Source organism: Acidobacteriota bacterium, assembly GCA_016196065.1.
GTDB lineage: Bacteria > Acidobacteriota > Terriglobia > Terriglobales > Acidobacteriaceae > Acidiflorens.
Genome location: JACPYL010000010.1, coordinates 2,017,114 through 2,057,872, shown reverse-complemented (window position 1 = coordinate 2,057,872; position 40,759 = coordinate 2,017,114). Strand labels below are relative to the sequence as shown.

Annotated in this window: 35 protein-coding genes; 13 read left to right on the top strand and 22 right to left on the bottom strand. The window is 55.3% G+C overall.

Features of this window, described 5'->3' with window-relative positions:
* Positions 1-190: 190 nt before the first annotated feature.
* The gene (locus HY010_12100; GenBank protein MBI3476467.1) at positions 191-673 is read left to right on the top strand and encodes a hypothetical protein; all 483 of its coding nucleotides are present in this window, start codon (positions 191-193) and stop codon (positions 671-673) included.
* Here HY010_12100 and HY010_12095 read toward each other — a convergent pair whose 3' ends face one another.
* Positions 674-1,123 carry a sigma-70 family RNA polymerase sigma factor gene (locus tag HY010_12095; protein MBI3476466.1) on the bottom strand — a complete coding sequence of 150 codons (450 nt, stop codon included), beginning with the start codon at positions 1,121-1,123 and terminating at the stop codon, positions 674-676.
* A 638-nt stretch (positions 1,124-1,761) separates the two neighbouring features.
* Between HY010_12095 and HY010_12090 the strand changes: the two genes are divergently transcribed.
* Positions 1,762-4,941 carry a tyrosinase family protein gene (locus tag HY010_12090; protein ID MBI3476465.1) on the top strand — a complete coding sequence of 1,060 codons (3,180 nt, stop codon included), beginning with the start codon at positions 1,762-1,764 and terminating at the stop codon, positions 4,939-4,941.
* 27 nt (positions 4,942-4,968) lie between these two features.
* Here HY010_12090 and HY010_12085 read toward each other — a convergent pair whose 3' ends face one another.
* Positions 4,969-6,183, bottom strand: a complete 1,215-nt coding sequence (locus tag HY010_12085; GenBank protein MBI3476464.1) for a PAS domain S-box protein — start codon at positions 6,181-6,183, stop codon at positions 4,969-4,971.
* A 1,548-nt stretch (positions 6,184-7,731) separates the two neighbouring features.
* On the opposite strand from HY010_12085, the gene HY010_12080 reads away from it, so the two are divergent.
* Positions 7,732-8,226, top strand: a complete 495-nt coding sequence (locus HY010_12080; protein MBI3476463.1) for a hypothetical protein — start codon at positions 7,732-7,734, stop codon at positions 8,224-8,226.
* 460 nt (positions 8,227-8,686) lie between these two features.
* Positions 8,687-9,088, top strand: coding sequence for a hypothetical protein (locus HY010_12075; GenBank protein ID MBI3476462.1), 402 nt, complete (start codon positions 8,687-8,689; stop codon positions 9,086-9,088).
* 5 nt (positions 9,089-9,093) lie between these two features.
* On the opposite strand, the gene HY010_12070 is transcribed toward HY010_12075, so the two are convergent.
* From HY010_12070 to HY010_12010, 13 genes are all read right to left on the bottom strand, one after another.
* Entirely contained in the window at positions 9,094-9,795 is a 702-nt protein-coding gene (locus tag HY010_12070; GenBank protein MBI3476461.1) for an SOS response-associated peptidase, read from the bottom strand.
* Positions 9,796-9,995: 200 nt separating this feature from the next.
* Positions 9,996-10,289 (bottom strand): hypothetical protein, encoded by a 294-nt coding sequence (locus HY010_12065; GenBank protein MBI3476460.1) that lies wholly within the window; start codon positions 10,287-10,289, stop codon positions 9,996-9,998.
* 13 nt (positions 10,290-10,302) lie between these two features.
* A complete protein-coding gene (locus HY010_12060) occupies positions 10,303-11,472 on the bottom strand; it encodes a DUF4062 domain-containing protein (GenBank protein MBI3476459.1) in 1,170 nt (389 codons plus the stop codon).
* Positions 11,473-11,682: 210 nt separating this feature from the next.
* Positions 11,683-13,029, bottom strand: coding sequence for a ThiF family adenylyltransferase (locus HY010_12055; GenBank protein MBI3476458.1), 1,347 nt, complete (start codon positions 13,027-13,029; stop codon positions 11,683-11,685).
* Positions 13,022-13,492, bottom strand: a complete 471-nt coding sequence (locus HY010_12050; protein MBI3476457.1) for a Mov34/MPN/PAD-1 family protein — start codon at positions 13,490-13,492, stop codon at positions 13,022-13,024. Before HY010_12050 ends, HY010_12055 begins: the two co-directional genes overlap by 8 nt.
* Positions 13,489-13,974, bottom strand: a complete 486-nt coding sequence (locus HY010_12045) for a hypothetical protein (protein ID MBI3476456.1) — start codon at positions 13,972-13,974, stop codon at positions 13,489-13,491. Before HY010_12045 ends, HY010_12050 begins: the two co-directional genes overlap by 4 nt.
* 2 nt (positions 13,975-13,976) lie before the next feature.
* Positions 13,977-14,231 (bottom strand): hypothetical protein, encoded by a 255-nt coding sequence (locus HY010_12040; protein ID MBI3476455.1) that lies wholly within the window; start codon positions 14,229-14,231, stop codon positions 13,977-13,979.
* Between the two features lie 143 nt (positions 14,232-14,374).
* Positions 14,375-15,250: a response regulator gene (locus HY010_12035; GenBank protein ID MBI3476454.1), complete on the bottom strand. Its 876-nt coding sequence runs from the start codon at positions 15,248-15,250 to the stop codon at positions 14,375-14,377.
* Positions 15,247-16,380, bottom strand: coding sequence for a HEAT repeat domain-containing protein (locus HY010_12030; protein MBI3476453.1), 1,134 nt, complete (start codon positions 16,378-16,380; stop codon positions 15,247-15,249). The genes HY010_12035 and HY010_12030 overlap by 4 nt, the downstream gene beginning before the upstream one ends.
* Entirely contained in the window at positions 16,370-18,211 is a 1,842-nt protein-coding gene (locus tag HY010_12025; GenBank protein ID MBI3476452.1) for an AAA family ATPase, read from the bottom strand. Before HY010_12025 ends, HY010_12030 begins: the two co-directional genes overlap by 11 nt.
* Positions 18,212-18,580: 369 nt before the next feature.
* On the bottom strand, positions 18,581-19,978 hold the full coding sequence (locus tag HY010_12020; protein ID MBI3476451.1) for a nucleotidyl transferase AbiEii/AbiGii toxin family protein: 1,398 nt from the start codon (positions 19,976-19,978) through the stop codon (positions 18,581-18,583).
* A complete protein-coding gene (locus HY010_12015) occupies positions 19,975-20,781 on the bottom strand; it encodes a type IV toxin-antitoxin system AbiEi family antitoxin domain-containing protein (protein ID MBI3476450.1) in 807 nt (268 codons plus the stop codon). The genes HY010_12020 and HY010_12015 overlap by 4 nt, the downstream gene beginning before the upstream one ends.
* Before the next feature lie 217 nt (positions 20,782-20,998).
* Entirely contained in the window at positions 20,999-21,619 is a 621-nt protein-coding gene (locus HY010_12010; protein MBI3476449.1) for a poly-gamma-glutamate hydrolase family protein, read from the bottom strand.
* A gap of 658 nt (positions 21,620-22,277) precedes the next feature.
* Between HY010_12010 and HY010_12005 the strand changes: the two genes are divergently transcribed.
* From HY010_12005 to HY010_11985, 5 genes are all read left to right on the top strand, one after another.
* Positions 22,278-22,493 carry a DUF3761 domain-containing protein gene (locus HY010_12005; protein ID MBI3476448.1) on the top strand — a complete coding sequence of 72 codons (216 nt, stop codon included), beginning with the start codon at positions 22,278-22,280 and terminating at the stop codon, positions 22,491-22,493.
* On the top strand, positions 22,477-24,336 hold the full coding sequence (locus tag HY010_12000; GenBank protein MBI3476447.1) for a hypothetical protein: 1,860 nt from the start codon (positions 22,477-22,479) through the stop codon (positions 24,334-24,336). The genes HY010_12005 and HY010_12000 overlap by 17 nt, the downstream gene beginning before the upstream one ends.
* A 360-nt stretch (positions 24,337-24,696) precedes the next feature.
* Complete coding sequence (locus tag HY010_11995) at positions 24,697-25,107, top strand: hypothetical protein (protein ID MBI3476446.1); 411 nt, start codon at positions 24,697-24,699, stop codon at positions 25,105-25,107.
* A gap of 212 nt (positions 25,108-25,319) precedes the next feature.
* Positions 25,320-26,372, top strand: coding sequence for a 7-cyano-7-deazaguanine synthase (locus HY010_11990; protein MBI3476445.1), 1,053 nt, complete (start codon positions 25,320-25,322; stop codon positions 26,370-26,372).
* The gene (locus HY010_11985; GenBank protein ID MBI3476444.1) at positions 26,369-27,118 is read left to right on the top strand and encodes a TatD family hydrolase; all 750 of its coding nucleotides are present in this window, start codon (positions 26,369-26,371) and stop codon (positions 27,116-27,118) included. The genes HY010_11990 and HY010_11985 overlap by 4 nt, the downstream gene beginning before the upstream one ends.
* 517 nt (positions 27,119-27,635) lie before the next feature.
* Here HY010_11985 and HY010_11980 read toward each other — a convergent pair.
* Both HY010_11980 and HY010_11975 read right to left on the bottom strand, forming a co-directional pair.
* The gene (locus HY010_11980; GenBank protein ID MBI3476443.1) at positions 27,636-27,959 is read right to left on the bottom strand and encodes a helix-turn-helix transcriptional regulator; all 324 of its coding nucleotides are present in this window, start codon (positions 27,957-27,959) and stop codon (positions 27,636-27,638) included.
* Positions 27,960-28,068: 109 nt separating this feature from the next.
* Positions 28,069-28,350, bottom strand: a complete 282-nt coding sequence (locus tag HY010_11975; GenBank protein ID MBI3476442.1) for a helix-turn-helix transcriptional regulator — start codon at positions 28,348-28,350, stop codon at positions 28,069-28,071.
* Between the two features lie 224 nt (positions 28,351-28,574).
* On the opposite strand from HY010_11975, the gene HY010_11970 reads away from it, so the two are divergent.
* The 4 genes from HY010_11970 to HY010_11955 all read left to right on the top strand — a co-directional run bounded on the left by HY010_11970 (position 28,575) and on the right by HY010_11955 (position 36,089).
* A complete protein-coding gene (locus tag HY010_11970) occupies positions 28,575-29,210 on the top strand; it encodes a sigma-70 family RNA polymerase sigma factor (GenBank protein ID MBI3476441.1) in 636 nt (211 codons plus the stop codon).
* A gap of 23 nt (positions 29,211-29,233) precedes the next feature.
* Positions 29,234-30,532 (top strand): zf-HC2 domain-containing protein, encoded by a 1,299-nt coding sequence (locus tag HY010_11965; GenBank protein ID MBI3476440.1) that lies wholly within the window; start codon positions 29,234-29,236, stop codon positions 30,530-30,532.
* Positions 30,533-30,657: 125 nt separating this feature from the next.
* A complete protein-coding gene (locus tag HY010_11960) occupies positions 30,658-33,732 on the top strand; it encodes a TonB-dependent receptor (protein ID MBI3476439.1) in 3,075 nt (1,024 codons plus the stop codon).
* A 368-nt stretch (positions 33,733-34,100) separates the two neighbouring features.
* Positions 34,101-36,089 (top strand): hypothetical protein, encoded by a 1,989-nt coding sequence (locus HY010_11955; GenBank protein ID MBI3476438.1) that lies wholly within the window; start codon positions 34,101-34,103, stop codon positions 36,087-36,089.
* Between the two features lie 280 nt (positions 36,090-36,369).
* Here the strand turns inward: HY010_11955 and HY010_11950 are convergent, their stop codons facing one another.
* Genes HY010_11950 through HY010_11930 form a run of 5 tightly spaced genes read right to left on the bottom strand, consistent with a single transcriptional unit; the run spans position 36,370 to position 40,631 of the window.
* Positions 36,370-36,510, bottom strand: a complete 141-nt coding sequence (locus HY010_11950) for a hypothetical protein (protein MBI3476437.1) — start codon at positions 36,508-36,510, stop codon at positions 36,370-36,372.
* A gap of 5 nt (positions 36,511-36,515) precedes the next feature.
* Positions 36,516-38,471 carry a hypothetical protein gene (locus HY010_11945; GenBank protein ID MBI3476436.1) on the bottom strand — a complete coding sequence of 652 codons (1,956 nt, stop codon included), beginning with the start codon at positions 38,469-38,471 and terminating at the stop codon, positions 36,516-36,518.
* 26 nt (positions 38,472-38,497) lie between these two features.
* On the bottom strand, positions 38,498-38,893 hold the full coding sequence (locus HY010_11940) for a lasso peptide biosynthesis B2 protein (protein MBI3476435.1): 396 nt from the start codon (positions 38,891-38,893) through the stop codon (positions 38,498-38,500).
* 20 nt (positions 38,894-38,913) lie between these two features.
* Positions 38,914-40,359: a phosphotransferase gene (locus HY010_11935; GenBank protein ID MBI3476434.1), complete on the bottom strand. Its 1,446-nt coding sequence runs from the start codon at positions 40,357-40,359 to the stop codon at positions 38,914-38,916.
* Complete coding sequence (locus HY010_11930; protein MBI3476433.1) at positions 40,356-40,631, bottom strand: PqqD family protein; 276 nt, start codon at positions 40,629-40,631, stop codon at positions 40,356-40,358. Before HY010_11930 ends, HY010_11935 begins: the two co-directional genes overlap by 4 nt.
* Positions 40,632-40,759 lie beyond the last annotated feature (128 nt).

Genomic DNA, 40,759 nt, shown 5'->3' with positions numbered 1-40,759 from the left:
AATCCACTTGAATGCCCGGCGGGCAGAGCCGCATGGGCAAGATTCTGGCAACGAACTTCGGGCACTGGTCACGAAGTTGGTCGATGTCTCCGGCAACCCAAGAGACGCGTGCTGGAGGTTTCTGCGTCAGTCTGGAATTGTGAGTAAACGGGCCTACGTTCAGTGGCCCGAACGAACGCAGCAGAGGCTATTGGATCTGATTGCTGTCCAACCCTTGCCAGAAGTTGCCATTACGATGAGACGTTCGCCAGGCTCCATCCGGTCGATGTTGCACCGGCTGGGTGCCAGCGCCAGGATGGGCCAGGACTGGTTCACCAAATACACGCTTGCCGAGGCACTGCACATCCGGGCCGAGGAGGTTCAGCGATGGATATCGCTGGGCTGGTTAAAATGCCGTGTCGTGCAGACTGGAAAGCTACAGAGGGAAATCATCGATGCAGAGGACTTCTCGGAGTTCTGCATGGAGCATGGCAAAGAAGTTGTAGGACGGAGGTTGAATATCGACCGGCTGAACTTTGTCAAAGACTTCGTGTTTCCTCCAAGCCATGCGGAACTATTGCCCGTGAGAGAAAGCAAGAAGGAAAGAGCTGCATACGAAGAACAGATGGGTAAGCCCTCACAGTCAGACATTGATGACGAACGCTATGAGGACAGCCTTGCGACGTCTGCATGACTAGCCACATGGATCATTGGTAGTGATGTCCCGCTGATCCTGACTCGCAGGCTGCTCGGAATGACCCTTCAGTTCGCTCTTCACTCGGGTTACGTCTCTCCAGAAAGCACTACGCAATGCAGGGACCGATACTCCTAGCAGCTTCGCGGATTCCTTCCAGGTATAGCCCGCGTAGCGCAGGGCCAGGATTGTTCGGCTTCTTTCGCAGAGCAGTCGCACAACTTGATCGAGTTCGAGGTGGGCATGGACTTGATGCGCCCACGTCCGATCAACAAGCCGATGGGATAGCTCTCCCGTCCCGCCCCAGGTCTCGACTCGCCTGAGTTTGGCTATACGACGATAGAGAGCTCTCTGAAACGCAGTCATGAGAAGGCCTTCCATCTCTCGTGAGAACACGACGACACCATTGCGATCGAGATAACGGGATACCTGAGCGACGGTGCTCTCCATGATGTCCGCAGCCTGGCTACAGTCGGAGATGAGTGATTCAGCCTGCCTGCAGGCGCAAGCCCAGATTCCGTGCGCAGCGGCTCGCACATCCGGCCGAATGGGTCTCCCCGCGCGGTCTGCGTCTCTGTCCCACCAAAGCGCAACTTCGGAACTGCTCATACTGCACCACGACCTACGAGTGGGAGTCGCGAGCAGGATTGAGGGCGTGAGCCCTGGTGCAACTACAGAAAGTCTCGGCGGAGCACACTATAACTCGAGGGCTGGACATAGCAACATCCTCCAGAAAGAGTCCACGACGGCAGGTCTTCATCGGCTGGGCGTCGCGGCGTTGGTATACCTTCCGCTGCGTTGAGCGAAAGGAGGTGATACATCCTTAACCAGCGGATCGTATCCGCGTTATTTTTCTTTTCCTCGGTCGTGATCCCGGCCAGTAGGTCCGAAACACTCGTCCTGCAGACGTCAAACCCTGCCACGCGAACCACTCGTCCTCGTGGTAGAACGCTTACGGTACGGTAATAGCGCAGGATGCCCACCCAGCCAAATTGCCTTCTCCGCGGCATAAATGCCGCGGGAGTTGAAACACTTCGGCTTCAGGGCGCACTATCCAAGAGAACCAGAGTTCCTCCGAGGAGAATCACATGAAGTGCCGGAAGAACCTCAGAACCCTCTTTGCCGAATACAACAGCGCCTCCGCCACAGACAAACCCAATACCGCTCTAATGAAGTTGAAGAATGCGGTGCTGGCTTTGAAGAATCCGGCTCTTCACCCGAGCCTGCTCATTTCCCGAGCCGATGTCGCCGCAGACATTGCCAACGATATTGCGATGGGTATGCTGCCTCCGGGTTCAACGTTGGTCAGTCGCTATGACGACTTTGTCTGGGCCCATCATCAGGTGATGATGCAGGGCCCGAACGGCAGTAGCGGTCCAAACTTTGCCCATAGAGGACCTGCCTTTGGTCCGTGGCATCGCGAGTTGCTGAAGCTCTATGAGCAGGAACTCCAAAATGCGGCGGGAGATCCTAATCTGACCCTTCCGTATTGGGATTGGACCAAAGATCAGAGTGCGGCCGATCCCGGCTTTCCTTTTACGGTAGATTTCTTGGGCGGGGATGGTGCCGGAAATCCCAACGACAAGGTCACGACTGGAGCCTTTTCACAAGCGAGCGGATGGACCCTAAACTGCGATGAAGAAGGGTTTGGGTTTCTCCGGAGGCACTTTGGTGGTGATGGTCCGGGGCTCCCGACTCCTGACAGCGTCAGGACGGCGCTCGGCATTACTCCCTACGACAGCAATCCTTGGAATATCTCCGCGGCGAATCTGAGCAGTTTTAGAAATACGCTGGAAGGTTGGGTCGGTCCGAGACAGATCCACAACTCCGTGCATCGTTGGGTAGATGGATCCATGCAACCGGGCACGTCACCAAACGATCCGGTCTTCTTCTTTCACCACTGCAATATCGACCGGCTTTGGGCCGTTTGGGAACAAAAGAATCCGTCTGCCGCGCAATATCTGCCGGACAACTCCACGCCTGCTGCGAACGGTCTGACCCGAGTGAACGAGAACATGGCGACATTCGGCAGAACCGCGACCGACCGCTATTTCGGCGTGGATGTCGCCCCTTCCGGCGTTGTCAACAACAAGGCGATCGTGTGGTATGACTCCGACCTTCCTGATCTGAACAATGAGACTGGCGGCACACTGACGTTCACCAACGTTCCCGAAGGCCTTACTACCTACAAGGCCATAAAGTTCAAAGTGACTGGATGTCGTGCCGTGAACTTCCGGATCACGGGAGTTCCGACGGGCAACTTCGGCCTGACGTCAATGGGAACCGAATTTGTTGCAAATCCTGATGACAATGCCGACTTCTTCTACGGATATGTCTGGGTTCAGTTAGCGGCCGTCGCTGGACCGATTGCCAACAGCAGCGTCGACATTCATGCCTACCTTTTGGATCAGGAAGGATATTTCGCGGCCACAGTAGGCGGCGAATACCCACTGGGTGATTTCCACGTCGGATTGACCGCTACAACGGTACCTCGCGAAAACAACTCCGTTGCCCTGGTCTTGGATCGCTCCGGAAGCATGGCGGATCCTGCGGGCGGGACGAGCACCAAGAGCAGACTTCTCAAGAACGCTGTGAGTGTTTTCAACACCCTCATGCTTCCTAATGATGAGATCGCTTTGGTCTCGTTTGATGACCTCATTGCCACGCCCGCACCCATGCAGGCAGTCAGCGCCGGTGCTGTACCGCCTGTCGTAGCGGGGACTGAGCTTGATCCTCGCGGATGGACCTGCATTGGCGGGGGCATTCTGCAAGGGGCCACGGAACTCGGTTTGGCCACCCACACCAACCGGTCCATGGTGGTCCTGACGGACGGAATTGAAAACAGGCATCCCTATGTCGCCGAATTGCCTGCTGGCACGATCACGAACCGAACCTACGCGATCGGTTTCGGCCTGCCCGGTGATGTGAGCGCCGCAGTGTTGCAACAGATCACATCGAACACGCATGGCGATTTGATCATCACGGGTAACATTTCTAGCGCTGAACAAGGCTTCAATCTCACCAAATACTTCGTGCAGGTGCTTGCTGGCGTAACCAATATGAACGTGCTCCTCGATCCGCAGGGCTCGCTCTTCTTCGGCTCGAAACACGTGATCCCGTTCGACCTGACCGACGCGGATGTGTATGCCGACGTCATCGCCTTGTGTCCGCTGCCTCAACTGTTAGATTTCACCTTGGAAACGCCCTCTGGAAAGATCATCAAACCCTCCACAGGTGGACCAAATGTCAAATACGCGACTGGACCACAAGTCGCCTTTTACCGGGTAACGCTACCGGCACTCGCAGCTGACCCGGGCGGAAGTCATGCGGGGAAATGGAAGGCGATTCTTTCGATCAAAGGCAAAAGAGAAATTGAGAACCTTCTGAAGAACAGAACATTTGCCGCGGCATTTCGGGACAACGCGACCGCCGAGTCGATACCCTACAGTCTCGTGGCTCACGCCTATTCCAATCTGCAATTTGACGCCAGACTCGAACAGGACTCCTTGAAGCCTGGCGCTAAGGTCACACTCCGAGCGTCCCTAAAAGAGTATGACGTTCCGTTTGCCGCGGACGCGACTGTGTGGGCGGAGATCACCACACCCGATTCGAGCGCCATGAACCTAAAGCTCGAGCGGGTCAGCACTGGAGTTTATTCTGCTGCCTTCACCACATCCTCGGCTGGGGTCTACCCGTGCCGCGTGAGAGCGGAGGGTTATTTCAATTCGAGCGACAAGTTCACTCGCGAAAAGTCCCTCACTGCCGCGGTTTACTATGGTGACTACAGCACCACCCCGGCCAAGGGCGATACCCTTTGCGAATTGCTACATTGCCTCTTGTCAGGCAAGGTTTTGACTGAACGTGCGTTGGAGAAATTGCGTGAGGCTGGTATCGACGTGAAAGCTCTGGCAAAATGCCTGGAAGAGCATTGCCCGGAACCACCGAGTGAGCGTACACCGGGCAAACCCGTCAAGGGCCGGGACGAGAAGAGAGCGCAAGCGGAAACTCGAATCACCATCAAATCGGAGACGGCATCGCGGCCGGTCAAGCGGGCCGTGGCCAAGTTGGCAAAGGTGGGCGATATGACTGAAAGAGATCCTGAAATGGTCCGGATGCTCAGCATTACCGGGTCGGAAAAGGGCGGGGCTGCGGCGTTCCCGCGAGTGGTCAGAATGTTTAGCCCTCCGGAAGAAGCGGCCACGACAAAAGCGGCGCTTCGCGAGAAACAGCCAAAGAAGAAGGTCAAGAAGGCCAGGTCGCGCCGGTAACATCACGCACGGATCGTCCTCCGGATATTAGGAAGGACGACGATTCTGAAACTGTTGCAGTGCGTTTTGTGCGTCCCGAAGATCAGAACTCTGTTTTTCGAGTTCAGTGCCACAGATCTTGGCGCATTCGTACAGACGTGCATTTAGGATTGCTGCTGCGGCCGGAATAGCGAGCAATTTGGCCAGCCGCAGATGTTCCTGAGTGAAAGTGCCGGGCGTGGAGTGGCCCAGGGAAAGCAGCCCCAGGGTCTGGTGTGATGCAATCAACGGAACGCCCAGCCAGGAGCGCGGCTGTCCGGAACCCTTGATTGTTCGCCATTCCGCTTCCTGCTTAGTATCCATGAGCAAAATACTGCTTTGGTTGAGAAGGACTTTTTGAACAAGCGGGAGATCGGTAGCGTCAAGAATCAGAGGGTACTTCGTGACCTGTTTTGTCGGGTCGTGGCGAGGAGCTTCCCGTGCTAAAAACAACCGGGCGTCCGATTCCTGAAGCAAAATCTGCGCGGATTCGTAGGGGACCAGTTCCAAGAGAGATTGAAGCAAAGTATCCAGAACATTGTCCATGCGCAGGTCTTGAGTCAAAGCCAACGTCGCTTTGCGCATGGCGTCAGCCTCCGACCACGCGGATTCTGCCAATGCCAAGTTTCTAGCGACATCCTCTTCTGCTTGTTTCTGCGTCGTAATGTCGAGCGCTGTACCCACCAACCGGCGGATCCTGCCTTTGGCATCCCGTACCGGGAATCCGCGAACCCAGACCCAGCGTGCTTCGCCACTCGGCACAACGATCCTGAACCGTTGGTCAAAGTCTCCGGTGCGAGTGGCCTCCTCAAGCTTGAGGAGCACTTGGACACGGTCTTCGGAATGAATAATCTCCTCGTATGAGAGCGGGTCTTCTTTGAGAGCTTCGCGGGTCCGCCCTGTGATGGTCTCGTAGGCTGGATTTACGTAGAGGGTTTTCCTGGACTCCGCATCGATCATCCAGAAGATCTCCTGAATGTTGTCGGCCATCTGCCGGAACCGTTCCTCGCTCTCCAAAAGTGAGGCTTCGGTGGTATCGAGTGCGGAGTCTGCTTGCTGATGCTGTTCGTTCGCCAGGTGCAGGAACCTGAAGAGAAAGACGAGCACCACACAAAGGGTGGCAAGAGCCACGCCCAACAATAGGGATGAGAGATCGATACTGTTGATTCTTGCCGCCAGGAGCGCCACAACCAGGATTGCAAATGCCAAGGAGAAAAGGGTCAAACTGATCCGCCAACCAAACCTTGAGAGTTGGCTAGAGAAGAATCCACGTCGGAGTCGGTCAACTCGCTCCATGGCACTGCCGCGGGGTAGGCGCAGAATGCTGTTTCCGGCCCGATAGTAGCGCCGCACTGCTAGTACGTCAAGCCAGCCTGCATTGTCCTCCTTCTTCAACAAATTCGTGGAAGCCACTGACCCATAAGCTGCGTCGCCAGGAGGGAATTTTATGAGACTCCGTCGCAACCAATTCTGTCCGATCCACAGGTCCCGGTTTTGTTGCGGCCGGGAGCAAACTCGGAGGGAACGTAGAGTAGGCCTAGGTGTTCAGAGAATCGACGATCCGCATCACCCACGAGGCTATCGAGAACTCAGGTCACCTGCGGAAATGCGGAGGCTCCTCAACCGCAAGATTGTTGAACAGGACAGAAAATGCGCAATCTGCCACGAAGAGCTCACGGACTACGGCGACGTCGTGCCAGACCATGAGGATCCAAAGGGTATGGGCGGCGCGTGGAGGGACGACCATCCTGACAACATTCGGGCTACGCACTGGTGGTGCAACTCAGAGAAAGGTTCGATCCGAGGCTAGTTGGGGAGAGGTTCAACTTAAAAAGTCCGCACTGTCATTCTCGACAAATGTTGTGTTGCCATCTCCGCCGCATCCGCTCCGGAGGCCATGATCGAAGTACAAGCTCTGGCGAGCCTTCCTCGACCCAACCACTAGGGCGGCTTGCTTGTATACCGACCTCACCTTCATTTCTTCTTGGCCGCCCTCCACTTTGCCCATCGTGCCCGTTGAGCAGCTGCGATACTGGCCCGGGCCTTCGCTGACATTCCCTTACGCGGCCCTTTCCTGTTCCGACCTCCCAGTCCGCGTAATACCGCAACCGCTCTCTTCACTTGCTTTAATTGCCGCTCAAGGATCTTCTGCTCAGACTGCAGCGCCGACAACACGTGATTCAGGCTAGACATTTTGCCCCCTCGGCCAAGAATCATAGCAGGAACAAAACCGCAGTCTCCCCATGCGCAATTCGCGGGTCGACCCCCCCGAACCTGAGCAGTTTTCGCGATAATCCGCCGACGCGAATCGCTGAGTGCGAAAATAGCGCTGTTTGGTTTGTACAATAGCGTATGTCAGTAACGGTTGACCTCCAGAACATTGGTGACGTACCCGTGAGGAGCGAGATTGTTGCCATAGTTGAGCACGTGTTGAGCCACAGGCCTGGAGTGTGGTGCGTGACAATTTTGGGCTCTCGGGCCAATGACTGCTGGGAGATGAAAGTTGAAGGGCCCAAAGGTTACGAGCGGTCGTACACATTGGTCGGGAGCGCCGGAGAGCACCAGCCACAGGTCGTAGGGAACGTGTTGGCCAAGCTCGTTCCGGCCCAAACAGGTTAGCTTTTTGATTCCAGGCGGCTGCCGCGACGAGGCTGGAACCCGCAACTTCTTAGCTCGCTCTGTTCAGTCTCACCCCCCGCCAAACCCATTGAAATCTGATCAGTTTCGCAGCCGGCTGCGTCAAGATGTGCGCGAGGCTTGAGAAGAGAATAGGTGTTTCTACGGGGCAAGATTCACGGTAGTGATATTCTCCTTTTCTTCGCCTATACTGGTGGCGTGTTTAACGCAGCGAGTTCGGGTTTACCCAATGCCTGGGTAGTGAAGTGCAAGAAGTGCAGTTGCACCATCACCTGTCGCGCGGTCGATCCGCAGATCGAGCACGCAGAACCGGACAAGTCAGAGCCGGCGCCCCAGCATCCGGTGATCGTCAGTTGTTCCTGCTGCTGGACAGCGTTTCGCTACAGTGCTGCGGAGGTCTTCAAGGGACAGCCGTCGCCCAGCAATACGTGTTCGGTGCATCGGAGGGAAGAAGCCACGATTAACAACCCAGAGGAGAAGAGGTCGAATGCCGCAATACTCATCGCTGCCTCGCTGATCGCGGCGGTCCGACTGAATAAAGAGGAGATCAGGCCGTCGCCATCGGTAGCGGCGAAGATCGCGGACAGTATTCGCCTCGCCGAGATGATCCAAGCAAGGCTGCGCCACTAAGACCATGCCAAACGAGCCCAGGCCATACGCTTCTCTTCTACGTAGTGAGCTGTGCGCTCGAAACGCCTTGTACGCTGTACACGAGCAACTGCCTCATGTGACCAGCTATGGAGCAACGCCAGTTGTCGTTTATCAGGCATCTCCGTGTGGGAAGAAGCACGGCAATTTCATTTCGGCGAGCTATCGTGCAATTCTGCGCCGGCCGCAATGGCGGCGAAGACTCGAGAAAGTGCATAGCCAAGGCGAGCGCGCATTACCGAAATGCGACTGCGTATGGAAGGAACTCGATTCCTCAATGAGTTCTGACGCTCTGCTGATGAACATATTCTGCTATCCCGGGGTGACGAAAAGTAGAGAGCTCAGATTGCTCTTGGGAACCGAGACTGGCGCTCTGCAGGAGTTTGGATTCAAACCGCGCGTCCCTTTGACCTCAGGATTCGTAGAGCGAACTGAGATCGACATGAAGCTGGGCACCGTTCTGTTCGAAGCAAAACTCACGGAGTCAGGCTTTCAAGCTCAGGAACCCGAGATCGTCGAAGGATATCGCGACCTGAAGGAAGTATTCGAGTGGCGTAAACTACCACGCCGTGGTCAAGAATACGTTTCTTATCAGCTGCTCCGGAATGTGCTTGCCGCCTATGCACTCAACCTGTCCTTCTGTGTGCTGCTGGATTCGAGGCGCCCTGATCTCATCGAAGACTGGTACGCCGTCATGAAGTGCGTGCGGTCCACGGATCTCAGAACCAGGTGCAAAATCCTAACCTGGCAGGAACTCTCGGCAGTGTTGCCGAAGAAGTTGGAAGCTTTTCTAGAGCTTAAATATGGGATTGCTAAAACCTCGGCGTTTCGCGTAGCCGCTTGAGCGTTTCAGAACAACGACGGGGCTGTGTTCGCGATTGGAGCTTCTTGCGCACACTCGGGGTCGTCGTTCTCGGCACGGTTGACTCGTGTGCTGACCGGATATTTCTTCATCAATCTGGGATCGAACGGGGTAAAACAGTCGGCCAAGAGCGCCACATTTGTCATGCCAGGGTCGAGCCACAGGTCGTAGTCTTCGGGCTTCAGGATGGCTGGCATTCGGTCATGCACGTCGGCAACGAGCGAGTTCGGCTTCGTGGTGAGAATTGTGCATGTTTCGAGTACTTCGCCGGCCGGATCTCGCCAGCGTTCCCACAAACCAGCGAAAGCAAACACAGAGCCATCGTTCATTCCAAAGCAATAAGGCTGCTTCCGTTTCGGTCCTAGTTTTTGCCACTCATAGAACCCGTCCGCGGGGATTAAACACCGGCGCCGGCTCATGGCATCACGAAAAGCGGGCTTATCCGCAGCCGTCTCCGACATCCCATTGATGGTATTGAATCCGATCGACGCGTCTTTGGCCCAATGCGGAATCAGCCCCCAACGAAGCAGGCTAAAAGTGCGTTTCGGTTCCTTTGGGTCCTGACGGATCACAGCCACTGGTTGGGTGGGCGCGATGTTCCAATGTGGTGTCCAAGGAGGGTCTTCGTTGAGACCGAAGTGGTCACGGAGGTAACGCTCTTTGGCGGTGAGCCGATAACGTCCGCACATGGACCAGCAGTTTAGCAAAGGCGCAGAGTAATGCGTCACTGCTCTGGCTGACGGCCTATCAGCCAGATGGGAAGACTCGCATAAATATTGATTGATTCTGATTGGCTGTGTGCCGGTTGTGTGCCACGTGATCGTATGGGTTGTGAAACAGAAGTATCCCGCCGCGGGCGCAGATCCAGAAATAGTCCGGCCAGGACGAATTATTTCGGTTCCTCAAATTCTAGGAGGATGCGGAACGTATCCGTCTTGTCGCGGATCATTGCGGCCGACACCCTTACCGCCTGAATAAATGCCGTGGCTGCCGGTCCACTGGTAGTGACGTGCGCAGGGAAATCATTGCTCCGCCACCACACCTCATTACATGAAGGGCATTGCTGAGGAACCTCGCGCAGCGAACCTACAGCAATCGGCATTCTGGCGCCGCACTTCGAGCACTCGAACGTGACGGCTTTGATGTCGTCGATCCCTACGATCATTCTGCGTTCGATCGTCATGCGGCCACCTCTCTCAGATGTTGACTTCTCCCTTGACGCTGCGAAGCGCCGGTCTCTCGTTCGAATAGCGGCTGGGCGCTTCCCATGACAAGCTCAGGTTCCGATGTCCCCGGATTGCCACCCCGAGCCGGTACCTGATGACGCTCCGCGCGCGTCCGGTGCCGACCAGAAGTTCGGTGATCAGCAATTCCGAAAGTGGCCGGATGATTTCCTCCGACACCCGGTTTTCGCGCAGCGGCGCCAGCGGATCCGCAATTTCGCTGGCGAAACCCATGTATTGATCGGCAAGGGGATTGGGCTCGCCGAACAACACGCTTCGCAATGAAAGTTCCGTCAAATCGGCAGAAGATTTTCCGCCAATGCTGACCTCCATCATGTTTTCTTGCGGACCGTCCTGAATTTCGAGCTCCAGGCGAAACATCTTCGACCGAGCCGTCGTCGTGGTGACGTGGACCTCTCCGACCTTTACATACTTACTGCGGCCGGCCCACGTGAACTGCGCGTTGGTTCCGCGGTTGTAACGATCTCCGCGCATCTCTTCAAGGGCGCGCGCCACGGTGTCGTCCTTGACGCGTGCCGTCACTTGTATGGTCGAGCCGCGGTCTTTGACCTCCATGGCGCGGAAGATTACGTTCCCTAATTTGCACCAGGGTGCCAAGTCCTCGGCGGCAATCGCGCGCAGCCTTTCATCGACCTGCCGCTGCAGATCAGCCGCCGTGCGAAATTCAGGGGCGACGTAGAAAGTGCGGACCTCGTCGAGGAAGGATTGCTCGTGCCCCTCCCGATCCGGCGCCGCCAAAGTCCACACGGCCATCCGCAAAGCGTGTTTTTCGGCGTGAAGATATTCCGCGTGCGTTGCCGAATATCTCGATTTCAATGGCTTTCCGTACCGCCGGCCCAGAATGCCGATGTAAATGTCCGAGCCCTCGACCTCGGCAAGGTACGCTTCTTCCGGGTCCGCGTCGCGTCCACCGAACTCCTCGAACATGACGACGCGCAGGCCTACGGCGCGGATGCCGGCGGCGACGGCGTAGCGCTCCTCCGGCAGTTCGGACATCACGCTCGAAACGAACGCGCGTTTCTCGCGGGCCCACTCGCGCACCGCCTCGGCGGACGGTAATTCCGCTGCCGCCGCGCGATCGATCAGAAGCGGCTCGACCTGATTACCGGATCGCCTTGGCATAGATCTATTGTACGAGGGCTTGGCGCCAGAGGGGACAGACCGAAGAGGATCATCGCAATGAAACTTTCTATCCGTTGAGCAACCAATTCTGAAGATCTGCCGCCAGTGTGATAAACAAGTGCATCTGACGTGAAATCACTGGGCCTATTAAACTCGCAGCGATTACGCGGTTCTAACGCAGCGTCCGAAGTGCCTTGGGTGAAGTGGCTCTCAGTACTCGGGACCGTAATTCTCGCGAAAGCGAGCTTGGACTTGCGGTTCTTCGCAGAAGAGAACACATTCAGGATCTTTTCTTCGCGCCTCGTCGACAATAGAATCTAACCGCAGGGCATTTCCCTGATGATGAGGAGACCAGTTGCGGTCGGCCAACAACTGCAAAAGTAGATACAGACCCGCAAGACCTGTCACCATGCTGTAGCTCTCTGTTGGTCGCAGTGTTTCCCCTTGCGCAAGTTGATCGCACGCCACACGTTGTTCGTGGCTCGTGCCTTTGCGCGGTGGAAATAAGCACGCCAAACAACCTCCGTTCAAGAAATCATGTCGCGATGCCTGAAATGAATATGCGTTTGTGCCGGCGTTTAGCAGCAAGCGCGGCAAATCGGATTGGACGGCATACCTTGACACCACATTGTCTAAACATGCGACTACCCTATCGTACTGTCTGATGCGTATCGAATTTCTTCCCACCAAATCTTCGTACTTTCCGCCCAGAGCGTTCGCTTCGACCTGAGAATTGGAGCGGATATACCTGGCAAGGTGCTGATCTTTCCTTATGTTCACATCATCGACGAAGGCACAGAGATAGCGATTGAGGTTGGATGGTTCGATATTTTCAAAATCGCATATATCGATCACTCCCGTCAAAGAGCAGAACTGAAGCGCCCAGGAAAAAGTATGGCCGATACCACCCGCTCCGACCAGCAGCGTTCGCCCGATATCCGATTTGTGAGGAACGGGATATGAAAGTGAGAGATTGTCTAGCCGCGGCCTTCGGAGTTGTACACCAAAGAAGGCTTTGTAGACCTCGGCGAGGACCGCATACGCAGCGGCCACAGAGGCGTATGGGTTAAAGTCTTGATCACTTTCAAAACTCTCAGAACTAACGACTGCCCGATGGTTTAGAACGCCGCCGGCGATCACATCATTTGCGGAGATTTCATTATTCCCAATTGAGATTATCGTGTGCGCGCCATCGGAGTAAGGCCGAATCGCGCAATGCGGGTCAACGTTGTTTGAGAGTTCTCTTACCGCGCTGGGTAGGTCGGTGGATTTGAGCGTGGCGGTCCGTACGAGCAGTTCCGCGTTCGGTACTTCGATCTTGGGGGCGGCAAAAAAAAGCCCCATCCTGAGGAGCGTGTTGAAGAGGGTGAGAAGAAGGACTTGGCAGTTGAGGTTCTGCGCCGATCGCTGACTAACGATTACAGCCAAGTCTGCAGAATCTACCTGCTGAATGTACGGGTTGCCTTCTGCGGTGCGCTGATCCCGCAGCATGTAAAACAGTTCCTTTGACTTCCTCAGTTCTTCGGGGGTGATGGGGCCTCCCACAAGGCTAATCATTGATAGCCAACCTCGTTGCTACGTCTAACTCGAACCAACCCCCGTCCTGGAGTTCGTAACCAAACCACAGAGGTGCATCAGGCTTTGAAAGCAGGGCGAAGAACGGAACGACGAGAGAAATGAAACCGTTACGTTTGGAAACCGTACCGCAGTCGTCGGTTTCAGAGTGGTCCTCAGCCGCAGGGTGCGTGTGGAGCTGTACGATGAGGACTTCACCTCGTTCATAAATCTCGTTTACGATTCGAGCCACTTCCTCGCCATCGACATGGACATACCTTCTGGTGCGATGTGCCTCCGGTTCGATCAAGCGAACAATCCTTGCGTGGTCACCTTCTTCAAGGCCGGCCCAGTAAACAATGTTTTCGACAGCACCAAAACGCCGCAGAGCATCGAGCGTTTCGCCGACAATGGGGAGGGGAACGCTAATCCTCGAATAGCTAGCTCGCGGCCTCCAGACAGTCATTGCTTCTCCCACATCGGTCCCTTGTAGAGGTTCGAGCTAAGTGCGTTGCGAACTTGCCGCACGACTTCCAGCAGCGACCAATAATGAGGATTCCAGCTATCATTTAGGTGGAAAATAAAATATTCCCGTGAGAAGCCCGGCTCGATGCAGATAAAGACCCGGGGTTCTTTCGGGAACACGGTTTTGAATCGTTGCTCACCGTCGTCGGGGAACCACATGGGATTCTTAATCGGAGCTGTTTGCTGCGACAGAGGATCCGAGCTCGGATCGAGAAAACCGACATCAAACGCTTCGATTGGAAACCGATCCGTATCGATTGCCAGCAAGTAGCGATCACTGATTCCGGAGGTCCTGATGCCATCAACCGCCGTAATGACACGTCTGCCCAGCATTACCGGGGAGGGCAACACGCCCTCTAGTTCCACTTCCTGGACGAGACGTTCGAACTGTTGCCGAATAAGTTGGCGGTAAATGATGTCCACGGCTAGCCTGCCTGGTTTTCCCATGTCATGACGAACAGGGCTGACTTCTTGTGTTCTCCCTGGGCGAAATGGGCCAGCGTCAGTTGCTCATTTACAATGCGAGTTCCGCCAAAAGTCAGAAATGTGCCTTGCAAGCTGATGCCGTTTGGCTTGATGTGATCGTATGCGTAGCTCTTAACGTCGGCGATGGTTGCCGACTCCTTGAACGGGTGTTCAACGCTGCCATCGCTGCTGCGAACCGTGACGTGGACTTCCATGGACCCTCCTGCCTGCCTGTACCTCTTGCGCCCGCGTTGTTGGACCAGCTGCCCCGGCAGAGCGGGCGCTTGATATGACTCTAGAGGTGGGATCTAGTAAGTAACGACGGCGGAGGTGTGTCGGAAACTCTTCAGAGTTTCCATCAGACTTTCCTGGTACGGCGCGGCGCCTTTTCGGTCAGCTCTTTGGCGAGCCCTGATATCGTATGGTCACCAATATCGAGTAGCTTGGTAACGGCACATTTCCCGATTCTCACATTGTCCACGAGGCTGTAGTAGCCGTGGTAATCGTTCTCGATGATTTTGACATCGCCCAAGATTGGCTTGAGTTCATTCTGCAGTGTGGAAATCCCCTTGAAGCCTTGTTCTGCTGTCGCGCCCAACTCGATCTTGTGCACGGGCGCTCCCTTTCGCTTAGCGATCATCAGACGCAAGAGCACCTTCAAAGAAGCGTTTGTGAGGGGCACGGGCTTGGACGCGATTGTTATACGGGTTCGGCGCCCAATCCTGTCCCCTGGAATCGCGATCTCGACTCCGGCCTTCAGGTTCGGACCTTGTGTAGGGGGTGACTCGTGGCATTGCTCGTGCGTCTGGCGGCCACTGGCTTGGAGGGCCTGGCGTATCCCTTCGGACACCTGCTGGCTTTCGAACGGCTTCCGTATAATATCGCTGGCGCCGTCTTTCATTACGTCGACGGCGTCGTCAAACTCACGCGCGAATCCACTGACAATGAGTACGGGCAACCAGAAGGGAACTCCGTTATGGTCGCCGTACTTCTGGCGAATTGTGCGCAAAAGTGCCTTACCGTATTCGACGTGACCTTTGATCTCGGCCGCCGCACTCTTGATCTGCAAGTCCAACAGAATCAAACAGAAGGACTTGTCCTGAAGCGCGGCTAGAGCATCTTCGCGATTATCCACAATGACACTGTCACAGTCGATCGACCGCAGGATCTCGCGGAGGTCTTCCGCAGTTTCCTTATGGTCCTCAACAATCAGAGCGATATGCCGCTTTTTCATACATGATCCACGGGCCGATGTTTTGGGATGATGATACGAACGATGGTTCCACGGCCTTTCACGCTTTCGATGGTTAGTCGACCTCCGTGTTCAGACTCGACAATCTTCACTGCGAGTGGCAAACCGACACCGGTACCGTTTGGTTTGCTTGTCGCAAACAGAGTAACTGCGTCACGTTGCCCTTCAGTGGACATGCCACATCCTGAATCCTCCACTGTAATGGTGACGAGGCCCTCCTGCGGATCAGCCCTGACTTGAATTGGCTTGAGCGCTTCCAGATCTCGATAAGCTTCAATCGCATTCAGCAAGACATTCGTAAGAGCTTGAACGAACCGCGCACGTGCGACGTCCACAACTACATCCGATGGCACGTTGACACCGATAGACGGGCGTTGCGACTTGCCTTCCCCATCGCTATCACGCGCCACGCCGGCTGCTTCTTGAACGAGCTCTCGCAAGACTTCTGACTTGAAAGTGAGTGTCGGTTGAGCAGTATAGGCACGCATCCCGTCCAAAACGGCACGAACTTGTTTCACCCGGCGTCCGATACGCTCGGCTTCCTCCGCAAGTGCTTCTGGTCGAACATTGGGATCTGAAAGCTGCGTTCGTAGTCGGTCGGCTGAAACCGCGAGCGGCGATAGCAGCTTGATGACTTCGTGGTACAGTTCGCGGGCGAAGATATTCGATATTTGTTCGGCAGCACGTTTTACGGCATCCCGACCCTTCGAGCCGAAACGGGCTTCGAAATCATCCAGTATTGAGTTGATGCGGTCTTCATGTTGCTTCCCCAAGGTGCTCGCATGGCGAGAGTCACGACGTCGGAGGGCCGCGTATTCCGCGGCCTGCCGAACGCGGCTGTTGTCATCAAGGGCAAGCTTTGCCAACACTCTCTCAAATATGGAGTGAGGAGCCTGCGCAGCGGCGTTTGCGACGGCCCTACGAACCTCCCATTTCGTGTGACTCGCGAGAGCAACGAGCCTCGCGACGATCTCTTCGAATGGGGGATCGCCGACGATGGAGCCGCGTAAGCGTGTCTCTGCGGCGGCCACCGCCTGAACTGTGGCAGACCAGTCGGGTGACTCCAGCGCAGCCAGTAAGTCCCGGTGAGTTAATGTCTCATCAGTGGCCATAACGCTTTTTTCTTAGCAGAAACGCCTCCCGGCCGCCTTCCAGAATTCTCTCGATTTGTTCCTTGCAATCATCGACGGTTCCGACCTGCTTGAGACTGGAGTGTTGGCCATCTGAGGAGAACACAAAAACACGTTCGGCTTCGCCAAGCACCGGTATGTTTGGATTGTGCGTCACAAAAATCACTTGGCGGCTGCCTTTGATCGCTCGCAGCGCTCGGACAATGGTGTCGTAGACGAAAGCGTTGTCGAGATTATCTTCAGGCTGATCGATCAACAGAGGCCGTTCGCTTTGGGTCAACAGGATGGGCAAAATTGTTGTACATCGTTGTCCTGTCGATAGATGTGTTGATTCTTTGAAAGTGTCACCGTCGAGAAGTTCGATGGAAGGTTGATCGTTAAGGGCCACAGTCCCAATCGTGTAGTGAGTGCCGCCGCCGAGTAGGGCATTCAGGATTTTCCTAGAGCGGTCTTCGTCGAATCCTGTCCGTTGCCCGAGCGTGTCGACATCTTTTCTTGCGACAACCTGGGCTAACTCGTCTGGCAAAAATACGTGGCACAATCGCTCTGCGGCCGTGCCTTGTTTAACGCCCGAACCCTTGAGCGCCTCGGTCACAATCTCCTGATAATCGCCCAAATCAGCCGACTGCGTCACCGTGACACGGATACTTGGGAATTGAGTTGAGAGACGCTCCGCGACCTTCTTCCTCAGGGCGAAACGTTGATCGCGCAGTTCTGAACCTCGCTTCAGCAATTCTGCGCGCGTCTTCATCATGCCTTCCCGTTGTTGTTCTTTGGCCACCTGTTCGGCGGCGGCAGATTGTGCATTCGTAAGAGATGCTTGCAGCGACATCCGCTCAGCGGCGCGTTCTCCTTGTTCCTCCGACGCTTCGATAATGGTTCGGTACTCAGACTCCTGAATGGCGTGACGCTGAGCAAGCGCAGTTGCATGCATACGGATCCGTTGCTCAAGGGCTTGAGCGTCGTTCTCGATCGATCGGATGATCTCGGCTAGGCGGCGTTTAAAGGCTGCGAGGTCGGTCTCAAGCGCTTGAAAGACTTCGCGGTTGGCGGCCTGTCGAATTTGACTGTCGAGTTGGGCATCTACGCCCGTTTGAAACGCCAACTGGCTTGATCCGATGTCCCGTGCAAGCTTTTGCAAAGAAGCGATAATGAGTTCTGGTACCTTCTCTTCGCGGGCGCGCAAGCTCTTTGCGGCATGTGCCGCGTTGATGCGATCAGCGTCGGGACCTGCAACCTGGGCGAGACCTCTCAGCTTTTCCTGTAACACAGGGAGCTCCAAGGCCCGGCCGCGAACGTCCTCTACTTCTTGATCAATGCGACGAAGGTCGGTGCTCGATTGATCAAGCTGGCGTTGCAGTTGCTCCAACTCGCGATCAATTGCTACAGTCTCGGGTTCTTGAAAGCGGTCGAGAAGTTCGAGTTGGGCAGCGGGGCTAGAGGCGATCTCCTCAATCTCGTTCTGGCTAAAAACGTCTGCGCTGAATATTTGGTCGCGATCTAGCGAAATCGGGACTGCTGTACCTACTTCGTTCAAGACTTGGACAGTTTCGTGAAAACTACGGCTGGCTGTATACCGCATATCAGTCCTGGTGCGAAGTTCGATCCTGAGCTGCCCGGTTCCAAGATTCGCTTTGACCAATGCTTCGATGGACCGATGTCGCTGTGGATCCGCCTTGGGGTCTGGCATAAGTCCGAGACCGAAGCGAAGAAACTCAAGAGCAGTTGTCTTTCCAGCCCCTCGGCCTCCGATCAGGCAGTTCAACCCGTCGGCGAACTCCAATTGCGCGTCCGCCAAAAAGCCGCCTGTCACATTAAGACTCACGACCAAGTGATGAGCAGGCCGTTTCTGACTCTGATTCGTCATATCGTCATAACACCAAACGTGTCGTACAAACTCCATGCTGTATGCAACACAAGTAGGTCTCTGAGACCGATGTCTTTAGTGTCCTCGATAGACCACCGTCGGATTTAATGACAAACAAGAACTTCCAGATGCAGCGCGAGTTGCAACATCTGCTCTGTTTCATGGTATCCAGCTTCGTATCCATTAAACCCCAAAAATTACAAAGACGAGGCGGAAAAATGGAAGCCGGGGACCTTGCAAGATGGCGACCGCCAATAAAATCGCAGGTATCCTACCAGCCTAGACGTGGCTGAGCGAAACCGCCATTTCGCAGCTCTAATACTTGGTGCGAACGTACACCCCAAACCGTCCGTAACATGGATAGCCCTGACGATTCTTGTGAGGGTTCAGCGAGCCGTCCATCGTTTTCCTGTTAAAAATCTTTCCGCAAACGGTGCAACGGTACACATAAGTCGGCCCTTGATGCCTCGTTCTTGCCCCCCGCCGCATGCTTGGCATGCGCGATACTACAGTCGATGGTGCGACAGCGAGCGGTCCCGTCGAAGTCAGTTCAACCGCGTAACGCGGCGTGAAAACCTGCGATGTGACGGTTGCGCCCTGCATCCGGTCCACGCGATACGAACGGTGCTCCCCTGAGTCTGTGCGGATGGCATGCAATACAAAATACCCTTCCGCCGTCTGCCGCAACGAATACGCCTCTATGCGGCGCACACTTCGGTCATAGGTGAGATCAACGCACAGATGGTTCGCCGCTGCGAAACGGATAATTTCCAGAGTCGACCGCGCAGGAAGGGGAACTCCTATCGGTAGTAGGCGCGTGCGGATCGCCACTTCGCCGGCACCGTGCTGGATGATCGCGCGCTGCGGAACCGGCGCGCCGCTCGTCATCCAGGTGAAGATTTCCGGAAGCGCGTCCCAGAAATCATTGAGCGGAGGAAGCACCGGAAGCTGGTGTGAAAGCATGTCGGACCACATCGCCTCAAGCGCCTGGCGATGCGGCATCAGCGATGCGAAGGTGGGCACTGGGATTGCCTTGTAATCGCATTTCTGCCGAAGCACGTCCAGCAGCACCGCGGCCGTAGGCCGGCTGTCGGCGTGCCTATAGAGGTTCACCACATCGTAGAGATCGCGTGGCCGCGTCCGCTCTCCGAGCGCGCGCAATTTTTCACCAAAGGCTTCTTCGTAGGCGTAGCAATTGGCCCAGATACCTCCCTCGGGTTTGTCGGTGTACGGATGAAAGACCTCGCGGCGCACGGAGGGAAGCACCAGCCTCTCATCCGCCGTGAGATCGAGCTTGACCTTGGGCCAGCCGCCCGATGTCGGAGAAACGGGTCCGCGATAAGCGATCTTCCCCTGACAGTTTGGCTTGCCGCGCGGGTTGTCGTAGATTTCGAATTCAAGCTGGTCGGCAGGGATGTTCAATCCTGATTGTTCTGTCACCCACGCAACGACTTCCTCGAATACCGGCTTCAGGAATTCTTCGGCGAGGTGGCTTTCATCGCGCAGGCTAAAATCCAGATCCTCTGAGAAACGGTAAGTCTCGAAGTAGCACTTCTTGAGACAGGTGCCGCCCTTGAAAACCCAACTTTCCGCGAGCTCTTCATGCGCGTTGATGCCGGCCAGTATCCAGCCCAGGACATAGTCTTTCTCGACAACGTTGGGCAGCAGCGAAAACGATGACGCGGCTTCGAGGATTTCGCGCTTGTCGATCATGAGGTCGCGGCTTTCGAGGCCTCCGGCACCCACAGTCGCCAGGCAGTGACAAGCTTCTTGGTGCGCAGCGCCGGATCGAGTTTGGCATAACCGTGCGTCAACCGCGCACGGCATTCATCCGCGAGCTTCTTGTCATGAAGTCGCGTGTCGGCAAGAAATCCGAGGCGCTTGAACACAGCCCCATTGTCGAATTGCTCCGCGTGACGGATCAAGAGCTCGCGATCAGCTGTCTTGCTCCCGAAATAATTACTCAGGCAATCCGCCACGTGATCGATGCCGCCCCCTACTTTCGGTGCAGCGATCATATCGACAAGCGTGCGCGCGGGGTCCGAGATCGACACCTTGGCGGAGCCGCGCCACAGAGTTTTCAATCCGAACAGGCGTTTTGGTTTTATGTTCTGCAACAGGAATGCGGCGCCCTGCGCGGTCACATGCTTCAGAGTGACACGGCGCGTAGTAAAGACAAAGGTCTCATTGAAGAGCTGCTCGGTGAGTTCCCAATGATGAGCCGCACTCCAGCCGCCGATATAGCATTGACCAAAGAGCGTAGGAACAAGCACCCACGGATCTGCCACTACCTGTTCGCTTCCGGCCAAATCCAAGGGCACGGGAACATAGAGCCCATGACCGATCCTGCGGAGCCAGCCCTGCCCTCTCCACCGTGACAGAAGCTTTGCGGCTTCGCGCCGCTCGATACCGAGGGTCTCTGTCACAATATCGACAGACACGACTTCTTTGGCGGCGCGGAGCACGGAAGCAAGCCGTGCGCGGGAAGCTGGCAATGGGTCGGTCTCGCGTTTCACGGCTATATAATATCACGTTAAGTTCCCGTTTTATGGGAACTATGTGTATAATAATATAGCTACGCCGAGGACGTGAGCCAAACTCCAATAAATCCCGGCGGGAAAGATCCCTGAAGCACGGCGGGCTTGTTCCCAAGTAGTATGTCTCCAACTCTTTCTTGCGATCTTTTTTCTGTGCGAGCACAACTTCATCTTTCCACGAATTGGCAGCCGGAGATCATTTTTTGACAGGTTCTCCGAGGATTGCTCCGCGTATCGTGTCCACGAACCTCGAGAACGCTTTTGTCGGACGCTCGCGGCCACTCCTGTCAAAGGACTCGAAGAATGACTTGCGTAGAGGCCGACTCATCTCCAGCTGCACGCCTTGGCCGCTCCGGCCGCGATTGCAAATATTGCTCTTGTTGACGCCCTGCAAGTTAGGATTGTCATGAATTCTAACGACAAACTCCGCTGCTTCCAGCGCAGTCCGTATCCGCTGTCCCAGCTCCTTGTCCAGACCTCCGAGAAACGCGACCTTATCTATGCACTTTAGTTCTCCATGTAGCGCCACGACCGTTGGTGACGCGCTCACGAGCTCTATGGCGATCGGCTCATCCAAATGATCACTCGTGAGGTGCAGCACGCCATTGCCGTCTTTCTTCAGTCCCTCGAACGCATAAAAAGAAAGATCGCCGCCGGCGATGGCCTCGGCGAGTTCCGATGTACCCGGCTCGATCCCTCCGCCGTGCGGCGCGATAACGGCCGGCGTGTCGCGCCGCGTCTCCGAGCGAATCTGAAAGTCTGTATTTTCCCTTTCGTGCGCGGCAAGCTCGGCGAAATTCTCATATCTGTCTGCCATACTATTAGTTTCACATGTCGATCTATTGCCGTCGTCTTGCCCTCTTTTTCCCGAACAAGATTTAACCGTAGCTTGCTGACCGATATTCCAAGAGTCGGCTCCTGAGAAACCGAGAACCTGCCTCTCTCGAACCAATAGTAGACCAGTGGTTGACCTAATGCCGGGTAAGGTAGGTACGCGAGACGCGACGAACGGGTTGTTTGTATCGCATTCGGAATTGGGTTTGCTGTGCGTTCGGCTTTGAATTATGTAAGCTGAAGGGATGGGGGGCGATGGCAAATCGCAGAACGCCGCGACCAGTGGGACGAACTAGGACGCGGGGTTTACGCTTTTCAGCGGTCAAAGAGCTACAGCGTCGGTCGGTGTGTAAGGGATTCCACCGGCGGCGACGATCTGGCACCTATTTGCTATTGCCAGATCCGAATTAGTCCGTATCATCTCTTGTTGAACTTGTTTTAGAGGGGGCAAGTTTACTTCCGTTTCCCCAGGGAGAACTATGCACCTTCCTCGTCCGTCACATCACACGATCTCAGCACTCGTTACTGGCTTCGCCCTACTCTCACTGTCGGCGAAACCCAACCTCCGTCCATATCTCCAGCAAGTCAACATTCAACTGAGGACACACAAAGTCAACGGCCCTCTGCACGGATAGAGCTACATGAGGAAACTCAAGCGCGAAACGGTCAGAAGACCGGAAGACTGTTCAGCTACACGGAAGGGAGCCACAGCTCAATGTCGAGATAGAAGCGACACCTTCAGTCGAAGCCCAGGGGTATCGTGCTCCCATCACTGTGGAGTGGCGAAGTGGCTTCAACAAATCCTCTCAGAAAGAAAGCTGTGGAAAAGGAAAGGGACTGATGTGGGCCGACGTTGAATCGGAAGTCGACTATCTTAACTTCACCGAGCTCGCCATACTTGTCGCCGAACTGGTGAAGGAACAATCCTTGCTGCCGATCTCTATTGGAGTCTTTGGAGGATGGGGCTCGGGAAAATCATCATTATTAACCCTCATCGAGCAGCGATTGCTAGATGGTCGAGGACAGGACGAACAAACTGACTTTCTGTTCGTAAAGTTCGATGCCTGGCTGTTCCAAGATTTTGATGATGCGAGAGCCGCGCTCCTCGAAACAATCGCCACGCGACTAAAAGAGGTTGCGAAAGAGGATCGGACTGTTCTGCAAAAGATTGTGCAGCTCGGGAAGCGCGTGAACTATGTCCGAGCGGTTGGGAAAGCGGTTGAGATCGGGGCGACTGTTGCCTTCGGTGTTCCGCCGGGAATAGTGACCGGGCTCATGGATGCCTATGATCACGTAATGGAAGGTAAAGGTAGCGCCGAAGATCTCAGAATTGGGAAGGAAGCTCTGAACAAGGTAAAGCAAGGAGCAAGGGGTCTCATTAAGCCAGAGGACGAAAAGTCCCCACCAGAGGAGATCATGGCATTTCGAAAGGAGTTTTCGGAACTCCTGGAAAAGGACATCAAGCGGACGGTTGTTGTTTTCATCGACAACTTGGATCGATGCCTGCCCGACCATGCTATTCAGACTCTTGAGGCGATGAAGCTTTTCCTGTTCATGCCTAAGACCGCGTTCATAATCGCCGCTGATGAGGGCATGATTCGTCACTCTATTCGAAAACACTTTAAGGATTTGGATGACCCGATTCTGGTCACGAATTACCTGGACAAACTTGTACAGGTTCCGATACGCGTTCCGCAGCTTGGCGTCGCCGAGATGCGCGCCTATATGACAATGCTATTCGCAATCAGAAGCGACGCTGATGCGGCGGCTCGCGGGAAGCTGAGGGAGTTACTGGCTGGTGCCCTTCAGAATGGCTGGCGCCAGGAGTATCCGAGCCGTGAAGAGATTCTCACGGTGTTGAACCAAAAAGACTTTGGCCCAAAGCTTGAGCTGGCGGAGAGACTTGCTCCGCTCCTTGCAACCTCGAAGGAGATAGCCGCAAATCCCCGAATTGTAAAAAGATTGCTCAACACGATTTCGCTGCGCGGAAGAATTGCTGCGCAGCGCGGAATGGCCCTCGATGAAGTGCTTCTCGCCAAAATTGCTGTGCTTGAAAGATGTACGGACACTGATACCGTTCAATGGTTCTATCGAGAGATAAATGATGCCGCAGCTGGCAAGCCCAAAATACTGGGAGAGATGGAATCTCGTCGAGACGATCTCGAGAAGTTTCAAACTATCTGTCCAAAAGAAGCCAGCCGTCATGTTGAGTTCTTATACCGATGGGTGTCGCTGCCCCCTGAGTTGGCTGGCCGGGACCTACGACCGGCAGTCTACCTAAGCAGGGAAAGCGTTGCCCTCGCTTACAGGACCGCTGGCCTCTCAGCTCGGGCAGCCGAAGCGGTGGAGGTCCTCCTCAAGTTGACAAGCTCTCATTCGACCGCGGCAGAGCGTGCAATTACTGCACTGGAACCAGGGGACCACGTTCCGGTAATGGACCAGCTGATCACCGAACTCAGAAAAACAGCCGACTGGTTAAAAGTACCGAGGGGATTTCACGGTGCAGTATTTCTCGCGAAGCGTGCAACAACTGCTGCACCGCGGCTAGGCGAATACATTGCCTCGCTACCTGAGGGCAGCGGAGGAGCATGGATAGTGCCGTTACTCAAGGATGAGGAGTGGGTGACAAAGTTGCCTGTCAAGAAGAAGCAGTCGGTGGATACCGGGAAATCAAGAAGCTCGATATCTGGAGGTCGCTAGCAAATGGGCACTTCGGCCTCTAACCGAGGATCGGGCGGAGCCTCACCTCTGGTTCCACCTTGGGCCGACCTTGACAACCAAGGTCCCGGACCAGAATCTGACTCACAGCGCTTTCGCGGTTTCCGAACGACGCTCGGAAGGTTCGTGTCCGGTGGGGACGCCGGAGTAGGACGAAGTGCCTTGGGCCGTTTCGTTTCTTCCGGGTTGGGAGGATCTGCGATAGCGACTCGGCGGTTCGCGCCTGCGATATCCGCGGGAGGCAAACTTTCGGAGCTCGTTGCGGACCTGGCACAAGGAGGGAGCGGCGAAAGTGTAGTCGGTTTCGACGTTTCCGCTTTTCGGGGCCACGAAACCACTGTTGTGATCGAGCGGATTGTTGATGCGCTTTGCCCGACCGGAACCATCGATGATGAAGCCACACGCACGGCCCTGGATGAAGCTCTCAGTGCCGTTTTAAGCGATCGACCAGAGTTTGATCCCGATGCGATGTCGCTTGAAATGCTGGAGGAGCTTCTCGTCAAATTCACCGAGGAGGAAATCTACCTAAAGGTTATTGCTGAGTCGGGGGATGCGTTCGATAAAGTGGCGGATCCCGTCATCCTAATGGACAGGGAGATTCAATTACGCGAGCTCGTTCGCGTCGTCGTGGATAAAGACGGTCGCGCACTTCTCTCCGAGACCACAAAGAACTTTCAGAAAGGAACGTACGATCGAGTGGTACGGGAACTTTTCGCAACTGTTCTGAAAGCATTCGAGGACTACGTGGAATGACACGGCTATTTTGTACCCCATCTCCTGCGCGCGCAAGGAAATCTAAGAAAAGCGGGCATGTGCCAGTCCTACTCTATGGAGTTGGCACAAGCCGACTTGCCGGAATCGGCCATCCCATTGTGGAAGAGTGTCGTCGGTTGACAAGAGCGCCAAGTCAGCGTGCTTGGGATTTCCTTTCATTTGCTCTATCGGTAATTGCGGCTGACTCTTTTGTGAAGCGTGCCGATGCTGCCGATCGATGGACCCGTGAAATCGGGCTGACGGTCGAACTTCTCAATCCCTCTCCCTGGGAACAGATCAGCGGTCAGCTTGAACAGACCCTGAGATTCCTGACCGGAGATATCTGGCAACTTAAATTCGAGACGAGGGGCGCACCCATTCCGAGCCTAAAGACATTGCGATGGAAGGATGCCGCGTGCGATTGTGTGTGCTTGTTTTCCAGCGGGCTGGATAGTTTTATCGGGGCCCTTGACCTAACCGCCGAGGGTCGCACCCCATATCTCGTAAGTTGCGCATACCCGAAGGATGCAGAAAAACAGGATTTGCTTGTTGGTCAGCTGGGTATCAAGAAAGATCGCCATTTTTCCGCAAACCCTGATCCGCGCTGGGAGCACGACAACGACACCTCAATGAGAGCGCGTTCCTTCCTCTTTCTGGCCCTGGGCGTACTAATCGCTTCTACGATTCGCAGTAAAGAAACCAAGATCGTGGACATGTATCTTCCAGAGAACGGCTTTATCTCACTCAATGTGCCTCTAACCGATAGGCGAATCGGAACTCTAACTACGCGCACCACACACCCTCACTTCATCGCCCGCATAGAGCAAATGCTCTCGGCGGTTGAGCTTAATATTCGCATCGTCAATCCCTACCAATTCAAGACCAAGGGGGAGATGATCGGTGGGTGCAAGGAACCAGCCCTCTTGAAGGAGCTGTCTGCCGGCACGGTTTCCTGCGGAAAATGGAAACGGACGTCCCGACAATGCGGACGATGTCTTCCGTGTCTCATCAGAAGAGCCGCTTTCAACTCTGCGAAGGTCAACGACCCGACTGACTACCGTTTTAAGAGCCTTTCAAAGGCTGACGATCCCGAGGATATTCTCGCTGTAAGACTTGCGGCTCTGAAGATGCGTGCAGACCCGGAAAAATGGATCCGGCGATCCGGACCGCTGCCGGTCGACGGCAGCGTGCGGCGCGAGTTGGCCAGTGTATTCCAGCGCGGCTTGACTGAAGTGGATAATTACGTGTCCAAGGATTTCGCATGATCGCCGACATGCATTGTCACTTGGACCTTTACCCTGATTATGTTCGCGTGGCCCAAGACGCTCGCACACAGGGAATTTGGGTTCTGGCCGTAACAACGACTCCAAAGGCATGGCACGGAACTCGTGAGCGCCTAAATTCCTTTCCCAACATTCACGTTGCGGTCGGTCTCCATCCCGAGCTCGTACAGTCACGCGCTCACGAGCTGCCATTGCTAGAGAGCGTCGTCGGTGGTACTGCATTCATTGGCGAAGTTGGGTTGGACGGCTCACCTCAGCTTCGCAAGCATATAGGCCTCCAACAGAAAATCTTCAGGCAAATTCTTTATTCTTGCGAAAGAGCCGGCGGCAAGGTTCTAACCATTCACAGCAGACGAGCGGTGACTGAAGTATTAGCCTGCATAGAGGAGCGTCGCGACTGTGGCCTTCCTATTCTCCATTGGTTTACCGGTTCCAAGTCCGAACTCGAATTCGCAAAACGGCTGGACTGCTGGTTCTCCGTGGGGCCGCAGATGTTTCTAACACCTGTGGGTATCCAACGCGTTAGCTCGATGCCACGAGACCGAATATTACTGGAAACCGACGGACCTTTTGGCAAGGTGAATGATCAGGTTCTCACGCCAGCGGCCGTTCAGCAAGCGATAGGTATGCTCGGGAAGATTTGGCGAATTTCGCCAGAGGATGCGCAGTTGCAGATCGAAAACAACCAACAGGCAATTTGGCGATTTGCAGGTATCAAGAATCCCTGAAAAGCCTCTTCAGTGTCGTTTTACCTGGCAATCCATTTGATGCAATTCGTGCTATTAGTGCTCAAAGTGCGGACTTCCATTGACGCAGCGCATCGAACAGCCGACTGACTGTCGGTTAGTCGAAAGGTATCGCTCCGATTGCCTTTTCGCTTCCTCGTGTGCAAGATGTGAGCTGCACGAAACGTGGGCCTCTTTGAGCGGCTTCGCGGTGGGGCCAGCATTCCCCGGAAAGGGAATGCCTTTCAGAGTCTTTCCGAGGGATCCACGCTGTGGCGCCAGGCCGTTAGCAAGGGGTACGATGATTTGTTAAGCGCCTCGGATATTGCGGATCTGTCGCGGTTGTTTCAGCAGCGTCATTTGTTGGCCCACTGCGAGGGTATGGTGGATCAGGATTACATCAGCAGATCTGGGGACCAAACTTATGCCATCGGCCAGCAGATGGAAGAAGCTGTAGGTCATGCGATTGACTTGGCGTCACAGTTGATAGGCGAACTAAAGAAGCTAGTCTGAAATTCGGTCAGAGTTGAAATAACGCTCGCAATACGCGCATTGCCTGCTGAAGCTGTTCGATATCCCGCCGCGCAAGCATTTTATGAAGGTTAGATCGAAGCGCGTCTGCGTCTTTTTCTTCCCCTTCGAACTCGAAAAAAGCAGATGGTGACACGCTGAGAACTCCGGCTAAACGCTGGATGACCTCGATGGACGGCCACTTCTCCCCCCGTTCGATCTCGCCTAAATAGTTGGCATTGATGTCGGCATGCTCCGCCGCACGTTCTCGCGAAACATCGGCCGCTTCCCGGAGGGAACGTATTCTGCTTCCGAAAAGTGCCTGCCCATCCATAGTACGTTCCTCACGTTACAGACGATCCGAGCGGTGGAACACAAGCCAATGGCCTATAAGTGTCTTGACTACGCCAGCTATTAGCGTTATTGTCGGCAACAACCTACGTTCACTCGTCCTCAGAAGGGAAGACGAAATACGGAGACTCGGCGGTTCGTCGGATCAGGTTGTTTGGAGTGATGTTGAGACCCTTGGCTACCCGAAAGATTGTTCGCAGACTCGGGCATTGCACTCCACGTTCGAGATCACTAATGAAAGTGCGATCCAGTCCGGTTCTTACGTGCAGTCCCATTTGTGACAGACCGAGCTCTTCGCGTGTTGTTTTCATGACCTCCCCAAACGCCTTCTCCACACCTGAGCGAGGTTGAAATTGGTTTCGACGTTTGGCCATCTGAGAGAACATCGTCCTCCGTTGTCGGTAATAGGCCAACGGGTGGTTACCGACATTTGTGACTCAGAGCAGCAGCCGGAGGCAGAATGAGTTCATCAGCTGCTCGCTATTTTCCTAGAGATCTACGAGGGAGAATCTCGACACGTGCGAACGGGCTCGAAGAGAGCCATGTGGCTCCTGACGGACTGGAAATCAAACAACCCGTTGAACAACTAGGGCAAGAAATGGGTCGTGCAAAGGCGACTCCGAACCCTCTTGAATCTCGCCCGGCATGGTCCGACGAGCTCTTAGTTGAGAATATTTATAACAACGACGCGGAAGCGCTGGCGCACCTCTTCCGCCGCTATGCACGCCTGGTGCGCGGAGTAGCACTCCGCATCCTGAGAGATAGCTCGGAAGCTGACGACCTCCTTCAAGAAGTCTTCCTGTACATTCACCGCAAGTGCGGAACCTTCGACAGCGCCAAGAGTTCAGCGCGGTCCTGGATCATCCAGATGACCTACCACCGCGCATTCGACAAACGCCGAGCCCTCCAATCGCGCCACTTCTACACACAGGTCGAACTCAATGAGGCGGCTGCAGTATTCGATCTCCGGTCGAACGCGGTCGGAGGAACCGATTTCCCATACGAACTGGTCGGAAATACGACCATCCAAGGACTTCTCGACACCCTCAGCGAAGACCAGCGTAATACTCTCAGTCTGCATTTCTACGAGGGATACACATTCGCTGAGATCGCCGCGAAGCTGGATCAATCCTTGGGCAACATCCGGAACCATTACTATCGAGGCTTGGAGAAACTGCGCAAACAGATGTTCCCAGGAAAATTGTCGGGCCGGAACGGATATGGTAGAAAGTGACTCTCAAATCAGGAGCTGGGGCGTTGTCACAATCAGCCCATGACGAGTTCCTCGCGCTGTGTGCTCTCTCAACTTCGGGTGAGTTGACCGGGGAGGAAGGAACACGGCTAAAGGAGCATCTGGCTGTCTGTCCCTCTTGCAGGGAAGCCATGAAGCAGTACGAGGCGGTCGTGAGCAAGACCATTCCCGCCCTGGCGCCGGATCTTAAGAGTATCGAATCCGATCCGTCGTGGTCGCTGGAGCAAGCCGAGGCGGCCCTCTTCCAACGGCTGGCGCTTGAGGAAGAATTGGGCGCGGATCGAGGGGGGACCGAGGGGGACTCTGCGTCGAAAGCCATCGGCAGAGTTCCTCTTTCGGCCAGTCAGGCGACTTGGCGCAATGTGTGGACGCTATGTGCCGCCGGCGTTTTGCTGTGCATTGCTCTTGGCGTTTCCGCCTATCGGGTCGGCATACGAACGGGCGTAAAGACCGCTGCGATCACGCCGCCCACAACCCAAGATCATCTCCCCGCACTGGAACAGCAGGTTAGCGACGCAGGGCATGAGCGCGAAGTGTTACGCGCGCAAATGGCACAGCGCGACAAAGCGATTGTTGATCTTCGGCACCAGGTCGAGCAGCAATCTGCCGAGATGGGCCGAATGAAGGTCGCCCAAACTCAACTGGAGACCGACCTCTCCACCGGCCAGGCAGGCAGGCAGGATCTTCTTCAACAGCGAACTGAACTGAACAAAAGGGTGGAATCAGCTCAGGCCAAGGCCCAGGGTTTGCAGGACAAGCTGGATTCGCTCGAACACCAGTCGTCCGAGGACAAGCAACGGACCAGTACGCTCGAAGCCAAGGTCACTGATCTGAATCGTTTGCTGCGTGATCGCGAAACCACGATCGATCAACAGCAGGAACTTCTCGCTCATGACCGCGACATTCGGGACCTAATGGGTGCGCGAGATCTGTACATCGCGGAAGTGTACGACGTTGCGCGTACCGGGGAGACAAGAAAGCCATATGGCCGTGTCTTCTACACGAAAGGCAAGTCGCTGATCTTTTACGCTTACGATCTGGACCAGCAGGCCGGCGTGAAGAATGCCAGCACTTTCCAGGCATGGGGCCGACGTGGACCTGATAGGCAGCAGGCGTTAAACCTGGGTGTTTTCTATGTCGACAACGCTTCAAAGAAGCGATGGGTCCTAAGATTCGACGACCCCAAAGCTCTTGCGGAAATTGATGCTGTTTTTGTCACTGTGGAACCCCATGGCGGGAGCCAAAAGCCAAGCAACAAGTCTCTCTTATTTGCCTCTCTGCACATCGATCCCAATCATCCCTAGGTGTTCGGAAAACCGACCACAGGTTTTCAGATCGTTCCATTCAAAAAAATATTGATACAAATGAAGGGGGGCTTCCGTAGACCGGATGAATCTGTATGAATCCGTGCGAGCCAGGAGCAGCCCTAGTGAGACGCTTCCCCCTTCCCCTCTTCCTCTTGATCGTGTTTCTCACTAGGGCTGCAATCGGGCAATCCCCCAATGGCACGATTAGTGGTCTTGTCCTCGATCCTTCGGGAAGGGCAATCGTGGGTGCCGAAATCCTGATCGTCAATGATGCCACCGGAGTCAGATATCCCGGCACAACGAATGCCGAAGGCATCTATGCTGTACCCAACCTTCCCCCAGGACCCTACCGTATTCAAGTCTCAAAAATTGGATTCAAGACCCTCATCAAACCCGACGTTGTCCTCAACGTGCAATCAGCGGTAGCAATCAATTTCACCTTGCCGGTTGGCGCCTTCTCCGAAACGTTAACCGTGACAGGGGGTGCGCCGCTCGTAAACACGGAGTCGGGCTCAGTCAGTACGGTGATCGATCGAAGCCTCGTCGAGAGCCTTCCCTTGAACGGACGAAACTTTAATACACTGCTCCAACTGACGCCTGGCGTGGTCATTGCTCAAGCGGCATCCAACAATCAGGGACAATTCAGTGTTGCCGGCCAACGGACGAGCGCTAACAACTTTCTGATCGACGGAGTCTCTGCCAATTTCGGCGTCGCGCCCACGGTTGCTTTAGGCACGACAGGGACGGGGGCTGCACAGGCCTTCAGCGCGCTGGGCGGCACAAGCAGCCTGATTTCTGTTGAGGCTCTGCAAGAGTTTAGGATCGAAACTTCATCGTTTGCCCCAGAATTCGGGCGCTCACCCGGCGGCCAAGTGATCTTCACGACCCGCTCGGGCACGAACAATTTCCACGGAGGAGTCTACGAGTTCTTCAGAAATGACGTGCTCGACGCGAACAACTGGTTCGCAAACGCAGCAGGCGAACCCCGAGCGGCCGAGCGTTACAACAATTTTGGAGGCTACTTGGGTGGACCGATTGTACGAGGTAAGACGTTTTTCTTTGCTTCCTACGAAGGATCTCGATTGCGACAGCCAAGCCTTCAGGTGATACAGGTCCCCTCGGAATATGCCCGGTCTGTTGCCGACCCGACACTCTTGCCCTTCTTGGCTGCCTATCCCCGCCCTGATGATCGCACGGTCGTTCCTGGTTCCTACACCTCCCAGTTCACGGGTAGCTTTTCGAATCCTTCTACTCTGAATGCAGGTAGCGTGCGCTTGGATCATACCTTCAACGAACGGTTCTCGATTTTCGGCCGCTACAACGAAGCTCCTTCGGCAGTGGCTTCCCGCAGCAATGCGCTCAGTGAAATCGATTCGGTCGATATCAAGACCAGGACCTTTACGGTCGGGTCCAACATGACTTTGACTTCCCGACTTGCCAACACGCTTCGAGCAAACTACTCGCTTCAGAAAGCGGGGAGCGTATCGAGCCTGGATTCTCTCGGGGGAGCCATTCCCCCACCTGTCGACGTACTCACCCCAGCTCCGCTCAGCCCAGCCTCCACGTTTGCGTCGTTTTTTACTTTCGATACTGCCGTGTACCAGAGCGGATTCAACGCCAGCAATCGAAACAGCCAAGTCAATATCGCTGACGATGTGGCGTGGATGCGCGGATCACACCGATTCAGATTTGGTACGGACTGGAGGATGATCCTCCTCGACCAGAAACCGTATGATGCTTTCCTCGACTATCTGGCGAACGATGTGGCCAGTTTCCTGTCTTCAGGACAGGTTCAGTTCTTTGCCGTGTCGGCCAAGGAAGCTGAATATCGAATCCACGCGTTCTCACTTTATGCTCAGGACACATGGAGCGTCACACCCAGGCTGACGGCAACCTACGGAGTCCGTTGGGAACTAAGTCCGGCCCCGGCAGCCAGAGGGAATACCACTCTCGCTGCTTGGCGCAACGTGGACAATCCAGACCTGCTTGCGCTTGCGCCGCCGGGGACGCCGCTATGGTCTACGACCTACGGAAATTTCGCCCCCCGCTTGGGAATTGCCTACAGCCTGAATCAGAAAGGAAGCCTGGTTTTGCGGGCGGGATGGGGCATCTTCTACGACTTGGGCGCCGAATCCGCAGCGTCGCTAGGGAGCACGTTTCCTAATTCTGCATCAACCTTTCTCGATGCAGTTTCCGTTCCTCTGATCAATCCAACATCGTATCTGCCGCCATTGAACACGCAACCCCCTTACCAGAATGCGATCGGATTCTCGCCGAACCTGAAGCAGCCTCGCTCCCACCAATGGAATTTGGCAATTGAGAAGGCGTTTGGGCAGGAACAGGCTCTATCGTTCACCTATGTCGGCCAAGCAGGGCGGGATCTTTTGCGCCAAGAGGGCATTCCACAACCTAATAGCAATTTCGCTGGTGATTTTTCGCTGACTCGCAACGACGCCTTCTCGAATTACCATGCTCTGCAGGTGCAATTCCGGAGACCTGTTGCCAATCGCCTCCATGTATTGTTGAACTACACCTTTTCGCACTCTCTCGACAATGCCTCGAATGATGTTCAGCCGCTGCTTTCCAAGGACGTCATCTCTGCGGCGAACGATTACTCCTCTTCGGATTTTGACGTGCGCCACAATTTTTCGGGCGCCGCGGTTTTTGAAGTCCCCAGAGCGGGCCACTCGGGGGCGCTGGCGTATGCTACCGATGGCTGGTCTCTCGAAGCCCTGGTCGTGGCGAGAAGTGGTTTCCCCTTCAACGCAAACTTGCTGACGGCCACCATTGGCGGAGCCTTTCCGAGGCCTGACCGTGTTCCTGGGCAACCTTCTTGGTTGGCGGATCCACTTGCGCCCGGGAACCAACGGCTAAATCCGGATGCCTTTGTGATCCCGCCGACACTTCGCCAGGGAACGGAAGGGAGAAACGATATACGGGGTTTTGGTCTCTCTCAAGTTGACCTCTCCGTGCTTCGGAAGTTCTCCTTCATAGACAAGCTCACACTGCACTTCCGCGTAGATGCATTCAATGTCCTGAATCACCCAAACTTCAGAAACCCCTTTGGGTATGTCGGATTCGGACCGGCGTTTCTGCAATCGACAATGATGTCCAACGTGGGCTTAGGGGGACTGAATCCTCTCTTCCAGCAGGGCGGTCCGCGCTCACTGCAACTCTCCTTAAAACTCGTCTTCTAGGCAAAAAGAGCTTCGTCTGCGTCTCCAGAGGACCTCGGATGAATCGACTGCGGAAATTGCTTTGCCTGGGTTGCGCCTGCTTTCTGGCTTTCGCGACCTTTGTGCAAGCTGAAGAGCCCGGGAAAGTAATTGTGTCGCGCGCCCCCGCAACGGTTGCCGACGCGATTGAAATGACGCAATGGGCAGACCGGAGCTACGCCGCTGGGAGCTCTTCCAAGGGCAGAGTCGGTATCTTCTCTCCTGATGGGACTCGATTCTTAGTCGTTTTGAAGAAAGGCAATCTGAAGTCAAACACAAACGAGTTCTCAATCCTCATGTTCAGAACGAGCTCTACAGTGGAGCCCGCCGAGCCACGAGTTCTTGTGACCATGTCTTCTTCCTCAAACCGCGAGGGCATTAAGAACGTCAAATGGCTGGGCGACAACGAAACCATCGTCTTTCTTGGAGAAAACCCCGGCGAGACGCCGCAGATCTACAGCTTGAATATCAGCTCCGGGAAACTTCGAAAATTAACGAGTCACCCCACCGCGATCGTGGCTTATGACATCAGCCGGAGCGGAGATCAGATTGTTTTCGAGGCCCATCCTCCTTCCGTAAAGAAAATCGACACCCCGGAAGTGCGACGTAACGGGTTCGTTGTTACTGGAGGCTACCCGGACAACCTTCTTACCGAAGACCTCGGGATAGAGCGGGCCGATCGAAGCGAGCAGCTGTACCTTCAAGGGCGTGACGGAGTTGCCTCGCGGATTGAAACGGACGACTTCATATCAGACTGGGAACCTCTCTCGATGTCGCCTGACGGGCGCTTTGCTTTGGTTTCAGTTTACTTAAGAAACGTTCCGCGGGAATGGGCGGAATATGAAGACGAAATCCTCCGCCCGTACCTGCGTGAGGCCCGCCAGGCAGACGAATACTCGAACATTGCGCAATACATGTTGCTCGACACTGCGAGAAAGACGATTCAGCCGATCATCGCCGCACCCTCGGCCTATGGCAGCAGGGGGTTCGCCTGGATAAACGATGGGCAATCCCTGGGCATGTCTGGTACGTACCTTCCACTTGACGTTGCCGATCCGAAGGCACGAGAGGAAAGAACTCGACTTCCCTTTGTCGCCGAAGTGCTGTTGCCTAGCCGTCAATACCTGCCCATTACGAATGAGTCTCTCGCGATTCGGGAATGGCGGAGTTCGACCGGAGCGTTAATTCTGCAAGGGACAGGAGCGGAAACGCCAGCTTCGGTCGGGTACCAAAAACTTGGTTCGGCATGGCACGAAATACCGCAGAGCGAGTTGGCGACAGGCACTATGTCGCCTGAAGTAGTTTTGGAAGAGGATCTCGACACTCCCCCTCACCTCTATTTAGTGGACTCGGGTCGAAAGCAGAAGACTCTCTTGCTGGACCTGAATCCTCAGTTTCGCGGGCTTACTCTCGGGAGAGTCACCGAGTTTCGATGGAAGCCCACCGACGGTCATGAGATGGTTGGCGGGCTCTACTTGCCACCCGACTACAGATCCGGCGTGCGATATCCGCTTGTCATCCAGACACATGGCTTCGACAAAGACAGGTTCTGGATTGACGGACCTTTTACGAGCGCATTCGCCGCTCAGCCGCTCGCGGGCAAAGGGATTGTCGTCTTACAGGTAGGGCGCTCGGTCGAGTCTGGCCAACACACAAATGTCACTAATACTACCGAAGAAGGTCCGCGAGAGATGGCAGCCTACGAGGGAGCGATCGACGAGTTGGATCGACAAGGGTTGATTGATCGTAACCGTGTGGGCATGATCGGCTTTAGCCGCACAGCGTTCAAGGTTGGTTACACCTTGACGCACTCGAAGTATCATTTCGCCGCGGCCACCTTGGCCGATGGTTTCGAAGGTGGGTACGTCAACTACGTGCTCTTTCAAGGTGCGGACTCGGTTTTGGTGAACGGCGGATTGCCCTCCGGCACTTCACTGGAGCTTTGGCTGAAGCGGTCTCCCGGTTTCAATCTCGACAAGGTTGATGCGCCTGTCAGGATCGAGGAATACGGCTATGGTTCGCTTGTCGGAGGTTGGGAATGGTTCTCAGGACTCTCGTTCCGAGAGAAACCCGTGGAACTCATATGGATTCCGTTCGGGACACACCTCCTGTTCAAACCCTGGGAACGGCTCGTATCTCAGCAAGGAAATGTTGATTGGTTCGCGTACTGGCTCCAGGGGAGATCTGATCCCGACCCAGCAAAAAAAGAGCAATACCAGCGCTGGGAGAAAATGCGAGCGCAGCTCCTTCGAGGGAGAAAGGGCGCTCCGAACAGCTCGAATGACGATCGGCATGACCACCTCGAACAAGTCGGAGAAAGCCGGGATGCCCAATACTGAGACACCCCGGTTGATCATTTACTCATCGGACAGGTATGCCCCGCTGGATCTGGGCGGGGTTGTCGGGTGGTTATTGTCCGCAACGAGGCCTGGCTTCATTCCTTCAATCGCGAGAGTGGCTTCCACGATTGCAACAACTTCAGGCTTTCTGTATTCCATGCGTATCACCTCCTTTCGTGTTGGAGTTGATTCGGTCGAACAGTTTGACTGTGGCATCGGTTATGAGAACGTTTGAATGAGGAAGCCTGGGCGCACGGCGCCACGAGCACCCAGGCCTCTGTTATTCATCCGATAGGTAAGCTCCGCTCGACTTGGGCGGAGTTGTCGGATGGTTGTTGTCCGCGACCTGACCAGGCTTGATGCCCTCGATGGCCATCGTAGCGTTCACGACTGCAACGATTTCAGGCTTTCTGTATTTCATGAGTATCACCTCCTTTCGTTTGTGAGTGTCTCAGCTGAGATCGAATGCTTGGCGACCGCGGGCCCACGCTTGTTGCGGGGCGCAACATATCCGGGCAGCGAAGGCACAAATCCATATGGCCTTATGTGTCTCAGCCAGTTCTCAAGGACCACGGCATGTGCTAAGAGCGGCAGCGGGATCATGTCTCCTGCCCTGGCTTTTTCCAATGAGGCGGTCAGGCGGTTGCGGTCAATGAAACGCAGAGCGACCAAAATCGAATTCTCCGCGAGCTCGCGATAGGCAGACCAATGGGACATGATGTCTACCAGCGGCTGTCTGGCAAGGAAAGCCTTCCGCTTTCTGTTCAACAGTTCGTCGGGGACGATTCCGACGAGAGCGCGTCGCATGAGAGAGCGCCGCTTGCCAGGCCGCTGGAGTTGATCTGGAGGAATGGCGAATAGGAACTCCACGAGGTCTCGATCCAGGTACGGGTATCGCTTGTCACAGAGAATTTGGGGTGCCTGCACGCATGAAGCGATCTGGCGCCGTAAAGCCTCAACGGTCTCCAATCTTTCTTGAACGCTTGGTTTGTCGCGAAACAAAGAAAAGGGTCGTTGGTAGCGGGAGAAAGCTGCCCGATGCGTCGCTGTGAATTCTGTTTCCAGCCAGGGCGCAGAGCGAACGTCTCTGGATGTGTCCGTCAACCCTTTAGGCAAGAAGGTGCGCAGGACTTCGGTCAGGAGAGCCATTACCGTGGTTCTGTTGCTCAGTGCCCAGGCCGTTAGTTGCCGCGAGAGCGTGCCAAAGCGCGCCGCTACCAGCAGGTCAGCGAGTTGAGGGATGAAGCTTGGGGCCCCACCCAGGAGTTCGTCTCCGGCAAGCCCCGACAGGACAATACGGTGTCCATTGGACGCCATGTAGCTCGCCATCTTGCTAACCGGTTCAGAAGCGTCTCCTCTGGATACTGGTGTCAATTCTGGGCGATCAGAGTCGTAGCGATAGCTGAGGAGGTTGTGAGTGGAGACGTCGATGTGGCAACCAGTCCGCCCTCGCGTCTTTTCGATCACCGCGACGTAGGGCCGCTCGTCCCAAGCGGGCTCGTCATCTTGGTAGTACGACACGGTGTCGATTCTGGGGGCGGGTACGCCTCTCGCGACGAGGTTGTCCGCCATACAGACGATTGAAGAGGAGTCCATTCCACCGCTGAGTTCAGCGAGGATGGGAGCATCAGAGCGCAAGCGTCGCTGCACCGATGTTGCCAGGAGCGTCCGAAAGTGCTCTTCGTACTCCCCGTCTGTGTGGTAGTCAATCGTGTGGCGAGGGCGGAAGTCCCAGTATCTGGTAGTCCTGACCTTGCCGTTTCGAATTTGTACATAGTTGGCCGGCAGGACTGCGTTAACCCCTACGAACGGAGTTAAATGGGCTGCAGGAAAGTGCGACAGCCAGCCGGCGACGTAGTCCTCGTCCAATTGGAAGGTGCATCCAGCTAGGACAATGAGTGGATCAAGTACAGTACTCCAGGCCACGTGATCCTGGCGCACGCAATAATAAAGATGGCGAGTACCGATGAAATCCTTGGCCAGAAATAGGGTCTGCTCTGCCGGTTTCCAGACTGTTAGTGCCCAGTCGCCAAGCAGCTTCGCGAAGCAGTTCGTACCCCACTTGGTCCATGCCGCCGCCACAATCTGGAGGTCCGTGTGTTCATCGGAGTTGGCAAGACCAATTTCTTTTGCGAGTTCATCCTGATTGTCGAGCACTCCGTCCCACGTAATGACATCGCCAGATTGTGTCACGAGAGGTTGTACCTCTCGGCGAGATTCCTTCGTGACGTGAAAGGCGAAATATTGAAGACTGATATTGCACGCAACATGAGACGTCTGGCGGTCCGGCCCGTAAGGAGAAAGGAGGGTGGCCGCGTCATTGAGATAGCGGGTATCCACGGGGCGACCGTCGAAATTCCATGTCCCAAACTGGGCGCTCATGATGATGTCCCCCCCGCGAATGTGGCTCAGATTCTTTCGAGCACGACGTACATCTCGTGCATGTACGCTTTATCAGTGACAACTTGACCATCGACTTCTACCCAGGCATGCGCATTGAAGGGGACCTGCTGGGTACCAATCACGAGTTGTGCAGCTATCCCGTGTCGCCGAAGGAAACAAGTCGCGGCCGCGGAACGTTGCAGGCAGAGGACCTGTTTCCAATACCAGATGCAGGCAATATCGACGGCGCGGCACAGTTCCGCCAAAGCGATACGAGGACTGGTGTCTTCTCGCACGTCACAGTTACGCACCGCAGAATGGAGAGCCGAAAACTCTTGGCGTTTGACGTGAAAGCCAAAGCGTATGAGCTCGATGTACGCGCTCAGGATCAGAATCAGCACTCGCGAGCCTCCTTCGTTCATGACCGCTCAAGACTAAGAACTCACTGAACCACTCCGACGCGGGAATTCTTTTGGCAGGCATGCAACACGCCAGACTCGCGCTGCATTCGCCGAGTCAGACTGCGTAGGTACCCTGCGAAGCGCTCGTCTCTGCGGGGAAGCGCTTCGATCCAGTCGCTGGCAACTGCGCAGGCGAACACCGAAACAAGAGGCATCATTCTCTGAGCGGCGGCAACGGCTGATGGCGAAACAAGGCAAAGCCACCTTGCAGCGTAGTGATCCACAAGGCGCTCGGAGTCGAGGGCACGGTGAGTCGCCGTCTGGTACAGATGTTCGAGAAGATATTGGAATGTCGGAAATGGAGGTCCCACGTACGCTTCAGCCCAGTCAAGGAAGACGCATTGATCGGCAGAACACAAGATGTTTCCTGGATTGAAATCCAGATGTCCCAACGTGTCGGGAATGTCTAACTCCGCCAGTTCCGACAACGTCTCCTTGATCTGAGTTCCGAGCGTCAGGAGCTCGCCTCTACCGAGTGCGGCCGGTGGGGTCTTCTGCTGTTGCTCCATGAGCTGCGACATCACTTCTATGAATGGATCGACCAAGGTCAGGAGACTAGGAACTCGAAGGTCGCGGCATCCAGCGTCAAGGAGCAGGTCGGTGTGTCCCACCGAGACGATTTGGAGCTCTGCCAAGGCATGGGCAGCTCGCTCCCATGCGGATGAATCTGAAGCTTCATCCAATGTTGAACCGGGGAACTCCGTCGTCAGCCAGCCATGCCAGGCTGCATGAGGTGCGATGACGGTAGGGACGAAGCCCGGAAACAACTTCGCTAGCGCGGCAGATATCGAAAATTCCCGCAGATTGGGTTCACCGACAGCCTTGAACCACACAGCTTGAGCGTTTGTTTCAAGTCGGATTAGTGAGAAGGTTGGGCTGGCATTCAACTGTCGGAAGTTGCCAGTCAAGCGAAGGCCGTATGGTTCAGTCTCACGCTCTACCCAAGAGACCAGCTCTTCGATCCACCCCGGCCTCCCAAACGGTCCACATGCCTCCCCGCTTCGGAATCTGGTTATCTGGCGCAACATGTCGGTAATCGCTATGAGGTCTTGCTCATCCGCAAAAGGTTGATTTGAGATCGAATCGAGTGGCAGCCAACGCATTTCGTTGGAGGGCACAGTCGCGGCTTCTCTCGTCTCCATCACTTGGTAGAGCGGCGGCTCACCATTCGCCGTGGCATCCGACGGCTCGGGAGTGAAAAGGCAAATCGCGGAAAGTCCATAGCGCTTCCTGACCGCTTCGCTCAGGTTTTCCGCTACCCGTTCCCACTTGGGAATTTCCACACATGGAAGTGTGAACGGCGGCCGTTGGCTGGCAACGAGGAGTTCTGATCCGCTGTTGCGGAGCATGAGTAGACGGTAGAGATCCTGCGGTGTCCGCTGGGAGGCGACTGGACGGGTATCCTGCTCAACGGCCGTGCTGCTCATGAAACCTTCTCTCGCTGCTGTGCCCGAACAAGTTTGTGTTGTTCGAGCGATCCGAGGAACTCACGCACGTCGGCTGCTGCCATTTCCTCGCTTATGCTGTACTGACGCGAAATTTCCTTGGCAATCTCTGTTTCTGTAGATCCCTTTGCCAGGGATTCCAGAATCAACGCTCCTACAGGGTTCAGCCGGAACATTTGGCCGTGGTCTATGTCGAGGACGATTCCGCCGTCCTCGTTTCGTGTGCTGCGAACTCCTGTTGAAACTTCGTACACGGTGAATCCTTCCGGTTGGGAGTGTGCTGAGGAATGTGTCATGGGACAGGGACGTGACGCGACACTCTGCGGGAAATGTTCGCAAGACAGCCCGGATCAGATCAGGAGCTCTATATCTTCAACGCGAT

Coding starts and splice junctions, on each gene's coding strand:
- HY010_12005 (MBI3476448.1), top strand. CDS start 22,278: ATGAGGAAACTCAAGCGCGAAACGGTCAGAAGACCGGAAGACTGTTCA.
- HY010_11980 (MBI3476443.1), bottom strand. CDS start 27,959: ATGGATGGGCAGGCACTTTTCGGAAGCAGAATACGTTCCCTCCGGGAA.
- HY010_12030 (MBI3476453.1), bottom strand. CDS start 16,380: ATGGCCACTGATGAGACATTAACTCACCGGGACTTACTGGCTGCGCTG.
- HY010_12040 (MBI3476455.1), bottom strand. CDS start 14,231: ATGGAAGTCCACGTCACGGTTCGCAGCAGCGATGGCAGCGTTGAACAC.
- HY010_12075 (MBI3476462.1), top strand. CDS start 8,687: ATGAAGCTGGGCACCGTTCTGTTCGAAGCAAAACTCACGGAGTCAGGC.
- HY010_12055 (MBI3476458.1), bottom strand. CDS start 13,029: ATGATTAGCCTTGTGGGAGGCCCCATCACCCCCGAAGAACTGAGGAAG.
- HY010_11950 (MBI3476437.1), bottom strand. CDS start 36,510: ATGAAATACAGAAAGCCTGAAATCGTTGCAGTCGTGAACGCTACGATG.
- HY010_12090 (MBI3476465.1), top strand. CDS start 1,762: ATGAAGTGCCGGAAGAACCTCAGAACCCTCTTTGCCGAATACAACAGC.
- HY010_11955 (MBI3476438.1), top strand. CDS start 34,101: ATGTCTTCTTCCTCAAACCGCGAGGGCATTAAGAACGTCAAATGGCTG.
- HY010_11985 (MBI3476444.1), top strand. CDS start 26,369: ATGATCGCCGACATGCATTGTCACTTGGACCTTTACCCTGATTATGTT.
- HY010_11940 (MBI3476435.1), bottom strand. CDS start 38,893: ATGAACGAAGGAGGCTCGCGAGTGCTGATTCTGATCCTGAGCGCGTAC.
- HY010_12095 (MBI3476466.1), bottom strand. CDS start 1,123: ATGGAGAGCACCGTCGCTCAGGTATCCCGTTATCTCGATCGCAATGGT.
- HY010_12050 (MBI3476457.1), bottom strand. CDS start 13,492: ATGACTGTCTGGAGGCCGCGAGCTAGCTATTCGAGGATTAGCGTTCCC.
- HY010_11970 (MBI3476441.1), top strand. CDS start 28,575: ATGGGTCGTGCAAAGGCGACTCCGAACCCTCTTGAATCTCGCCCGGCA.
- HY010_12020 (MBI3476451.1), bottom strand. CDS start 19,978: ATGATCGACAAGCGCGAAATCCTCGAAGCCGCGTCATCGTTTTCGCTG.
- HY010_12060 (MBI3476459.1), bottom strand. CDS start 11,472: ATGCCAAGGCGATCCGGTAATCAGGTCGAGCCGCTTCTGATCGATCGC.
- HY010_11935 (MBI3476434.1), bottom strand. CDS start 40,359: ATGAGCAGCACGGCCGTTGAGCAGGATACCCGTCCAGTCGCCTCCCAG.
- HY010_12065 (MBI3476460.1), bottom strand. CDS start 10,289: ATGACGATCGAACGCAGAATGATCGTAGGGATCGACGACATCAAAGCC.
- HY010_12035 (MBI3476454.1), bottom strand. CDS start 15,250: ATGAAAAAGCGGCATATCGCTCTGATTGTTGAGGACCATAAGGAAACT.
- HY010_11945 (MBI3476436.1), bottom strand. CDS start 38,471: ATGAGCGCCCAGTTTGGGACATGGAATTTCGACGGTCGCCCCGTGGAT.
- HY010_12010 (MBI3476449.1), bottom strand. CDS start 21,619: ATGGCAGACAGATATGAGAATTTCGCCGAGCTTGCCGCGCACGAAAGG.
- HY010_12070 (MBI3476461.1), bottom strand. CDS start 9,795: ATGTGCGGACGTTATCGGCTCACCGCCAAAGAGCGTTACCTCCGTGAC.
- HY010_11975 (MBI3476442.1), bottom strand. CDS start 28,350: ATGGCCAAACGTCGAAACCAATTTCAACCTCGCTCAGGTGTGGAGAAG.
- HY010_12000 (MBI3476447.1), top strand. CDS start 22,477: ATGTGGGCCGACGTTGAATCGGAAGTCGACTATCTTAACTTCACCGAG.